A 55,195-nucleotide genomic window follows, 5' to 3' on the forward strand; every position below is an offset into this window, starting at 1 on the left:
CACCACGGCCACCTCGGCAACCGCTTCGTGCTCAATCACCGCTGATTCGAGTTCGAAAGGGGACAAGCGATAGTCGGAGGCTTTGAACACGTCATCGTCGCGTCCGACGTAGGTGATGTATCCGTCGTCGTCAAGCTCGGCGATGTCGCCGGTGTGGTAGTAGCCGTCGCGGAAGACCTCGTCGTTCTTTTCCGGGAAGTTGTAGTAGCCCGGGGTGAGGCCGACCGGGCGCGGATCGAGCTTGAGGCAGATCTCGCCGTGGTTGGTTTCCTCTCCTGTAATCGGGTCGATGAGGCGCACCTCCATGCCCGGCAGCGGGCGACCCATGGAGCCGGGTTTGACCGGTTGTCCTGGAGTGTTGGCGATCTGCAGGGAGGATTCGGTCTGGCCGAAGCCGTCACGGATGGTGGTGCCCCAGGCCTTTTCGACGGTCGCGATCATCTCTGGGTTCAGCGGTTCTCCCGCGGCAACCAGCTTGGTGGGCGGGGTCTTAAGGCGCGTCAGATCTGCCTGCGCGAGCATGCGCCACACGGTTGGTGGGGCGCAGAAGCTGGTCACGCCTTCGCGGGCCATGGTGTCCATGAGAGCGGCTGCATCGAAGCGAGTGTAGTTGTAGATGAAGATCGTGGCGCCGGCGATCCATGGCGCGAAGAAGTTTGACCATGCGTGCTTCGCCCAGCCCGGCGCCGCGACGTTCAGGTGCACGTCCTGCGGGGTGAGGCCGATCCAATACATGGTGGTCAGGTGGCCGACCGGGTAGGAGGTGTGCGTGTGCTCCACGAGCTTTGCCTTCGACGTGGTGCCCGAGGTGAAGTACAGCAGCAGCGTCTCATCCGCGCGCGTATCGACGGCCGGAGCAAACTCACTCGACGCCTCAAAGGAATCCTTGAACTGGATCGTCGGGTGGGCACTTTGCGACGGAGCTTCATCGCCACACTGGATGATCGTGAAATCGCCGGCGACATCCTGGAATTTCTCGGCATCTTCCGGGTTCACGATCACCCAAGAAACTTCAGCGCGTTCGGTGCGGTCCTGTAGGTCAGCGGTGCCCAGCATGGCGGTTGCAGGGTTCATGACGAAGCCTGCCTTGATACAGGCGAGCATGGATTCCCACAGCTCGACCTGATTGCCGAGCATCAGCATGACTCGATCGCCACGCTTAACTCCGATGGAAAGCATCCAGTTCGCAAGCTGGCTGGAGCGTTCCTTGAGCTGTGCAAATGTCCGTCGGGTTTCGGTGCCATCAATTTCGATGATGACGAGCGCTTCTTCTTCATCCGGCAGCGAATCGAACCAATCGAGCGCGAAGTTAAACGTCTCGAAGCGTGGCCATTCGAAGGCTGCGCGTGCGGCGTCGTAGTCGGTTTGATGCTTGATGAGTGTGTCGCGCGCTGTGCGGAATTGCTCGGTAATGGTCGGCATGATGGCTCCTCAGTGAGGGAAACTGTATGGCCCAGCTCCCTTGCGGTCGTCAATGTGATCTAGGTCGCAATCAAAGCCTAGTTGCACATTGAAATAAATGCGAGGAGTTTGTGAAATTGGCTAACTCGGGGTTGAAATTCCGTGGAGCACGATGTGGCCTAGCTGACGGTAGGCGTCGGCAAAAGGCAAGGTGTCGGCGTATTTGCCCTGCTGAATATCTGCCATTGTGTGCTGAATGGTTCGGGTGAGGAAAGCGGGGGACTCCACGGTGAATTCTCCCGAAGTTACGCCACTTTCAATGATCGAAGAGATCTTGGCGGTCGCTGCCGCGGTGTTTACTTCGTAGACCTCTCGCGCCACGGGCTCGGTAGCCAAATCCCGCATGAACTCGGGTGATGCTGGACTGAGTGCCGAAGTCATGGCCGTGAAGTAGGTTTCCAGGCGTGCTCGATCGCTTCGCAATCCCGTCAGTTGCGCATCAACCTGTCGGGTCACTTCCTTAAAGAAGGTCACCAAAATGCGCCTGATAATGGCGTCTCGGCTGGATCCTAGTGCGTAGATCGTGGACTTGGAGCAGTGAAAATCTGCGACCGCACCGTCGATGGTGAAATCGTGAAAGCCCTGCGATAGGAAGGATGTGTAGAGGGCGTCGAAAAGCTCGCGTTGCCGGGCGGTGAGCACAAAAACTCCTCAAAGTAGTGACGTGGCGCACATTTAACGGTACGCTAAGTGGCAATATCGTACTAGGTGACACAGAGAGGGCGCTGCCATGCCTCCCATCCTCCCCAGTTTAGCTGCCGAATTTCCCAAGATTGCATTCCCGCACGCCGACATCCTCGGCATCGCTGACATGCTGACTCCTGAAGAACAGCAGCAGTTGCAGGGTATCCACGAGTTCCTACAATCCGAGATACGCCCAGTTGTGGGCCCGTACTGGGATCGTGAGGAACTGCCATTTGAGCTGCTGGCAAAGCTCGCAAGCCACGGCCTCGGTGAGCTGGACTTTATCTCCGATTCCCGCCTGTTCAAGGGCCTCGTCTACGCGGAAGTTACCCGCGCCGACGTTTCCCTCTCCGCGCTGGTTGGCATCCATAACGAGCTGATCGTCGACTTCATCAATGCCATGGGCACCCAGGAGCAGAAGGACACGTGGCTTCCTGGCCTGCGCCAATTCACCAAGACCGGCTGCTTCGCCCTCACCGAACCCGAGCACGGCTCGGACATTGCCGGCGGACTTGCCACCACCGCGACCCGAACCAACGACGGCTGGCTGATCAACGGCGCCAAGCGCTGGATTGGTGCAGGTACCTTCGCGGATTTCGCGCTCGTCTTTGCCCGCGACACGGACGACAATGAGATCAAGGGCTTCCTGGTTGAGCTCGACCGTGATGGCGTTTCGAAGAGCAAGATCGAGCGCAAGATGGGCCTGCGCATCATGCAGAACGCGAACCTCGGTTTTGAGAACGTGCACATCCCGCTAGAGAACGCTTTGCCAGGCGCATCCTCTTTCGCTGCCACCAACGTGCTGCTTCGCAACTCGCGCGCGTGGGTCGGCTGGCAGGGTGCAGGCATCCAGCTCGCGATGTTCGACGCCGCCCGTCGCTACGCCCTTGAGCGCGAGCAGTTCGGGCGCCCGCTGGCAAAGTTCCAGCTCATTCAGGAGCCGCTCACCCGGATTCTTGGCAATGCAACCGCGTCGCTGAGCATGATGGCGCAGGTCGCCCGCATCCAGCAGGATGACCAGATGGACATGCCGCACGCTGCGCTCGCGAAGGCCACCACCACCCGTCTGGCTCGCGAATCCGCCGCTGCGTGCCGAGGCATCTTCGGTGGCAACGGCATTTGCACTGACTTCGAGGCATCCAAGCTGATGTCTGACGCCGAAATCCTCTTCACCTACGAAGGCACCTACGAAATCAACTCGCTCATCGTCGGTCGCGCCGTCACGGGCGTATCCGCATTCGTGTAAAGGACCACCATGGATATTCAAGGAAAAGCGGCCATCATCACCGGCGGCGCATCCGGCCTGGGCGCCGCTACCTCCCGCGCGCTTATCGACGCCGGTTGCAAGGTCTACTCCTTTGACCTGCAATCCGGGGACATCGAGGGCGTTGATTACCGGATCGTCGACGTAACTTCCGCCGAAGCCGTCACTGAGGCTGTGCAGGCTGTTGCATCCGAAGCTGAACTGCGAGTTTTGGTAGCTTGCGCCGGCATTTGCCCATCGCAGCGCATCATGGGGCGCAAGGGCCCGCATGATCTTGGGCTGTATGCGAAGACGATTCAAGTGAACCTGATTGGTACGTTTAACGTGCTCACGGCGTTTTCTGAGGCTGTTTCGGGCCTGGAGCCACTCGATCCCGACGGCCAGCGTGGCGTTGCAATCATGACCGCGTCCGTCGCTGCGTTTGAGGGGCAGGTTGGTCAGGCTGCCTACGCTTCCTCGAAGGGTGGCATCTATGCGCTGACCATCACCGCTGCCCGTGACCTGGCCTCTTTGGGTATCCGGGTGTGCTCGATTGCCCCTGGCGTGGTGAACACTCCGATGATGGCTGCCATTTCCGAGGAATTCCGCACCGAGCTGGAGTCGCGCGTGCAATTCCCGTCGCGCATGGCCCAGCCTGAAGAATATGCGCTGCTCGTTCAGCAGATCGTGGCTAACAACTACCTGAATGGCGAAACTATCCGCCTGGATGGGGCCTTAAGGATGCCGCCGAGGTAGGTCCTACCTTTCGAATGGGTTGCAGAGCTTGAGTCCGTTTATGTGGGCGAAGTCTTTGGTGTTTCTGGTAGCTAAAGTTGCGCCCAAGCTGAGGCAAATGCCGGCGATTTGGGCGTCGGCGATCTGAATAGGGTGTCCATTTTTCAATCCAGAGCTAAGGGCGATTGCGGTTTCGGAAGCAGCTTCCTCGGTGTATGGGAAACTGCCGTAAGTGGACTTCGCTCTTTGCCAAACTATTTCTAGTGCTTCCTTGCGTTTGCCCGACGGTAACCGATTTAGGCCGAATTCAATCTCTTGCACAGTTATTGCTGTGATGCAGAGCTGCTGAGGGTCTCGTCCCTTCATCCATTGCAGGACTCGTAGGTCCGGTGAAATGCGCATCAATTCGGAAATGATGTTCGTATCCAGAACGATCATGAGAAATCAATTTCCCTTGGATATTCTTCTCGTGAGGGTAGCTCTAGGTCGGCGCCATTTTCTCCAACATTTGCATAGAGAAATTCCAAAATATTTTGCTTTGGTGCCGCCACATAATCCGCAATGAGTGCGCGAACTTCGGCCTCGACTGAGCGCCCATTTCTCGCAGCTATTTCTCGAAGCTGCTGGTGAATGTGGTCTTCGACGTTTCTGATGGTGAGAGTGGACATAAGACACCTCCTTTGCTAGCAATGCTAGCGTTTTGGCCAACCAAGAGCAATACCCTACCCATAAGGCTGCAATCCCCAATATGGGAACACCGCCCGCGAGGTGGCTTTCAAAGCAGGAGAAGCAGAACCTCCCAATGCAATCCGATCGAGCGACAGTTTTGAAGCATTGGATCCCGGATCTCCCCAGGTCACCGAGCACGGCGCGCCGACTCGCCTGGACCAGTTGTGTGGGAGCGCGGCTGCTGGTTCGAAGGGGACGTTGGCAACAGCTGCCAGCAGTGCTGCCCAGATCCGGGCAGCACTATCGCGGTGGTAACCGCCACCTCCCAGCGCGACCCATCGCCCGGACGCGTACTTGTCTGCCCAACGAGAAACCGACGCATAACTTCGGTACAAGGCGTCAACTGTCAAAGACAAATCAGCCAACGGGTCATCGCGATGCGGGTCGGCGCCGTGTTGAGTGATCAGCACTTCCGGCCGAAACACCTTCAGCAATTGCGGAATCACCGAATGCACGCACCGCAGCCATTCTTCTTCAGACGTATTCCGGTCAAGCGCGATATTTACTGCCGTGCCTAGTGCTGAAGGCCCACCGATCTCGTGTGCGAAGCCGGTCCCTGGAAACAGGTACAACCCGGATTCGTGAATCGAGATGGTGAGGACGCGCGGGTCGTCCCAGAACTGCCGTTCCACGCCGTCGCCGTGGTGGGCGTCGAGGTCAAGGTAGGCAATGCGGGTAGCCCCAGAGCTCAGCAGCCGACTGATGGCCACAGAGGCGTCGTTGTACAGGCAAAACCCTGACATACGATTCGGGAAGGCATGGTGCAATCCGCCCGCGATGTTTACTGCGCGCTTTACCCTGCCACTCCACACGGCATCAGTCGCAGCCACGGTCCCTGACACAATTGTGGCGCCAATGGCCGCCATCCGCGAAGAAGGAACCGGGTTATCCTCCGAATCTCCAAGGCCGTGTTCTGCGGAAACCGAACCAGAGAGCACGGCGTCAACATAGCCAGGAGTGTGGACGAGTTCGAGCAAAGAACGGGTGCACGGCGGCGGAACTTCCAGGTCAAAATGGGAAAGGACGCCGTAGTAGTCCGCAAGTTCTACTGCTAGTCGCACGCGGTCGGCGCCCATGGGATGTCTCTCGCCCAGGTCGTATCCGTACAGGGCGTCGTCGAGAAGCAGCAGGGGCTTCATAGCGCGCGGGCCAGGGGGTCGCGTTCGGCGGCGAGCGGGGCGATGCGGATGCGGGCGCCGACCACCGAGGCGCTGACGGAGCCGGCGATGACTGGGGTGAGCTCGATGTCGACGATCGCGGCTACGTCATCCTTAAGCTTTGCGACCCGCAACAATAGGTTCTCGATGGCTTCCAGCGAGGCCGGGCGGGATCCCCGATAGCCGTGGAGCAGTGGGGCAGCGCGGAGCTGGTCGAGCATGGAACGCGCATCGGTGCGCCGGACTGGTGGGACGCGCCAGGCGAGGTCGTCGAGGAGGTCCGAGGACGGGCCGGACATCCCCGTGGAAATCATCGGCCCCAGCACAGGATCTTCGATGGCGCGGATGGTGAGCGTTGCGCCGGGCGACACCGTCGGCTGCACGACCGCCTCAAAGCCAATCCCCAGGTCAAAGGCCATTCTCTCCAGCATGTACCATGCGCGTTCGACGGCCTCGGGGTCCGCCAAATTCCGGTGTACCGCTGATAGCTCCGGTCGGCCGCGAACAGCTGAGTCGATGTTTTTCAGCACGACATCCCAGCCGTATTCCTCGGCTGCTGTGAGGGCTTCCACCACAGTCGATACGGGAACCCACGGCACGAGGTTGATCCCGTAAGTTCCGAGGAGGCGGGCGCACTGGGCGTCGGAAAGCCAGCCACCGTCTGGATTAGCTGCCAAAAACTCGCCGACCAGCGCGGTTGCCGCTTCTCGATTGCCCTCTCCGATTTCGTCGGATGGGGTCGGACGGGCCGCAGCGCGTTGCTTTTCGCTGGCGAGGATCAAAGAGACGGCCTCGATGGCGTCGGCGTATGTGCCAAACACGGGCAGCTGCCCGCGCTTCTCGACGCCCGAAAGGTCCTCCACCACCGGCCGAAAACCCACAAAAGTGCTGATCAACGGAACATCGGCGGTCGCGAGTTCGGACAGCCCTGCGTAGACCTCTTCAAAGAGTTGCTCGCCGATCTCGACGATGCCGCTGAGCACCACGTCGGCTTCCTGCAGGGCCTTTCGGGTTGCTTCCAGGATGCCCCGGACCGGTTCTTCAAGCACTGTGATCGCGGTTGGCTCCAGCCCGAACCGTTCCGCAGACTGCGCCATTTGTGCGGTCAGACCGGCGGAATTGGAGATCACGGTGATTCGATTTCCACGTGGCACTGGTTGCCGGGCGAGCAGTTGCGCGATGTCGAACATCGTCTCGCGCTGGGTCACCACCATTGCGCCTGTTGCGCGAATGACCTCGTCCAGGGCCTTCGTCGAGGCGGTTTCCAGGCCTTCGATGGCGTAGTGGCGTGCGGACTTGAGTGCGCGCGATGGGATGAACACGACCACGCGCTTGTCCAAGGCTAGGCGCGCAAGTACTCGGAAGAATTTGCGCGGGTTGCCGATGGCGTCCAGCGAAAGCAGGCACACCTGGGTTTGATCGTCGTCCGCCCAGTATTGGATCACATCGTTACCGGTCACATCGCCGAATGAGCCTGCGCCGATGAATGAGCTGATGCCGGTGCCTCGCTTCAACGCGTAGGACAGGGTGAGCGTCGCAACGCCCGCAGACTGCGTGAACAGCCCGACCGACCCGGCGCGTGGCAATGGTGCAGGGGATGCGTTGAGGCCTGCGTGCGTATTGATCAGCCCGACTGCTGCCGGTCCGAGTGCGCGTAGCCCCAGGTCACGCGCCTTATCGACGAAAGCTTTCGTATCTTCCGGGGTGAGCCCTGGATTCTGGGAACCTGCCAACGCAACGACCCCGTAGGCGTTTTTGGCTGCGGCCTGCTTTAGGGTGTCTTCGAATGTTTCCGGGTCGTGTTCCACGATCACCAGGTCGGTGTTTTCTGGGATGTCTTCGAATCCGATAACTCCGGTATGGATGTGGAGTTTGCCGAGGAAACCAGCTTTGGTGAGGTTCGGGATGATCGCGTTCATGTGCCCGACATCGCCGATCACCGCCACGGATTTTGGTTGCAGCAACCTTCTGATGGAGTTTGCCTCTGATTTCAGTTCTCGGCGGGCCATAACGTCTCGGGAATTCTGTGTCGGGTCGAGGGGGAATTGGACGGTGATGAAGCCGTCTTCTAGCTGCGGGTTTACCTGGTAGCCGGCCTTAATGAAGGTTTGCACCATGGTGCGGTTTTGGGTCAGCATTTCGGCAAAGAAGGTCTTGATGCCGTTCTCGCGTCCGATCTGCGCCAGGTGCTCCAGCAGGATGTTGGCTACACCTTTGTGATGGTGGTCGTCTTGCACCAGGAAACTGACGTTTGCGGCTTCGTCCGGCAGTGGGGAATAGGTGGCGATTGCGATGATGTCTTCGCGATCACTCACAACGAGGGATACGTTCGCAGGGCTGAGCCAATTATCCAGATCCGCGTCCGTCAGCTCCGGGTGCGTGGCAAAGAACCGCAGGTACTTCGACTTGTCTGAGACCCGGGAATAGAAGGCCTTTAGCGCCTCCCGGTCATCTTCAACAGCTGGGCGCAGCGTGGTGATGCTGCCGTCATTGAGCACGACATCGGCTTCCCAGTTCTGCGACGTAGTCATGTGAGCTAGCTTACCGACGGCAGGGCCAAAAATATCTAGAATTCGACGTATGACTGAGCGCCTCATCGAAGAATGGATTCCGGACGTCAAAACCGCTGGCTTGATGAATGTAGTCGGTTTGGTCGCGACGATAGCCTCGATTGTTGGCTTCGCTTCGTTGTACTCCGCTGTTAATCCGGGGACTCATTCTTTTGAGATTTCCACGCGAGAGCTCGGATTGCTCTTGGGGATGCTGCTGTTTGTTTTTGTTTTTATGGTGGTGCACGAGTTGATCCACGGCTTTGCGCTGCGCACCCTTGGGCATAAGCCAAAATATGGCGCCACGATGGTTGGGGGAGTGATGCCCGCGTTCTACTGCACGTCCCCTGGCGCTCGTCTTGGTAAAGGTGCCTTCGTTTACGTAGCGTTGCTCCCGGGCATCGTCTTAGCGATTCTCCCTGCTGTGTACATCATTGCCCAGTTGCCGCTTTCGGGTTGGCTTGTGGTCCCTGCAGGTGTCTTGCTGGGTGGTGCCGTTGGGGACTGGTTTATGACGGTGAAGGCGCTGCGCGCCCCGAAGGGCGCGTTAGTCGAGGACATTCGGGACGGGATCAGGATTTGGGGCTAAGGTTTCCGACGCTTTTGATAAAGCGCCACGCTGATTCCAACGGTGACGAACAGCAGTGGTCCCACCAGCAAGATCAGTTGTAATAGGTTGCAGCCAAAGGAAACAAACATTGTCGTTAACACAATGAACAGCACCCAACATGCCAGCACTAGCGGAAATGACGTGATCGCCTGAAAGCCTTTTTGTTCCATCAGGTGGTTCCTATCTAGTCGAAGCAACTTGCTGCTGCGCCGGTCATGCCTCCGAAAACTCCGCCGCCGACTGCACCAACGACTCCGGCTCCTACCGTTCCGACCACTGGCAGGGTTACGGTACCGACGGCCGCACCTCCGAGTCCACCGGCCACGGCGCCGCCTCCGGCACCACCTACGGTTCCCAAGGCGCATTTGGCAATGTTTCGATCGCCGTTGCTTGGCGTGACTGCGGAGACAAGCAGTTCACCGTTATCGGAGACGGCATATTTCAACTGAATTTCGGTGCCGGAGTTGTCCACTGCCGTTTGAGGGAGCTGCTCTTTCTGGTTGGTGCCTTTTTGGATTGCTACCGCATTCCCATTCTCGATCTCGAATGTGTAGTCATCTGAAACGATGCCCATTTGGCTTTCATTCAGCTGCAGGTAGGTCATCTCATGTGTGCCAACTTCCGTTGCCACCGAGACTTGTGGCCCGCTCAATAGTGCGGCGGAAAAGATTGCAATGGCAAGTCGTCGTTGGAGCGACATATCCGTCCTTTCGGGGAAGCGATGATTCGGTACCCGACTGAACGTATTGAACCTGAGTTTCAGATTCAATGGTGGCAAGGGAATCGGATACTTTAGTGTTCACCTGCTCGGGGGCCGTAAAGGTGAAGCTGGTTTGCTTCAATGGCTGCAAGCATGTCGTAGCCACGCAGGGCAGATAGCTTTTCGACGGTGCAGTGCAGCGTCCTGGATGCCAATTCAGCCTGCTCGGCCATGGTGAGCTCATCGGAAGTCGGCAGATCGGTTTCCAGCAAGATTCGATTTTCCGGGACCTGCTTCACAAATGCCCGCCCGCGTTTTGATTCCAACATCCGCGGATTGACGGAGATGAAACCTCCGATCCGCATTAGACGGGTGAGCTCGTCCGAGTTTCCAGAGAACCAGTGAATGATTGGTGTTGCTGGGCAATCAGTCAAAAGATCCAGCACAGCGGACACTGATTTCACCGCGTGAATCGACATGACGTGAGAGCTGTCGAGAGCGCCAACAATGTGCGTGAAAACCCGTTCCTGCAGGTCACTATTGCCGATGCGTTTCGGGGAAAAATCCATGCCGATTTCCCCGATCAGGCGAGTTGACGGCAGATGCTCGTCGAAAAGCGCGAGCTCGTGTTTAAAATCGGCACCCACCCACCAGGGATGATATCCGAGCGATTGCCATGGGCCTGGCTTGAATGAAGAGGGGAGCACCGTTTGCGCGATCACGGGTGGCGCGAGTTTGACAAACTCCGACGGTGAGCTGAGGAAATCCAGGTGGTAGTGGGTGTCTAGGAGCATTCGAGTGCCTCTAAAAGGAGGGCTTCCTCTCGGGAGCGGAACAGGCGCGGTGGGCGGGGCATCGGTTCGAGCCCGGAGAGGCGGCGGATGACTTTGCCGGCGATCATCATGCCCATGATTGGAGGCATGTAGCTCATCGAGCCAAGCGTTTCCGCTTTAGTGGAACCGTGGCCTGGCTTCATAGGGGTCTCGGTAGAAAAGAGCACCTCGACACCCTTGATGCGTCGCTTGTTGCACTCAAGTCGCATCACTTTGGATAGCTGGCAGATTTCGGTCTTTCGCAGGTTGGCGAATTTGAGCTGCGTGGGGTCGAGGCGGTTTGCGGCACCCATTGAGCTCAGAAGCGGAATTCCGTTCGATGCGCACCAGTGCGCGATCGCAAGTTTCTGCGACACGGTGTCGATGCAGTCAAGCACGTAATCAGGCCTCGGCAGAGTATCGAGTACCTCAGGCACGTTGTCCGGGGTGAGGAAGATCTGCTGCGCAGTGACGTTGCATGCCGGGTTGATGTCATGGATTTTCTCTTCCATGACCTCAGCTTTTACCCGGCCAATGGTGGAGGTAAAAGCGATCAGTTGGCGGTTGATGTTACTGGCCTCAACCGTGTCTCGATCGAGGAGGATGAGATTGCCGACGCCACCACGCGCGAGTGCCTCCGCGCATGCGGAGCCAACGCCGCCGAGTCCAGCCACCAGTACTGTCGCGTTTTCGAGGTTCTCGAGGCCGTCGTCGCCGAGGAGGAGATGGAGGCGGGCGTGGCGTTCGTCGTGGCTTGGCATGGGAATCATTATAAATCCCTTGAATGTCGGATATAGCCGACATATGGTGTGGGGCAAGGAGGCAATAATGGACGAAGGAAAGTTCGATGAACGGCAGCTACGCACGCGCGGGAAAATCGCCAACTATTCTCTCGCGTTTGCGCTGATTCTGCTTCTGCTGCTGTCCATGTTGCTTGAGTTCACCGGAGACTGGATGAGGCCTTCGGCGGTAGCTCTAACGGTCTTGTGGGTGACTATTGGTTTTCAGACCATCGCATCGATCGTGAAGGGTGTGTACTTCCCGCCGGGAACGAACATGCAGAACACGAAGATACTCGCCTGGATTATTGGAATTGCCGCGCTGCTCAATTGTGTTTCGGTGGGTGTTTCGATTTCTCACGGACACTTCCTGGAAGACGGAAAATTGGGAAGTCGCTGGACTTCGCTGGTGATGGCAGTGGTATTCATCGCCGTTCTTGCAGTTGCGGTTTGGAAAGCCAAATCTCGCGACTAGTTGTGTGGCGGGCATCACTCCCTTGGTTTATTGTCAATTTAAATCAATAACCAACCCACGGGAGTATCAATGAAAGCTTATGATTTGGCATTTGGGCCAACCTCTAATGAACTGACCTGGAATCCTCGCGGTGGCGAGGCAGCGAACCTGCCAGATGCTCGTGAAATTGGCTGGACTGGGGCGGAAGGGCCTGGAATCCCTGTCGAATCCTGGCCACGCGGTTCGATGACGGGGCGCCCAATGTGGCACGCGCTGACCATCGAACTTCCAGAGGAGTATCGCACCCGGGGTGAAGAGCTGGTAGGAATTTCTTTCTTCCAGGGCGAGGGGCAGTTTGCAGAAGAGGATGAGCAGATTTCTGCCGCCTGGAGTGGTACTGCGCCAAACGACGACCCGTTCCTTGTGCAACTCGCTTCAGTTGCAGGTAAGAAGCACCCGCGGTGTGACATTTTGGAAGATATGATCGGCGGCGAATTCGCTGTCATTTGGCTAACCCGCGAAGAATTCGAGGGGCGCACAAATCCACCTGAAGATCCTCGCCGGGAAGGTGAATGGGCTGAGGATGACTGCGGCGCTAACGCCTGGGACGGTGAGGCCGTTTCCACCAAGATTTGGATCGGCGAGCGTGTTGGCGATGTAAACGCGGGTTATGCGCCGGAAGAGGGCTACTTGGAGCCAGGCGAAGAGCTGCTGACTGGCGAGTACCGTCCGCTCGCCTACGACAAGACCGGCGAGCCTGAGTGGGACAAATGGGTTGAATTCGGAGAAACTGCCCGTGGCCGTTGCCACTTGGGTGGCACCACGTTCTGCTGCCAAGCTGTTCCGGAGATTTCCGCCAAATACCTGGAGATCGAGGAATTCGGCGCCCTGAACTTTGGTGGTGGCAATGCCCAGTACTGCCTCGAAACCGGCGAGTTTGAGTGGGCTTGCTAAAAATGAGCCGATGACGGGAATCGAACCCGCGTATTCAGCTTGGGAAGCTGACATTCTACCATTGAATTACATCGGCAATTGCGCTCTCGCAATGCAAAATATTCTAGCATTCAAGCAATAGGCGATGAAAACGGGTGCCCAAATTGAATGCGCGGGGGCGATCCCATTACGCCGGAGATATCTGAAGGTTACAAAGCGCCAGCCTCCGTGGATCAACTTGCATCTGGCATCGGACAAGCTGGTCAATGGGCAGTGTTTGCTACAGGCAAAGAGATCAGTCCCTTTTATGAAGATTGCTAACCGCTACACTTGAATCATGCTGCTTTCAGATCGTGACATCCGCGCTGCCATAGATAACGGTGAACTCGGCATTGAGCCGTATGACGAAAAGATGGTCCAGCCGTCTTCTATTGACGTGCGTATGGACCGGTTTTTCCGCGTCTTCAATAATCAGAAGTACACGCACATTGATCCGAAGCAGCAGCAGGATGAGCTGACCAGCGAGATCGAGGTGCAGGAGGATGAGCCGTTCATCCTGCACCCGGGTGAGTTCGTTCTCGCGGCAACCTATGAGAAGTTCACCCTGCCGGCTCACCTCGCGGGCCGCCTGGAGGGCAAGTCGAGCCTCGGCCGTCTGGGCCTGCTCACTCACTCCACCGCGGGATTCATTGATCCAGGCTTCTCCGGCCACATCACGCTCGAGCTTTCTAACGTGGCCAACCTGCCGATCGCGCTCTGGCCGGGCATGAAGGTGGGCCAGTTGGCGCTGTTCAAGATGAGCTCCCCAGCAGAGACTCCATATGGCAGCAGCAAGCTGGGTTCCAAGTACCAGGGCCAGCGTGGACCAACTCCATCGAAGGCGTACTTGAACTTTAGGTAACAAAGCGAGCACGTCTCGAAAACCGGTACTAAATTGGGCTGTTATGCGTATGACAGTGATCGGAACCGGATACCTGGGTGCTACCCACGCCGCCTGCATGGCGGAACTTGGCCACGACGTCCTTGGTGTGGACGTGGACGAGAAGAAGATTGAGTCGCTGAAGAACAGCACAGTGCCGTTCTACGAGCCGGGTCTTCCAGAGGTTCTCGAGCGCAACATTGCCGCTGGCAAGCTGGATTTCACCACTTCTTACGACGAAGCTGCAGAGTTTGCCCACGTGCACTTCCTAGGCGTTGGCACTCCGCAGCAGCGCGGTTCCTACGCGGCAGATCTGAAGTATGTGCATGCTGTGATTCAGGACCTGGTGCCGAAGCTGAAGGGCGATCACCTGATCCTGGGCAAGTCCACCGTCCCGGTCGGCACCGCCGCTGAGCTGCAGAAGATGGCTGACGAACTTGCTCCTGAGGGCACCACCGTTGAAATCGCGTGGAACCCAGAGTTCCTGCGCGAGGGCTATGCCGTCCAGGACACCATCACCCCGGATCGCATCGTCCTCGGCCACCGCGCTGAAAATTCCAAGGCTGAGGAGATTGCCCGCGAGGTGTACGCAACCCCGTTGGCGAACAACACCCCATTCATCGTTACGGACCTGCAGACCGCCGAGCTGGTCAAGGTCTCCGCGAATGCCTTCCTCGCGACCAAGATCTCCTTCATCAACGCGGTCAGCGAGGTGTGCGAGCTCGTGGGCGCGGACGTCGTTAAGCTTGCCGACGCCATCGGCCATGATGACCGCATTGGCCGTAAGTTCCTCGGTGCTGGCCTTGGTTTCGGCGGTGGCTGCCTTCCTAAGGACATCCGCGCGTTCATGGCCCGCGCTGGCGAATTGGGTGCTGACCAGGCGCTGACCTTCCTTCGCGAGGTGGATGCGATCAACATGCGTCGTCGTGATCGCATGGTGCTGCTGGCGCGCGAGGCTTGTGGTGGCAATTTGCTGGGCCACAACGTCACCGTGCTTGGTGCTGCGTTCAAGCCGAACTCCGACGATGTTCGTGATTCGCCAGCCCTGTCCATCGCTGGTTCGCTGTCTCTGGCTGGCGCGCAGGTCACGGTGTATGACCCGCAGGGTATGGAGAACGCTCGTCGTGTGTTCCCGACCCTGAATTACGCATCCTCCACTGACGATGCGCTGCGCGGTGCGGACGTGGTCGTTCTGGCTACCGAGTGGCAGGAATTCCGTGATCTCGATCCTGAGCACGCTGCGACCCTGGTGCGCGAGAAGAAGATCCTGGATGGTCGCAATGTGTTGCCGGTGGAGAAGTGGCGGGCTGCGGGCTGGGATATTAAGGCGCTGGGACGTTCTCTGTAGTTAAGAAAACTAGGGTTTTGCTTAGGTGAACGCTTGGTAAACTATCAGGCTTTTGGGGCCTTCCCAAGAAGTTAGCAAGAAGTTGTCAAGAACCCTAAAACTGCCTGGTAGTTGCGGATTAGCTCGGATATGTTGAACAGAGAAAGATAGTCCCTGTCCGAGGAGTTCCGTGCCTAAGTTCTTCTACTTTCTTGTTGAAGCCGCGTTGTTGCTCACCGTTCCCCTGGCACATGCCGTGGAGGATGTGAGCAGCGTGGCTATGCTTGCGCGGGTACTGTGCATTTCGCTGTTTGGTGCAAGCTTCTGGCTGGGCACCACCGACGATCGCTTCTTTGCCTTCGGCTTCCTGATCGCGCTCCTTAGCGGTGCGGTCTGGAGCGCGGAGATCTTCGGCGTGCACCTTTACCCAGTGCTGTGGGTTACCTACGTGCTCGTGATTGCCGAAGTGGCGATCCGACTTGCATCGCATCGAATGGACTGGCAATTGCGACTGCCAAGCGAATATGTCGCTCCGAAGCGACAGCTGACGCACCGCTAATTAGCAAAATGGTCCCGGTTTAAAACCGGGACCATTTTTTATTGCTTGTAGTACTTCAGGAAGTTGCCGAGGCGCCCGATGGCTTCGGTGAGCTCGGTAGCGTGCGGCAGTGTGACCACGCGGAAGTGATCAGGCTTATCCCAGTTGAAGCCGGTGCCGTGTACGAGCAGGATCTTTTCGGCACGGAGCAGATCGAGCATCATTTGGGCATCGTCGTGGATGTGGTACATCTCCAGGTCGATCTTCGGGAAGGCGTAGAGCGCGCCCATCGGTTTGACGCAGGAAACACCGGGGATTGCGTTCAATGCTTCGTATGCGGCGTCGCGCTGCTTGCGAAGGCGACCGCCTTCTCCGGTGAGTGAGTAGATCGACTGGCGACCCCCGAGGGCCACCTGGATGGCGTGCTGGGCCGGCACGTTGGCGCACAGGCGGGTGCCGGAGAGAAGCTCAAGGCCTTCGATGAAGCCTTCCGCATTGTGCTTCGGGCCGGTCAGGACCATCCAGCCAGCGCGGTATCCTGCGACGCGGTAGGCCTTGGACAGGCCATTGAAGGTGATGCACAGCAGGTCTGGGCACAGGGTGGCGATGGAGATGTGTTCGGCATCGTCGTAGAGGATGCGGTCGTAGATCTCATCGGCGAGGATCAGGAGTTCGTGTTCGCGCGCAATGTCAACAATTTGCTGGAGGATCTCCTTCGAGTACACGGCACCCGTTGGGTTGTTCGGGTTGATAACGACGATGGCCTTGGTCTTGTCTGTGACCTTGGATTTGATGTCCTCGATGGACGGGTTCCAATCGTCTTCTTCGTCGCACAGGTAGTGCACCGGCTTGCCGCCAGCGAGGGAGGTAGCGGCGGTCCATAGTGGGTAGTCGGGCTTAGGGATGAGGACTTCGTCGCCGTCGTTAAGCAGTGCCTGTGTAACCATGGAGATCAGCTCGGAGACGCCGTTGCCGAGGTAGACGTCGTCGATGTCGAACTCTGGGAAGCCGTCGATGAGCTCGTAGCGAGTCACGATGGCGCGGCGAGCTGGGATGATGCCCTTGGAGGTGGAGTAGCCCTGCGAGGTGGGGAGGGCTGCGATCATGTCTTGCAGGATCACGTCTGGGGCGTCGAAACCGAAGATGGCTGGGTTGCCGGTGTTCAGCTTGAGGATGCGATTGCCCTCGTTCTCCAGGCGTTCCGCCTCCGCCGACACTGGTCCGCGAATCTCGTAGAGAACGCCTTTGAGCTTGTCGGACTGGTCGAAGATACGGGGAGGTCGCTTGGTATTCACCTGTACTATCATGCCACTGTATGCAGCCTGAGTTAAAGTACCCGCCGTTTGGTTTGAAGCTTTCCGATGATTTCGTGACGCTGAAGATCGTTGAGGATAGCGATCTTGCGTTCATGTGCGCGGTCACTGAGGAGGATATTTTCGAGCCGAATTGCCCGTGGGTTTTTCCGTGGTTGCAGGAAAACTCCGACACGGCCCAATTTCATTGGAGCTTGCGTGCGAACAACAAGGCCTCGAATTGGACGTTGTCTTTCGCGGCGTATGTTGCCGGTGAGTATGTGGGCACGATCGATATGCGTGCGGTGAATTTTGCTGAAAAGCGGACGATCGAGACCGGTTCTTATGTGCTTCGAAAGTTCCAGGGGCAGGGAATCGGTAAGCGGATGCGCACGTTGGTCGCGGCGTATGCGTTTGAGCATCTCGGTGCCCGGGAGTTGCGGACGGCGTGGCATCCGTTGAATTTGGCGTCCGCCGGCGTGAGTAAGACGCTGGGGTATCGGGTGGTTGGGCGAACGGAGTTTGGTGAGAACGACCGCCCGGAGGTCCATGCCCGGCTGGCCCCAGAAGATTTTGTTGGTGGCTCGGTTCAGGTCTCCGGACACACGGACGCCCTGGTCGAGTTCCTGGGCGCCTAGTCTTCTTCCAGTTCTGGGTCTTCTGCTTGGGCTTGTTCGTAGACTTCTTTGGCTGCGCCGAGGTTGATGAGTCCGATGATTACTCCCACTACGACGTCTGGCCAGATGGTGGTCCAGAAGATGGTGACGAGTCCGGCTGCGAGGATGAGGATGTTGGCGAGGACGTCGTTACGCGCTGCGAGCCATGCACCGCGCATGAGCGCTGATCCTTGCCGCAGTTGTACGAGCAGGAGCGCGCACACCAGGTTGATGACCATGGCTGCGACGGCGGTGGCGGACAGTGTGAATGGCTCTGGTGGGGCGCCGGTGATGATTTTCCAGGCTGCCATGCCGAGCGCGGCGAGGGCTGGGATGAGGATGAGGCCGGCGAGCCAGATGCTGGCTTTGCGACGGCTTGCCACTGGCCAGGACATCGCGAGGAGGACGAGTCCGTTGATGAGGGTGTCTTCGAGGAAGTCGGCTGCGTCTGCATAGAGGCTGGCGGAGCCGATAATGGTGGCTACGATTGCTTCGCCGAGACAGCCGATGAGGTTCAGCAGCGCAACTGCGAGGACGATTTTGCGGGCTTTGTCGGTGAGGTTTGATGCGTGGATTTCTTCGTTACACATGTTCGTCTCGTAGGCGTTTCACTTTTGCTTCAATGATGTCGATGATTCGGTTGAATTCGTCGTCGGCTTTTCCTGTTGGGTCGTCGAGTCCCCAGTCTTCGCGGATTTTACATGGCAGGGTTGGGCAGGAGACATTGCAGCCCATGGTGATGAGGATGTCGACGGTGGGGAGTTCCTCGATGAGCTTTGGGTGTTGGCCGTCTGCTTCCATGTCGATGTCGTAGCGCTGCTTGATGAGCCGTACCGCGTCTGGGTTGATGCGGTCGGCTAGTTCGGTGCCTGCGCTGTGGAAGTCGAATTTGTCGCCTGCATAGTAGTCGCCGATGGCTTCGGCCATTTGGCTGCGGCAGGAGTTGTGGACGCATACGAATGCGACTACGGGCTTGGTCATGAAGCCAATTTTACGCAGCCCGCAAGTTTGCAAGTGGTCCGCTTGGGAATGTCCACATCACGCTGCCGTCTGGCTGAAGCGTTGGGTGTACCTTCCTTTCTGTCTTGAGGTTGTGGTGGTGTCTGCAGAGGCAGTGCAGATTGTCTGGTGTTGTTGGCCCTTGGGGGAAGGGGATCACGTGGTCGATGTCGCACCGCCGCGCGGGCACGTTGCAACCGGGGAAGCGACAGGTGCCATCTCGGCCCTGAATGTAGGCCCGCAGTCGATCGTCTGGGCGATAGGTGTGGGTCGCGCGCTCCCGCCACGCGGCTAGTTCGTCGTCCATGAGGGGTTCCTCGTTGAGGAAGACACCGTCGTCCGTGCCATACAGGTGGAAGACCACTTTGGCGGTTATGGCGCCACGAAGCAGCTGGACCAGTGCTTCGGCCAGCGTGATGTTGTGGGTTTTCGCAGTGGTGCTCAGGATCTCGTGGATTTCCTGGCCAATTGCTGTTGGGAATCTCCCGTCGATGAATGTTCCATCTGGCGTGTGCTGCACGCGCACTTCCACGTCCGGGAGTGGCGAATCTGCAGGTGGTGGAACTAATTCGTCAACCCACTGCTTGACTCGCTTCTTGATCGAGCGTGCCGACGGCAATACCTGGCCTTGCCGTTTCGGTGTGAGATACGCGGTCAGGCGTTCGTCAATTGTGCGGGTATATTCCCTGGGGAGTGCGAACACTGGCTCGCAAGCAGCGAAGAGATGCTGCTTATCCAGGTGTCCCAGTTCTAGACAAAGAGACTTGAAATTAGGTAGCGCGCCCAATACATCCTTAATGACAAACATGTGTTCTGTTTGTGTAACGGACGTTCCGAGCAGGGCTGCGTAACGAGCCATGTGAACATCCCAATCGATGTCCTCGAAATCTGGCGCATGAATGAAGTCGATGAGCTGGATAAACTCGCGGTTTTTGCTGGTTATGTACGGGCAGACTGGTTCATGGGGATCATAGTTGGTGTAAAACATGACGTCCTCAAGAGTTATGGTTGCCACCCCGACAACCTAGCCCCATTTTAGCCGATCTGTTCTAATTGGTCAACGCCTTTTTCAAACAATTTTTCGCAAAATGAAAAGCCCCCGCGTATGAACGCAAGGGCTTATAGGCACCACACTGAAGACGACTTACTCCAGCTCCTCGTGCCCACCAAACCGTCGCAGAGCCCGCGCCGTGGCAATGAACAATCCCAAACCGCCGAGCAGTGACATCAGTCCAATGCCAACCACGAATCCGGCCATCCAGCCGCCCGCAGTCAACCCGCCTTGCGACGCCGCGTTGGTCACCGCCGGCGACTGAGTTGGGGCAGCTGCCACTGCCGACGCTGGCTGCGCTGGCATCAGCGGAGCCTTCGACGTCGGAGTCGGCTTGGCCGTGGTCTTGGCGGCGGACTTTGGCGTCTTAGGGGCAGACTTCGCACCCTCTTTAGAAGTAGACTTTGCTCCCGACTTAGGCGCAGACTGTTCCGCGGCCTTGGGAGCTGGCCGTTCCCCAGCGTTAGTGACAGGAGCGGGCTCCGGAGCAGCTTCAGGCTTAGGTGCAGACGCCTTAGCCGGAGCAGAAGGAGCCGGTGCGGTATCCCGATTTAGCAGTCGTGAACCAATGGTCAGGGCCGCCGATCCGAGTCCCAACGCCAATCCCAAGTCCTGAATGTCGTTCTTTGGAGAGGCGCTAACTGGAGTAGGAACCTGAGTAGGACCTGGAGTAGGAACCGTAGTCGAGGTAGGACTTTCAGTTACCGGCTCGCACTTTGGTGTGGTGTCCCGCGTGGTCGGCTCGGAAAGCTGCAAGCTTGCGGGATCGATGCCCATGGTGGTGGCAGCATCGTAGAGTGCGGAATCACCCACCATGTAGTAGGCAACAAGTTCCGTGTACAGCGGTTTTCCGTCCGTGAGCGTGCCCTCAAAGGCGTAGGTCACCCGGTACGCGCCGGGCTGCGTGAACACAAAAGCCATGTGGTCGTGGGAACGCTGTGGGTAATGAACCTTCAGATCTGGATCATCCGAATCGAGGCTGATCGTCGTCTTGGTGAGCGAATCATGGGTTGCGATCATGCGACCCGGGCCCTCGAAGTTGGAAATTGACACGGTGATGCCCTCTGGGGACACCGAGGAGTAGTCGAAGTTTTCCGTCGAGAAGCCCTGCCATGGCAGTGTTGGATCCTGGGCCTGTGGCAGCAGCCAGCCCGCGCACACGCCGATATCCGTGCGGGCCTTCGCCGGGATTTGCGTCAGGGTACGGTTTGGGACGGCGTAAACGAAGGTGGTGGAGCGGTGGTCGCCGTCGACGTCGCTGCGCATCATCGCGCTTGCCTCCTGACCTGCGCCGAACAAACCCATGTCTTGATGGCCGTGGGTGATCATCGCGGACGGGTTGGAGCGCCACAGCAGCTCCTGTACCTGCTCCGTGCTCTGCGTGTATTCCTCGACTTCCCCTGGCTCCGTTGGGGTAGTGGTCGGTTTCATCTCATCGCGGATGTCTTCGGCCGACTTCGTAATTGGGGTCAGCTCGGTGGTGGTGCCAGCTGGCAGCCCGACCTCTTCATCGGAGCCGACCAGCCACGTTGTAGTGACCAGCGGTCCCGTCTCCTCCGAACCGTCAGTCTTCTTGCCATGCACTCGCCAACTCAAGTGGTAGATGCCCGCCTGGCTAAACGTCCAGCTGTAGTGGCCATGCGAACCAACGTTCAGCTGGAAGGAATTCTTCCCTTCCTTAGTAGAAAACACCCGGTCAGGCTGATCGACAGAACGGTTGTAGAAGAACATCTCTACATCGCCCGGACCGTCGACTTCGGCGAGCTCCATCGTCACCTTGTTCTCAGCGAAGTCGGTGGGTACTTCGAGCTCATGATGCGGATCAAAGGCGCCAGCGCCCGCCCACAGGGGACGCCAGGAATCCATGAAGTCTACCTCTTGGGGAGCAACCCACAGGATCGTCCCCGGCTCGCCGAGGAAGCTCAGGTTTGGATCATCCTCGGGCACGACCAGGCGGGATACTTCCTCGCCGTTCTTGTTCGCGTCTGGGGCGAGTCGCAGACACAGCTCATCCGCTGGGATGGGGACCTGGCCGTCCACGATCATCGTCTGCAGCTCGCCGTCCAGTCGGGTGGCGTAAATCGCGTCGACGTGAGAGTGATACGCCAGCTTGCGGCCCGCGCAAGGATGCTCCTCGTTTGTCCCCGTCATCGTTGTGCCGGCCGGCACCTCTACGCCAAAACCCCGATTTCCAGGTTTGAATTCCGTTGCCTCAGCAGCAGGGATAACCGTGGCGCCAGCCAGCAGGCAAGCGCCCAAGAAACTAAGTGTCTTTTTCATGCGAGTTTTCCTTTGTTGAAGATGCGGAGGACGCCGTTCTTTGGGGACAGCAGCCAACACAGAAAGAAAATGACGGTGCAGGTCAGGACGATCGTGGCGCCCGTGGGGAAGTTCGCCGCCCACGAAATGTAAATGCCAAGAAAGCTGGCCACGCCACCGACGAGCGCGGACAGCCACATCATCACGCCCAGGCGGTCAGTTAGCAGCCTTGCCGACGCCGCAGGTGTAATCAGCAGTGCCAGCACCAAGATGTTTCCGATGGTCCTGACTGAGATAACAACGGCCGCAGTGACCATCACGTACATGACGATGTCCAGGACAAATACCGGCAGTCCTTGGGCGCGCGCCGTCTCACGGTCCAAGCTCACGGCCACGAGCTCCTTGTTCAGCGCCAGCAGAACGCCGATCACCACAGTGCCTACGACGAACACCAGCACAATGTCCGAATCGGCAACACCCGTGATCGAACCAAATAGGAAGCTGGTGAGCGAAGCGGTGTAACCGTCAATGCGGGAGATAATCACCAAACCGAGCGCGAACGCAGCGGCATAGAAAATGCCAATGAGCGTGTCTTCTTTCACGCGGCGACGCTGGGAAAACACCGCCACCAGCAGCGCGACAATAGTTCCAGCGACAGCGCCGCCGAGGAGCACCGAACCCTGCAGTGCAAAGGCCACAGCGATGCCAGGGAACACTGCATGTGCCACGGCATCACCGATGAAAGCCATTCCGCGCAGCACCACGTGGGTGCCCACCACCGCGCACACCAGCGAGCTCAGCACTGAAATGAGCAGCGCCTTCGGAAGGAACGCGAGCGCTGGATTAGACAAATCCGAAAGGAACTGGGTGAAGGAAATCATGCGACACCTACAATCCGCAGCAGCGGGGAGGACGACGTGATGCCGAATGCTTCCATCCACACGTCCTTGTCCTGGAGTTGTTCAGGCGCTCCAGAAGCCACAATCTTCCCGTTGAGCAGCACCACTCGGCTACACACCTCCATCGCTTCCGGCAGGTTGTGTGTGGACATGACGATGGCGACTCCCTCCGAGGCCAGCTCGTTGAAGAGATCAAGCAACAGTTCGGCGCTAGGCATATCGAGTCCGGTGAAGGGTTCGTCGAGAAGCAAAATGTCCGGGCCGAGGGCGAGCGCGCGGGCGACGAGCACCCGCTGGCGCTGACCCCCGGAGAGCTCGCCGATGGGGCGGTCAGCGAGGTCGCGGAGGCGAACCCGGCCGAGGGCGCGGTCGACGGCCTCGTAGTCCTTGACGCGGGGACGTCGCAACCAGCCGATGGCGCGGGCGCGGCCGGACATCACCGTGTCATGGATGCTGATAGGGAAGTCCCAAGCGAACTCGTGACGCTGTGGCACGTAGCCAATGCGCCCGCGGGCCTTCGTGGCAGGCTGACCCGAAATGCGGACCTCGCCTCGTGATACCGGAAGCACTCCCAGAATCGAGCGGAAAAGGGTCGTTTTACCAGCGCCGTTAGGGCCAATCAGGCCAACGAACTCGCCGGGCGCGACCTCCAAGTCCACCCCGCGCAGCACTTCACGGCCCGCCAAACTCACGTGTAGCCCGGAAACTGACAGTGGGTTCACTGAGCCCGCCCCTTCGTCACTGCCGCGCGACGGCGGCGCGCCTCACGACTCATCATGAATGCGCCGAGGGCCAACACCGCTGCAACGACGAGCAAACCGACTCCTACCCACAGGTACGAACTCTTCTCCTGCTGAGCCGGGGCGTCCGGCGCAGCCTGGCTATTCAGCTCGCCCTGCCACGTCGCAGCCGCTGCGTCCGCAATTGGGGTATCACCAACTGCGAACTTGAGCACCTTTGTGTCCCGCAACTCGGTGCCATCGACCTGCTTAATCACCACTTCCAGCGCCACCAAATGCACGCCAGGCTCGGTGAAAACCCAGTTTGCGTGGGTGTGGGTGTTGAGTTCGGCCCACATCGACTGCTGCCCGCCCGATGCAGAACTAAACAGCTGCTGTGGCTTCGCGAAGCCACCGGCCTGCAGGAACAACGTGTACTGGCCCGGCCCCTGGTGTCCCAGGAAATTCATGGTCACGCCCCGGTCCGCGAGGCTCTGAATGCTTGGGTGCTGCGTGTTCCAGCCGAGCCACACCACGCCCGGGATCTCGGTCTGGGGGACTACCCACACCTGATCGCCGGCGCGGGCGCCCGTGAAGTCGAACTGGTCGCCTGCAGGCAGGGTAGTGATCGCCTTCTCGCCGACCGGGAACACGACGTCCTCAATGTGGCGCCACTCCGGTTGCTCGGTCGTGTCATCGCGAACGAGGAATTCAAGTTTGCCATCAACCACCATCGGGCCAAGATCCACGTGCCCAGCATCGATGGCCACCTGTGTGCCCAATGGAGCGATGGTTTCCTGATCAGTGACGGTCTGCGCCAAGTTTGGATCCTGCAGCGGGGCCTGCGCATATGCCGCGTGTGGTAACAGCAGAGCTGTCGCAGTGACAATGGCTGCAATTGTGTTTTTCATGTTGTTTTCCCAAGTGTTATGCGGTGAGGCACGTGCGTAGCGAGTCAGCGTTGTAGCGCATCATCGCGGTGTAGGTGCTTACTTCGTGGTCAAAAGAATCGCCGTAAATGCGGCAGACCTGGATGTTCAGGCGATTAGCTGTTTCCGAAAGCGTGGTGGAGCGACGCGCCAGGTTTGGCTCCAAAAACACGGCCGGTACCTGCAGGTTCTCCAAAGTATGGGTCAGTGCAATGAGGTCCCTCGTGCTGGCCTCCACGCTGGGGTTCGGCGTGACAAAACCGGCGATATTGATGTCGTACGCATCGCCGAGGTAGTGGTAACCGTCGTGGGTGGTCACAAGCTGGCGTTTTTCTTCGGGGATCGCGCTTATCGACGTCCGCACGTACTCATCCACCTCGGAAAGCTCCGCCAAGTACGCGTCGGCATTTCTTTCGTAATCGCGCGCGCCCGCCGGATCGACAGCGATGAGGTGATCCCTGATCAGCTTCACGTAGGCCATCGCGTTGGCCACGTTGTGCCACAGGTGCGGGTCAAGTTCGCCGTGCACGTGCTTGCCGAGCACAGCCTGGGGGAGTAGGAACGTCTCCGATCCGGGCCTACCCATGAATCGAAACTCCGGGGTAGCAGGCACCTGCTGCAGCGCCGAGTTGGGGACGGCGATGACAGCGTCACCGGCCTCATGGGTGCCGGAATCCCCAACGAGGCTGATCCCGCCATGATCGACATCAACCGCGATGTCCTCATGGCCTCGGCTCAGCACAGTCTTCCCAGTCTCGGCAGGATTAACGCCAACCGCGAAGGTGACCGTCGATTCGCCAAGCAATTCCTTGCCGTCGAGGGTCGCCTGTACGTCCAGTTCATAAATTCCGGGCTTGCTAAACGACCAGCTCATGTGGGTGTGCGCGTCAACAGGGAGCGTGGTGGAGTCGTCGCCAAAGCCGTCCGCTGAGTTGAAGAACACCTCAGGCGTGCCGAAGGTAGTGGTGACGAAACCCGTCATGTCGCCCGGGCCACGAACAGCGACTGCATTGAGCTTCACTTCGGAGGCACGCGTGGCCCCACGGCTTTGACCCGTGCCGGTCACACGCAGACCCAGCCAAATCGTATCCAAGGTCACGTCCTCCACCAGCGGAATCACCTTTCCGCCGTAGCGGGCGGCCTCCTCGGCCAACGTGACCACTGGAACTCCGGGGCGCACGGATTCGTCAACAGTGCGGATGAGGCTTTGTGGCTCCAACAGCATGTAGTTCGTGAACGCCACATCGGCATTCGCCACATTTCGCACGTCGCGCAGCGTTGGCTCGTGGGTATGTGGATCCGCGCCGGGTGGCATGAGGGAGGTGACGCGGGCGCGGTCACCGGCGACATGGCTGGCGAGATCGTACAGGATCGGGGTGGTGACCACGACATCGGTGATGCCGTCGTCGCGCTGTGGCACTGCCTGCGCTGAGCAGGCAGTGAGCATACTGGCAGCAAGAGCTGCCACCAAGGTCTTCTTCACTGTTAGAACCAGCGGAAGTGGCGCCCAGTGAAAACGAGGCCCGCACCGAAGACCAGCACACCGAGGGCAAGAATGGTGATCGGCAAGGTCATGACCGTCGTGCCGGTGTTAGGCAGCTGCTTCTGCTGCTTGATCTCTTGCTGCTTGGCTGCTGCCTGCGGCTTCGACTGGCTCTGATTTGAACCCTGGCCCTGGCTTTGCCCCTGATTGGCACCCTGGTTTGCACCCTGCGAAAGCGATTGGCCCTGCTTCTTCTCCGACTGAGTGGTTCCAGATTCGCCCGCAGCATCTCCCGTTGTCGTGTCCGTGTCGGAGCTTTCGCCACAGGTCTGTCCGTCGTCGGAGCTGATGGTTGGGCCGAAATCGTAGTGGCCATCGGTTGCGCTGCCCGCGCCCGTGCCGACTTCAAAAGTCAGCGTCGCGCTTCCGGTCCCCGTGGAGCCGTCCAGCAGCTGCACAGTTTGGGTGAGCTCTACCTGGTAGGTGCCAGGCGCGGAGAACAGCCAGTTCGGGTGAACGTGGCTGTTTCGCTTTACTACTGCGGTACCGGACGCGGAATTGCCCTCGCCAACGAACCATTCCTCGCCCACGATCTGGCCCATGCCACCTTGCGTAAAGACGTACATAGAACCGGGGCCTGAGAAGCTCGTGAGCTCCCAGGTTACGTCGCCTTCGGTGTTGTTGAGCAGGCTGGGGTGCATCGTGTTCACGCCGAGCCATGGCACCCCGGACACCTGGCTGGCGCCGATCAGATAAGCGGGGCCGGCAGGAACGGGTCCGAGCGCCTGTGGGAGGTCTTGGAGGGCGGTGTCGTCAAGCGCGAAGCTTAGCGACGACGGATCCACCCATTCTGGTGGATTTTGGGTGTCATCTTTGACCAGCGGGATCACGGACGTACAGCTGGTGCCTGCCTGCGCCAGGACGTGGGTTTCGGTGGCGTAAGCGCCTGGTGTTGTGACTCCTATCAGGAGCGATGCGACGAGCGCAGCTGTGCGTCGTGATGCCATGACGACCTCTCTTTAGTTGAACAGTGCTGTCAGTAAGCTAACGTTTAACCAAAAAGATTGTCAATTTAAATGGCGTAAATTTTCAATAAGAGTGGTTGTTGAAAACTACTCGCTTGGCTTCTCTGCCTTTATCGCCAGGGTTTCCGCCTTTTCTTCCTTGTTGTTGGACTTACGCCCCAGCTTGGAGAACTTGTCTCGAATTGCCTCGAACGCGTCCTCAGCTGTTGCAGTATTGCCTGCTGCCTGAGCGGTTTCAATCTGGATGTCGTCCACCGTGAGTTCACCGGAGCGCAAGGAAACCAAGTCGCCGTGGTAGCGCAGCCACACTGCAATGGTTGCGGCCACTGGTACTGCGAGGAAAGCGCCGACAATGCCGAAGAGGCTGGATCCCACCGTGACAGACAGCAGAACGATCGCAGGGTGCAGATTCATCGCCTTGGATTGCAGGATCGGGGAGAGGACATTGCCTTCCAGCTGCTGCACGGCAATGACCAGCGCCAGCACGATGAGTGCGGTGGTGACGCCATTGGAAACCAAAGCAACCAGCACCGCCAGGGCGCCCGCGGTAACAGCACCGACAATAGGGATGAACCCGGCGAAGAAAGTCAGGACAGCAAGGACGAATGCCAATGGAACGCCGAGGAACACAAGGCCAAGGCCGATGATGATGGCGTCGATAAGTGACACCACAGCCTGGGCGCGGATGTAGCCGGCCAGGGTGTTCCAGGTGCGGGTTAGGACCTCGGTGAGGTGCCAGCCGGCATTTGGGCCGGTCGTGCGTCGGATCCATGGGAGGAAGCGGTCGCCGTCCTTCAGGAAGAAGAAGGTGAGCACCAGCATGACACCCAGGGTGACGAGGGCGGAGGAGGCTGTCGATACGCCCTCAGCCACGCCGGAGGCGATGCCGGACGCCTGCTCCTGAGCCTTTGCCATCAGCTTGTCGATCCACTGTGTCATCTGGTCGATCTTGAGGTTGAGTGGTGGGCCCTGCATCCATACTTCCAGGCGACGCAGACCCTCTGAGGCGCGATCCACCAGCTCCTTCGACTGGGAAGCGATGGACGGAGCCATGGCGGTGAAGGTGCCCACGATGACGGAAATGCTCACCAGGAGCACCGTGGTTACGGCCAATGTGGACGGCCATTTCTTGCTGCGTAGCCACTTCACCGGTGGCCATAGCACGGTGGAAACCAGGATGGCCAGCAAGATCGGGAGCAGGCCGGTCCAAATCTGCCCCAGGCCTTTCCAGAGGATGAGGCCAGCAATCGCCAGGATGATAAAGCGCAGTGCCCAGCCGGCAATCCAGCGACCGTCCTGGCCCAGGATCGCAGAACGGTCCAGGATTTCATGAGGCGCAGGCTCATGTCCGAGCTCTTCGGGAAGTTCCAGGATCTTGTCGACCTGGTCCTCGTTCTTGTCATCCATGACTGATTTCCGTTCTCTTTCTTAGGTGCTTTTGTAGTGCTTTTTCATTGTGCCAGATAGGGCCGTGGTGCGAAGGTTGTTCAAGATAGCGGGCTTTGAACTGGGAAAACAAAAAAGTTGAGTCAAGTGGGAACAACTTTGGTGGGTGCGTCGTTATGCATAGTGAACAGGTTGAGTGAAATCGACTCAAGGTCTTTGATAAAGTGACCGAAGCCCAAGCCGATGGGTATCAACCTGTAAAAGCTCACAACAATAAACAGGAGGAATAAACATGGGACGCGCAGTAGGCATTGACCTCGGAACTACCAACTCGGTTGTATCCGTACTTGAAGGTGGCGAGCCAGTAGTTATCGCCAACTCCGAGGGTTCCCGTACCACCCCATCCGTCGTTGCTTTCGCAAAGAACGGCGAGGTTCTGGTCGGTCAGTCCGCAAAGAACCAGGCAGTCACCAACGTTGACCGCACCATCCGCTCCGTCAAGCGCCACATCGGCACCGACTGGACCGTCGCTATCGACGACAAGAAGTACACCCCACAGGAAATCTCCGCTCGCACCCTGATGAAGCTCAAGCGCGACGCAGAGGCATACCTGGGCGAAGAGGTCACCGACGCCGTCATCACCGTTCCTGCATACTTCGAGGACTCCCAGCGTCAGGCAACCAAGGAAGCTGGCCAGATCGCAGGCCTGAACGTGCTGCGCATCGTGAACGAGCCAACCGCTGCTGCACTGGCTTACGGCCTGGAGAAGGGCGACAAGGAACAGACCATCCTCGTCTTCGACCTCGGTGGCGGTACCTTCGACGTCTCCCTGCTGGAAATCGGCGACGGCGTCGTTGAGGTTCGCGCAACCTCCGGCGACAACGAGCTCGGCGGCGACGACTGGGATCAGCGCATCGTTGACTGGCTTGTCGAGAAGTTCAAGGCTGCCAACGGCATCGACCTGACCAAGGACAAGATGGCCCTGCAGCGCCTCCGCGAGGCTGCTGAGAAGGCAAAGATCGAGCTGTCCGCTTCCCAGTCCGCAAACATCAACCTGCCTTACATCACGGTTGACGCTGACAAGAACCCACTCTTCCTCGACGAGACCCTGTCTCGCACCGAGTTCCAGAAGATCACCCAGGACCTGCTCGACCGCACCAAGGCACCTTTCAACCAGGTGATCAAGGACGCTGAGCTCTCCGTCAACGACATCGACCACGTCGTTCTCGTCGGTGGTTCCACCCGTATGCCAGCTGTTACCGAACTGGTCAAGGAGCTCACCGGTGGCCGCGAGCCAAACAAGGGCGTGAACCCTGACGAGGTCGTCGCAGTCGGCGCTGCTCTGCAGGCTGGCGTGCTGCGCGGCGAGGTCAAGGACGTGCTGCTTCTCGACGTCACCCCGCTTTCCCTCGGCATCGAGACCAAGGGTGGCGTGATGACCAAGCTCATCGAGCGCAACACCACCATCCCAACCAAGCGTTCCGAGACCTTCACCACCGCAGAAGACAACCAGCCTTCCGTTCAGATCCAGGTCTTCCAGGGCGAGCGTGAGATGGCTTCCGCTAACAAGCTGCTCGGCTCCTTCGAGCTCGGCGGCATTGCTCCTGCGCCTCGTGGCGTGCCACAGATCGAGGTCACCTTCGACATCGACGCCAACGGCATCGTCCACGTCACCGCAAAGGACAAGGGCACCGGTAAGGAAAACACCATCAAGATCCAGGACGGTTCCGGCCTGTCTCAGGAAGAAATCGATCGCATGATCAAGGACGCCGAGGCACACGCAGAAGAGGACAAGAAGCGCCGCGAGGAGCAGGAAGTCCGCAACTCTGCTGAGTCCCTGGCTTACCAGACCCGCAAGTTCATGGAGGACAACACCGACAAGGTCTCCGAGGACATCAAGAACAAGGTCGAGGAAGCTGCAAAGGGCGTCGACGAGGCGCTGAAGGGCGACGACATCGAGGCCATCAAGTCCGCTGTTGAGAACCTGAACAAGGAATCCCAGGAGCTGGGCAAGGCCATCTACGAAGCACAGGCTGCTGAAGCCGGTGCTGAGGGCGCACAGCCTGCCGACGACGGTGTCGTCGACGCAGAGGTCATCGACGAGGAAGAAGAGAAGAAGTAATGACTGAGCCAAATCGCGACATGTCGCAGGATCCAGAGGATCTCGACACCACCGCCGCTGAGGAGGCTCAGGCAGAAGCTGATCTCGAAGCCCAGGTCAACGAAGCTCTCTCTGATGTCGACCTCGACGACGACGGCAACGTCTCCGGTGTCGAATCCGAACTGGCCGAGCGCACCGAAGACCTGCTCCGCATGACCGCCGAATACGCCAACTACCGCAAGCGCACCGAGCGGGACCGCGTGGTTGCCATTGAGACGGCCAAGTCCAAGACCCTGGAGAAGTTCCTCCCAATCCTGGACGACCTTGAGCTCGCCGACAAGCACGGCGACCTCAAGGAAGGCCCACTCAAGGCCTTCGCAGACAAGTTCACCGGCATCATCACCGGTGAAGGCCTCGCGGCTTTCGGCGCCGAGGGCGACGTATTCGACCCAGAGCGCCACGAGGCAGTCCAAGACCTGTCCTCCGGCGAAGACAAGGTCATCGGCACGGTCCTGCGCAAGGGCTACATGGTGGGCGAGCGTCTCGTCCGCACCGCCATGGTGATCATCGCCGACCCTGCTGAAGCCAACCCAGGTGAAGCAGAGGCGGAACCAGAAAACGGCTAGCTTTAGCCGTCGATAAGCAGAAAGGAGGAGATGCCCAATGACGCAACGCGAATGGGCGGAAAAAGATTATTACGCGGATTTGGGGGTCTCCTCGTCTGCGTCGCAAGCCGACATCAAGAAGGCATATCGCCAGCTTGCCCGGGACAATCACCCGGACAAGCACCCTGGCGACAAAGCTGCGGAAGAACGCTTCAAGAAGGTTGCCGAGGCATACGACGTGCTCGGCGACGAAAAGAAACGCAAAGAATACGACGAACTCAAAGCCATGCTGCGGTCCGGCGGATTCGGAGGTCCCGGCTTTCCGGGAGGGTTTCAAGGTGGGCAAGGGTTCGAGGACATTTTCCGAGACCGCGGATTTACTGGCGACGGTGGCCTTGGGGATATCTTCGGTGGCCTTTTCAACCGCGGTGGCCATAGCCGCCCATCAGCTGCGCCGACGCGAGGGGCAGACGTCGAAACGTCCATCACCCTGGAATTCCGCGAAGCGGCCGCGGGGACCACGCTTCCCATCCAACTAAGTGGCGAAGCGCCATGCACCGATTGCCACGGATCCGGCTCCACCAGCGGAAACCCATCCGTGTGTGGTGACTGCAACGGCACCGGATACACCTCAGAAAACAGGGGAGCCTTCGGGTTCTCCGCACCATGCACCAAGTGTGGCGGCACGGGCCGGGTCATCACCGATCCATGCGCCACGTGTAATGGAAAAGGCACCACCAGGCGCACTCGTTCCATCACCGTTCGTATTCCAGCGGGCGTCGAAGATGGTCAAAAGGTGCGCCTGGCAGGCCAGGGCGAGGCCGGCCCGAATGGCAAGCCTGCGGGCGACCTGTTCGTAACGGTATCGGTCAAGCCAGACAAGGTATTCACCCGCAAGGGCGACGATCTGGAAATCACGGTCCCTGTCAGCTTCGGTGAACTCGCCCTCGGCGGCACCATCACTGTGCCAACCCTAGAGGCGCCGGTGAAGCTGAAGATCCCAGTTGGCACCCCTTCGGGACGCGTCTTGCGCGTGCGTGGCCGTGGTGTGCAGCGGGCATCCGGAATCAAGGGAGACTTGCTGGTGAAACTGGAGATCGATATCCCGAAGAACATGGGAGCTGCGGAAACCTCCGCGCTCCGTACGTACGTGCAGGCCGAAAAGGATGCAGGCTACGACCCACGTGCTGGCTGGGCCGGCGCACAGTAGGAAGGAAGAACCATGAGCACCCGAGGGCAAGATAACGAGGTCTTCGTGATCTCCGTTGCCGCGGAGCTCGCGGGCATGCACGCCCAAACACTCCGCACCTATGACCGCCTAGGCCTCGTCATCCCCAAACGAACCCGAGGAGGTGGGCGTCGCTACTCGCGCCGCGACGTCGACCTGCTCCGCGAAATCCAGCGCCTCTCCCAAGAAGAGGGCGTCAACCTCGCCGGCATCAAATCGATCATCGAACTCACCCGGGAAAACGAGCAGCTTAAAGCCGAGGTTGCTGAGCTCAAGGAGCAGCTTGCCGACGCCCGCCAGTCCCGTCGCTCCCATGGCGAGCTCGTCCACGTTCCACGCTCCACGGCAGTGGTGATGTGGGAACCTCGCCGAGGCCGACGCAGCCGCTAGTGGAATTTCACCTCACCGTGAGGCCAGGACTCCAGATAGGCGCGCTGCTCTGGGGTCATCTGATCTCCGTAAGCCTTTAGGTTGGACTCCCGAATCTCAACAGATGGTCCGTTCATCGGGTAGTTCGGGTTGCCCACAAACTCCGCGTAGGTGCGGATCTGGTCGAGGTCAGCAGGGGACGTGACCTTCACACTGGTGGCGTCGCCTACGTAGCCGGACCCAACCGTCACCTCACCAAAGTCGGACAACATGCCGGAATTCACCACATGCTCTGAGTAGGAAACCAGCTTTTCCGCCAGCTCCGCTGAGGACTGTGACTTCTCATTGTCACTGAGGGAAATTCGCTTCTTGCTCAAGGAAGCAACAGCGAACTTTCCTTCGATGTTTTGTTTCTGCTTGTCGTAAGCAAACCACTGCTCCGAGAGAGTGCTCGTATCACCGAAGGTGTTCAGCTGCACCCGGTAATCGCCCTTCTTAGAAACGACCGCGAAGCTGTCTTTCTGTCGATTGAGCTGCTCGGCCTTGAACTCGTCCAGCTTCTTCAGTGCAGCTGGGATCTCAGACTCCGGAAGGTTCTGCGGGAACGTAACCGAAACAGTCGCGCTGTTCGTTTCCGGCTTTTCCTTGACGTCGATGAGCGACCCTTCTGGAGCGACATCCGCCAATCGTTCCTGAAGTGGGCGCGTATCTTTCGCGCTTTGCTCCTCCAGCTTATTGGCTACGAAGAGCCCTACTCCAAGAGTGGCTAGCAGAATCAGCACGCCGACGATAGTCAGCACAACCTTCTTCGACATTGTTTCCTTTCACCTGTTTTTCAAAGCGAAACTAGAGTAACGGCACTTAACAGACTTGGCATCGTGAGCGCTGCCAGTGTTAATGAAGTTCACCGCTTGCAAAGAATTCAATGTGATTGCGAACACAATCTTGGCTCATTAGTGTGGTGTCAACCATACCGACGAGTGGAGGAAAACAGATGACTGTTTACGCAAACCCAGGAACTGACGGCGCGATCATCGAATTCAAGAAGCGCTATGAAAACTACATCGGCGGCGAATGGGTCGCCCCGGTCGGTGGCAAGTACATGGAGAACCTCTCTCCGGTGAACGGCGAAGTGTTCTGCGAAGTACCGCGATCTGATGCTGCAGACGTCGAAAAGGCGCTGGATGCCGCCCATGCAGCGAAGGCGAAGTGGGGTGCAAGCAGCGCTAACAAGCGCGCCCGCATCCTGCTCGCGATTGCCGATCGGATGGAGGAGAACCTCGAGAAGCTGGCTGTGGCGGAGACCTGGGATAACGGCAAGGCAGTGCGCGAAACGCTGGCCGCGGACATTCCGCTCGCGATCGACCACTTCCGTTACTTCGCTTCCGTGGCGCGTACCCAAGAGGGGCGCATGTCGCAGATCGACGACAACACGGTGGCCTACCACTTCAACGAGCCTATCGGCGTGGTCGGCCAGATCATCCCGTGGAACTTCCCACTGCTCATGGCAGCGTGGAAGATCGCCCCAGCACTGGCGGGCGGTAACTGCATCGTGCTCAAGCCTGCAGAACAGACCCCGGCATCGATCCTGGTCCTGATGGAAATGATTGAGGACATCGTGCCGAAGGGCGTCCTGAACATCGTCAACGGCCTGGGCGCCGAGGCAGGCGCGGCGCTAACTGCCAGCGAGCGCGTGAACAAGATCGCGTTCACCGGTTCCACCGAGGTGGGCAAGATCATCCACTCCGCAGTGTCCGACCGCATCATCCCGGTGACCCTGGAGCTGGGTGGCAAGTCCCCATCTATCTTCTTCCCGGACATCATGGACAAGGACGACGAGTTCCTGGACAAGTGCGTGGAAGGCCTCGCGATGTTCGCGCTCAACCAGGGCGAGGTGTGCACCTGCCCGTCCCGTGCATTGATCCACGAGGACATTGCCGACGAGCTGCTGAAGCGCGCTGTGAAGAAGGTTGAATCCCTGAAGATCGGCAACCCGCTCGACACTGAGGTACAAATGGGCGCGCAGGCTTCGCAGGAGCAGATGGACAAGATCAAGGGCTACCTGGAACACGGCCCAGCCGAGGGCGCAGAAACCCTCACCGGTGGCAGCGTGAACACCATCGACGGTCTCGAGGGCGGTTACTACATCCAGCCGACTATCTTCAAGGGCAACAATGACATGAAGTGCTTCCGCGAGGAGATTTTCGGCCCGGTTCTCGCCGTCACCACCTTCAAGACCTTCGAGGAAGCTATCGAGATCGCCAACGACACCATCTACGGCCTCGGCGCCGGCGTGTGGAGTCGCAACGGCAACACCGCCTACCGCGCTGGTCGCGCCATCGAGGCAGGTCGCGTGTGGGTGAACAACTACCACTCCTACCCAGCGCACGCTGCCTTCGGTGGATACAAGCAGTCCGGCATCGGCCGAGAGAACCACGCCATGATGATGAGCCACTACCAGCAGGTCAAGTGCATGCTCGTTTCCTACGACGAGAAGCCTACCGGCCTGTTCTAAGGCTGTTCAGCCGGGCAACCAGCTCTGCATCTGACCAGTAGTCTGAATGCCCGCCCACTCCTGGCCACACCTCGGCCCCGAACCGTGGATCTGCGGGGTCGGGGCCGTGCACGCCACTAGTGGACCCAACGGCGAGCCCTATGGGATCAGCTGGCGACGTCACCGCAATCACCTGCGGATCGTCACCCCGCAGATCAAGCTCCGAGGCATGGCTCGCCCCGACACCAGGACTGCCCATCACGACGAGCGCGTCAGCATTCAGGCCCGGAGATTTAGCAGCCTGGCCTGCCACGACGCTCCCATAGGAATGCGCTACGACAGTGAGCTGTGGCTCGTTGCCAAGCCTTGCCGCCCGCCTGCGCAGCTCTGCCTGAAAGTCCTGCAAACGGCCTCCACCCGTAGCAGCTGCGTGCGTGGCAGTAGCTGCAGCTAGGTTGCTCGGCGCCCGATAATCGAGCCACAGGATTCCCGCACCGCCGCCGGCAAGTCGCTGGGTCCGCGCTGCATATTCGCTCCACGACGTCGGCGAAGCCGAGCCCACGCCAGGTACCACGGTAGTCACCGAAGGCGCCGTCTCAATATCCCCGAACGCCAGGACCACTCCATCGGAAGATGGCAGCAAACGGGCATCAGGATACTGAGCAGCCAAAGAGCGCACTTCTTCTGGGGCTGTGGCCAGCACTAGCTCATGGATTTCGTCCAAAGAAAATTCGGCTACTTCGCTTAATGAGGTCGTTGTGCTCGCCTGCTCGGTGCACAGCAACTTGATTTCCGCGGCACAGGCTTGGTCGATAGCCTGCCCAATGGTTTGCAGCTCGGCAAGAAGAGATGAATAAGCAGAAGAGTCTTGGGTAGCTTTGTCCGCCATTGAAACAAGATCAGTCTCAATCGCGCGTACCGTCGCAGCCGTTTGCGCGAGAACCGCAGCTACCTGCGTCATCTGAGTCGCCACCATGCGCTGACGCTGCGCAACGTCAGCCTCGTGGGAAAAGCTGGCGTCTAGAAAAAGCGCTTCGTTTCCCGCTTTGAAGAAGGACTTCCACCTGACTTCCCTTAGGTTCAACACCTCCTCTTGCTGCGAGGACACCTCCCGTAATTCGGCAGCTGCCTGGTCTAATTCAGCTGACTTAATGGGAAGCACTTAGGGCTCCTGAGAGGGCGGAATCGGCGTCGATAAGCGTGCGGATGGTGGCGCGCACGTGGGCGTCGATACGGTCTAGCTCGCTGCGGGTAACGGAAGAATCCCGGCGCCAGGAATCGGTGGCGAGGTTAAGGGCTGTCGCAGTGTGGGAGGGGGAGCCCAGAGTAGGGAAGTGGCTGGTTGCGAATTCGACAGTGGGGAATTGGGAGATGAGTTTCATGCCGCGCAGTGTTGCTTACGTGGTGCAAAAATCGCAAGGGTTGATTGCTCAAACCTGTGGATAAGTGGCAGTTATCCACATAAGCTCGGTGCCATGAAGGTTGCACTGGTACAAATGCTCTCCACAGGCGATAAGCTGGACAACTTGGCGCGCATCCAAGAAAAGGCCCGCGAAGCTGCCGAAAACGGCGCTGAGCTGCTGGTATTTCCCGAAGCAGCCATGAAGGCCTTCCAATCTGGGCGCCTTGATGAAGCAGCCGAGCCTCTCGACGGGCCTTTTGCCACCGCAATCAAGGACACCGCCCGCGAGCTTGGCGTCACCATTGTCCTCGGCATGTTCACCCCGGCAGATAAGCAGGGCAAATTCAATCGCGTGCACAACACCCTGCTCATCACCGACGGGGCGGAAACCAAGCGCTACGACAAGCTCCACACCTACGACGCCTTCGGCTACCGGGAGTCCGACACGGTCGCGCCGGGCACTGAGCTAGTGACCTGGGGCGACCTCGGCTTTGCCACCTGCTACGACATTCGCTTCCCAGAACAATTCAAGGCGCTTGCCCGCGCGGGCGCGAAGGCAATCATCGTATCCGCATCATGGGCCAATGGGGAGGATAAGCTGCGGCAATGGCAGCTGCTGACCTCGGCGCGAGCATTGGATTCGACCAGTTTCATCGTCGCCGTGGGCCAAGCGCGCCCGGAGGATCCGAAGGATGGCGACCCAACCGGAATCGGCCATTCGGCAGTAATTTCCCCGTCAGGTATGCGACTCATCGAAGCCGGATACGACGAGGAAATCCTGTACCTGGACCTCGACCTTGCTGCAGTAGAAAAGACACGGGAAGGCCTGCCGGTGCTGGAAGGCCCTAACTTGCTATAGCTTGCACACCTGAATCTGATCGGCCGGGCACCCGGCCTGGATCATGGATTCCCGCATGCTATCGGCCCATTCTGGGGAGCCTGCGATGAGGACGTCGCGGTCGCCCCAGGATCCGTACTGGGTGATGACGTCGTTAAGCGTGCCCTCCTGACGCACGTGCAAGCCGCGAGGCGGGCGGGAATGCTCGGTTCCGGCGACCCACCACTCGTCGGCGGCATGCAGGGATACCGGGGTGACAGCGAGCCATGGGGAGGTGGCGGCGATTTGCCAGAGGCTGGCGAGATCGTAGAGTTCGCCAGGGTAGTCGGCGCCAACGTACAGGTGCGTGCGGTGGGTATTTCCCGAGCTCAGCATGCTCAGCAGGATCGACTTCAGGGCGGCTAGGCCGGTGTTTTGAGCGATCATGAGGACGTCCCGCTTCCCAGTAACGGCCATGTTGCCGTGCGCGGGGCCGAAGAACCATTGGTCGCCGGGCTGAGACACGGCGAGGCCCTGGAGCTCAGGGATGTCGAAGAGATGGAACTCTATGAACCCGCCCTCATTGGCCGGAATCGCGGGGGCCAGGTGCGGCCAATAGCCCTGGATGTGTGGCGAGGAAACTCCCAGGTATTGGCCTGGCAGGTAGATGGGGCGGACTGGGCATTCGAGGCGGACCACAGTGACGCGACGGCAACGGCGCTGCACATCGACGACTGTTCCGCAGGCAGGCTCTCCGGCTTCGATGAGAGCCCTGGTCATGACAGCCAGCATCCAGCTGAGGCGCTGGTCAGCGGCGTGGACGTCCTCGTAAGGCAAGTCTGCTGCCAAGGCGTGAATGGCCCGCCCAATGATCCCGAATCCAGACTCGGCGATCTCTGGGGTGAGCCCAAAGGCGCGGTGTTCGCGGGCAAGGTTTTCTACCAAGGCCTCGTCGGGATCGTTGTCCAGCAGGTAGGTGAGGGCGAATACGAGATTTTGGTGGGCGTCGTCGGCGTGTGCGGGAAACCACAGGCGGGTTTCCGGGTGGGTGGCGTACAGCTCCGTGAGCACGCGATCCCTGAAAACGGGGGCGTTGTCGAGGATTACTTGGGAGACTGGGCCGGGCATGTCTCCATTGTGCCGTTACTATCATCACATGGACAACTCGACTGTCGCCTCGCGGAACCACCGCCTCGACAACCTGCCAGTCACCCGTAAACACGCCCGCTTGCTGGGCGTTTCTGGCATTGGTTGGGCGCTCGACGCCATGGATGTCGGCCTCATTTCCTTCATTATGGCCGCGCTCGCGGTGCAGTGGAACCTCAGCAAGACGGAGGTGTCCTGGCTCGGCTCCATCGGCTTCATCGGCATGGCTTTGGGCGCCACCTTTGGCGGATTGCTTGCCGACAAGTTCGGTCGCCGCCACGTCTTCGCCCTCACCCTCCTCATCTATGGCGTTGCGACGGGCGCATCCGCGCTGGTTGGCTCGCTGGTCGCGCTGATGATCCTGCGTTTCTTTGTCGGATTGGGTCTTGGCGCTGAGCTGCCGGTGGCTTCTACGTTGATCGCGGAGTTTTCCCCTCGCTCAGTCCGTGGTCGCATGGTCGTGTTGCTGGAAGCTTTCTGGGCTGTCGGTTGGATTTTGGCAGCGGTGATCGGCACTTTTGTGGTGGCTGGCTCTCACGACGGCTGGCGCTGGGCGTTGGCTTTGGGCTGCATCCCGGCGCTGTATTCCCTGGTGGTGCGCATCGGTATGCCGGAGTCGGTGCGTTTCCTGGAGGCGCGTGGCCGCCATGAGGAAGCCGAAAAGGTAGTGCGTTCTTTTGAGGAATCGCCGACGTTCATCTCAGTTCGCGCTGCGCAGACCCCGCGGATTCCTGCCGTTCAGGCCGATTCCATTTGGGACGCCACTGTGCGCTCCCGCACCCTCGCGCTGTGGGCGATCTGGTTCTGCGTGAACTTCGCCTACTACGGCGCCTTCATCTGGATCCCGTCGCTGTTGCATGCGCAGGGCTACACCCTGGTGAAGTCCTTTAGCTTTACCTTGATCATCACGCTCGCACAGTTGCCGGGCTACGCCGTGGCTGCCTTCCTCATTGAGCGTTGGGGCCGCCGCCAAACCCTCGCTACCTTCCTGGTTGGCTCTGCTGTGGCCGCTGGCCTCTTTGGTCTGTCTGCTGCTCCGTGGCAGGTCATCGCTGCGGGCTGCTTGCTGTCCTTCTTTAACCTGGGCGCCTGGGGTGCTCTCTACGCCATTGGTCCCGAGCTCTATCCGACTGCTATTCGCGGTGCGGGCACCGGAGCTGCCGCCGGTTTCGGCCGCATCGCCTCCATCATTTCCCCGCTGATCGTTCCTCCCGTTTTGGCGCTGGTTGGTTCCATTGGCCTGTTCTTCCTCTTTGCTTCTGCCTTCGCCATCGCAGCGATTGCGGCATTTACGTTGCCTGAGTTCAAAGGCAGCGAACTTTCTTAAGCGCTCTACCAGCACAAACAAAACTTGAGTGAACTTTTATCAACTTTTTTCTACTTGAGTGGAACAGACTCAACCTCTCGGACGTTAGTACTAGTAGAAAGAGAGGAAAACAATCATGAGTTCATTCAATCCAACTACTAAAACCTCCGAGGCTCTCCAGTCCGCACTGCAGCTGGCCTCGGCAAACGGCAACCCGGATATTCGCCCAGCCCACCTGCTGGTGGCCATCTTGGAACAGCAGGACGGCATCGCGGCCCCTGTGCTGCAGGCTGCTGGCGTAGATCCGAAGGTGGTCCTCGATGACGCGAAACGCGCCGTCGATAAGCTGCCGAAGGCGGAGGGCGCCAACATGGCGAACCCGCAGTTTAACCGCGACGCTCTCAACGCACTCACCGCAGCTCAGGAGCTGGCGGGCGAGCTTGGCGACGAGTACGTCTCTACCGAAGTTCTCCTGGCCGCCATTGCGCGCGGGACGTCTGATGCGGCTGACATGCTGAAGGCGCGTGGCGCGACCTATGACGTGATTAAGACGGCTTTCCAGTCCGTGCGTGGCTCGCAGAAGGTCACGTCGCAGGACCCTGAGGGGCAGTTCCAGGCGCTAGAGAAGTACTCCACTGACCTAACCAAGCTTGCTCGTGAGGGCAAGATTGATCCGGTTATTGGCCGTGATGCGGAGATTCGTCGCGTGGTGCAGGTGCTGTCGCGCCGCACGAAGAATAACCCTGTTCTTATTGGTGAGCCTGGCGTGGGTAAGACCGCGATTGTGGAAGGCCTCGCGCGCCGCATCGTCGCTGGTGACGTGCCCGAGTCCCTGCAGGGCAAGACGCTGCTGTCACTGGATCTTGGCTCGATGGTCGCGGGAGCGAAGTACCGCGGTGAATTCGAGGAGCGCCTGAAGGCAGTTCTCGATGAGATCAAGGCTGCCGAGGGGCAGATCATCACCTTCATCGACGAGCTGCACACCATCGTTGGTGCTGGTGCCGGTGGCGATTCCGCCATGGACGCCGGCAACATGATCAAGCCGCTGCTCGCCCGCGGTGAGCTGCGCCTGGTAGGTGCCACCACGCTGGAGGAATACCGCAAGTACATCGAGAAGGACGCAGCGCTCGAGCGCCGTTTCCAGCAGGTGTACGTTGGCGAGCCTTCTGTCGAGGACACCGTTGGTATTCTCCGCGGCCTGAAGGAGCGTTACGAGGTCCACCACGGCGTCCGCATCCAGGACTCCGCGCTCGTGGCTGCTGCTGCGTTGTCCGACCGTTACATCACCTCCCGCTTCCTGCCGGACAAGGCCATCGACCTGGTCGACGAAGCGGCTTCCCGCCTGCGCATGGAAATCGACTCCTCCCCGCAGGAAATCGATGAGCTACAGCGCATTGTGCGTCGCCTCGAGATCGAGGAAATGGCTTTGCAGAAGGAATCCGACGAGGCGTCGAAGATTCGCCTGGAGAAGCTGCGCCAAGAACTTGCGGATGAGAAGGAAAAACTCGGCGAGCTCACTGCACGTTGGAAGAACGAAAAGGGTGCTGTGGACGAGCTGCGCGCTGCCAAGGAGGAACTCGACCGTCTGCGCACGGAATCCGAGCGTGCTGAGCGCGAGGGTGACTACGGCAAGGTAGCTGAGCTGCGCTATGGCCGGATCCCGGAGCTGGAAAAGCAGATCGCCGAAACTCCGGTGCAGACCGACATGATCACCGAGGAGGTCACCCCGGACACCATCGCCGAGGTTATCTCCGCCTGGACCGGCATTCCGGCCGGCAAGATGATGCAGGGCGAGACCGAAAAGCTGCTGAACATGGAACAGGTTCTTGGTGAGCGTGTGGTTGGCCAGTCTGAAGCAGTGGAAGCAGTGTCCGATGCTGTGCGCCGCGCCCGCGCTGGCGTTGCCGACCCGAATCGCCCAACTGGTTCCTTCCTCTTCCTCGGCCCAACCGGCGTGGGTAAGACGGAGCTGGCGAAGGCACTCGCGGAGTTCCTCTTCGACGACGAACGCGCCATGGTCCGCATCGACATGTCCGAATACGGCGAGAAGCATGCCGTTTCCCGCCTCGTCGGTGCCCCTCCGGGATACGTCGGCTACGACCAGGGCGGCCAGCTCACCGAGGCTGTTCGTCGCAGGCCGTACACCGTCGTGCTTTTCGACGAAGTGGAGAAGGCTCACCCGGACGTCTTCGACATCCTGCTGCAGGTCCTCGATGAAGGTCGCCTGACCGACGGCCAGGGCCGGACCGTGGACTTCCGTAACACGATCCTCATTCTGACCTCGAACCTTGGTGCCGGTGGCACTCGCGAGCAGATGATGGACGCGGTGAAGATGGCTTTCAAGCCGGAGTTCGTCAACCGCCTCGATGACGTCGTCATCTTCGATGCTCTGTCCGCTGAGCAGCTGGTGTCCATCGTGGACATCCAGATCCGCCAGCTGGCAGCTCGTTTGGCGGCTCGCCGACTGGTGCTCGATGTCTCCGACGAGGCTCGTGTCTGGCTCGGCGAGCGAGGCTACGACCCGGCCTACGGCGCACGTCCGCTGCGTCGCCTGATTCAGCAGGCCATCGGCGACCAGCTGGCAAAGAAGCTGCTGGCAGGCGAGATCGTGGATGGAGACACTGTCCACGTGACGGTTGCTTCTGATAGCGAGCGACTGGAGCTTGCTAAGTAGTTTCTGGTTTGGAATTTCCCCCGTGAAATTGTCAAAAATCTCTTGAAATTGACAATTTCACGGGGGTTATCTTCTGCTACGGATGAGTGTCTGGATGGTTGATCTCAACTGAAGGGGGTTTCGAAGTTGCCCCGCAGTGATTCGGACGGGAGTCCACCCAACTTGTAGCAACTTCTGATTGATTGAGGTGTCAAGGTCTCGCTGCTTTCGATCCAAATGGTGTACACCGTCGTAGAACAGTGCAACTTTGGATTCATGATCGGCCAGGTCGGCAACTGTAACCCGGTTCTCAAAGATGTCGCAAAGTTCTACTTGCGATTCCCATTCGGCTAGATCTTGAACAGTGAGGCGCAAAGATGATTCGTGTGGTGAGTCAGCACCAGGATCTGAAATCTGCCACAGCCTCCGAAGTAGGGAAGAATCGAACCGATTGTGAGCCTGAGCCTGCAATTCGTGGAAAGTAAGCGAAAAGCAACGGCGGGTCGCATCGATTACTTGGACGGCTCTTACTTCTTTAAAGGCTAGCTTCGGAATGCGCGGTACCCACCATGAATGCGAGGTTTGATAGATGCTCTGCAGGCAATCAACTGCAGCTACCGCCACAGGAGCCACCTGAAGTTTGTGCTCAGCAACTCTGAATGTGCTGAATATCTGAAGATTTCGTTCCATGGCTCGAATATTCAAGCGGACGTCGGGGCGAATTGAGTGGTGAGTACTGTGCAGGAGAACTGGGGCTGATTTGTGTAGGTATTTGTAGCCGTGGGCGACAATGGCAAACCATCCTCCAAGGACTGCGTTGGGGTAGCGATGCTGTGCGACAATTGCCCGAGTGGTTATGGGTAGAGCGTGGAGTGTGGCTTCGGGGATTGTTGAATTATGCAGGTACAGTCCATGCGAAATTCTCCAGTAGTTATGTCGTAAGTTTGTTCTAGAAGCGCCGGATTCTTGGAGTGCTTTTGCTGAGTGTGGAATAAAAAGGTTCACACTTATTTAGACTGGAAAACCGACTCAAATGGTTTCGTTTGGGATTGAAAAATTTTTCGTCCTGGGATTTTCCCCCGTGAAATCGCCAATTTTCAATCGAAACTGACAATTTCACGGGGGAAATTCGACCACCATGCGCACCCCACGCGCCACGCCTAAACTGTGGGGCATGATCACCATCACCCCTGCTGAATTGATCCAGCGTGTGCGATCCTCCCAAAAGACCACGATCGTCGCTTCCGTCTGGGAGCCGGGCGAAGGCGCTAGCCTCAACCGCTTTCATGCGGAACATATCCCTAACTCCATGTTTTGCGATGCCGCCCTCGCCCTTGCTGGCATCCCTTCGAGCCTGGCAGGACGCAATCCGCTGCCGGATGCGGAACAGCTCATGCGGTGGTTCCAGCGCACTGGACTCAACGCCGAAAGCCAGGTCGTTGTGTACGACCATGCCAAGGGCCTCATGGCTGCTCGCGCGTGGTGGATCCTTAAGTGGGCTGGCGTGAACAATGTTCGCATTCTCGACGGCGGTCTGCGCGAGTGGGAACGCGAGGGCTACCCGGTGATCGGCGGTCCCGGCAATTTCCCTGCGACCTGCACGATCCGACCAAACATTGGTCAAATGCCAACCTCGACTCTTGAAGAGGTAAAGAACCACCAGGGCATCCTCCTCGACTGTCGTGAGCGCTCCCGCTTCTCCGGCTACAAGGAGTCCCTTGACCTCAAGGCCGGCCACATCCCTGGTGCGCTTAACCTCCCGAGCGGCGACCTCTTGGATGAGAACTACAGGTTTCGCGATCCACACGAGATCCGCGAGATGTTCGCAGCGCTCGGCATCACGTCTGGCGAAAATGTGATCGTCTACTCGGGTTCCGGTTTGCACTCGGCCCAGACGATCGCAGCCATGCACCACGCTGGTCTACCTGGCGCTTCGCTGTTTGTCGGAGGTTGGTCGCAGTGGGCGGCGGACCGGAACAATCCCGTCGTGCGCGTCGACTAGACTATTTCGACGTGTGGTTAATTCTTGCAGCTCTGGTCCTGTTCGCCATCGCCGGCGTATTGCTGTGGGTTTCGCGACCCCAAAAGCAGACCCAACAGATTGAAGAGCAGACCCAACCCGAACTCGAACTTGTAGAGGAACTGGAACCGCTGCCGGTTGAGCCCGAGCCACTCCCGGAACCAGAACCAGAGCTTGAACTAGAACCACAAGTTGAGCCGGAACCTGAACCGGAACCCGAGCCTGAAGAGCCAAAGCGCCAGCACGTCAAGCTGCCAAGCTTCCCGAAGCGCGAGCGCAAGCACTGGGCCGCTGACCGGGGCTTTAGCTTTAGCAAGTCGGACGTCTACCTCACGGACGAGTGGTCCCGCGGAGCGGCCGCCACTGGCGCCTCCCCAAAGGATGTGGTCGCTGGTGTGGTGGACGTCCTCGGCGCCGAGTACGAAATGTACCTCGCGGATCTCGACCACATCCCAGTCATGGCGATGCGCCGCGGCGCGGCCAGCGATGTCGTTGTGGATGCACGCCGAGTCGGCGAGCTTCTCGACGACGATTCCGACGATCTTCTGCCAGTCACCCAAGTCTCAGGTTTTGCCATCCTTTCCAACGATTTCGGCGCAGCCGAGCGCGTGATTGATGAGCGCGCGATTGCGGCCTTGGCTGCCATGCCACAGGCAGTGACTGCGGTGTGGGCGGAATCCGATTGGGTGCTGGCGCAGACCACGAAGAATTCCACGTCAGAGGACTGGGAAGCGATGATTCACCCGCTGTCGCTGATCGCGGATTCGGCGCGGGTGCTGCCTCCTCGGGCGGTGCGAAATCTGGACATTGTGATGAAGACTCGTCCGGTGGGGGAGCCTCCGGTCGTCGAGAAGCCTGCGGTGGTGGAGCCTGTGAAGGTGCCACGTTCGGAGGAGCCGGTGGAGATGCCGACGCGGGCTCGTCATGAGGCGCGGGGCGTGGTTGAGGCCAGGCCGGTCGGCGCGGATGAGGTTGGGGCGATCGCGGAGGGACCGGCGAAGTTGCCGGATAGCGATGGCACCAAGGTGGTTCGTCGGGACGAAAAGCCAACGATTTTCTAAGGAGAGAAAAATGGATAAGAAGCAGCAGCTGGCGGAGCTCGTGAAGGAGCTCGCCGTTGTACACGGCAAGGTCACCCTTTCTTCCGGTAAGGAGGCCGATTACTACGTTGACCTGCGTCGTGCGACCCTGCACGCTCGTGCGAGCCGTTTGATCGGCGAGCTGCTGCGCGAGCTGACCGCAGACTGGGACTACGCAGCTGTCGGTGGCCTGACCCTGGGCGCTGACCCAGTTGCGACGTCCGTGATGCACGCCGACGGCCGCGAGATTCACGCGTTTGTGGTGCGCAAGGAAGCGAAGAAGCATGGCATGCAGCGTCGCATCGAAGGCTTCGATGTGGCAGGGCAGAAGGTGCTCGTGGTGGAGGACACCACCACTACCGGAAACTCCCCATTGACTGCAGTGAAGGCGCTGCGCGAGGCAGGCGCCGAGGTTGTGGGCGTAGCTACCGTGGTGGATCGCAACACCGGCGCCGGCGATGTCATCGCTGCCGAGGGCCTTGAGTACCGCTACCTGCTGGGCTTGGATGACCTTGGACTCTAGTAAAGGTCCTACCGAGTGGTTCGAAGCCCGGGTGGGCGTAGGCCCGTGGGAAGGCGAATGGCCGACCGACCCTAAGTACGACCCTGAGCTGCTCAAAGAAGGCGATCGCCGCAATGTGGTTGATGCCTACCGCTATTGGACGCGGGAGGCGATTGTGGCGGATATCGACAAGCGTCGGCACTCGCTTCACATCGCGATCGAGAACTTCGAGCACGACGCCAACATTGGCACCGTGGTGCGCACGGCTAATGCTTTCGCGGTGGACACGGTGCACATCGTGGGGAAGAAGCGTTGGAATCGGCGCGGTGCGATGGTCACGGATCGTTATCAGCACTTGATGCACCACGAAACCGTGGATGATCTCATTGCCTGGGCGCGCGAAAAAGGCCTGGTCATTGTGGCAATCGATAACACCCCGGGCAGTGTTCCGTTGGAAACAGCTGACCTACCAAAGGAATGCTTGCTACTGTTTGGACAGGAAGGCCCAGGTGTGACCCAGGCTGCTCGAGACGGCGCCCTCATGACTTGCTCCATCGCGCAATTCGGTTCCACCAGGTCCATCAACGCGGGCGTTGCCGCTGGTATTGCGATGCACGCGTGGATTCGGCAGCACGCCGACCTTGGACAAGCGTGGTGAGGAGTTAAGCAGTGCAGGAAAAGTGGTCCCACCGGGCGGATCTCGCAGAGGCCGCCATTACGGATCGACACGCCCGTCGCCTGTGGGGATTGCCGGGCACAAATCTCGCGGTGGTCAGCTGGCCATCGACCACCAAGGATGACCTGTTCGTTCACTGGCACTACTGGTGGCAGGCACACTACCTCGACTGCCAGATCGACGCCACCAACCGCCGCTCCACCAAGAAGCGCAAGCGCCGCATCAAGGAAACGATGCGCGGCATCCGCATCCGCAACCTGCGCGGCTGGACCGTCAACCGCTACTACGACGACAAGTCCTGGCTCGCCCTCGCTGTCGGCCGCTGGTACACCTCCAGGAAGTACAAAGCGCTGCGCGCCTTGGAAAACAACATCATCGATGGCGTGGACTCCCTGACGGGCGTCTTGCCGTGGCGCCTCAACGAAACCTTCTACAACGTGCCCACGAATGGCCCGGCCGCCATCATGATGGCGCGGTCTGGGCGCGTCGATAAGGCGCGTGAGCTCACCGACTGGGTGTTTGACAACCTCATCGACGAGCGCGGCCTGGTCATGGACGGCGTCCGCATGCGCATGCACGGCCCCGAGCTCGTCCGCGACATCCACCCGTACTGCCAGGGCGTCATGATGGGCGCCTGCCTCGAAATTGCCGAGCGCATGCTCGAGGACCAGCAGGAAGACGGCTACGCGTACGTCGCGCGTGCCCGCGAGCTTGTCGACGTCGTTGAACGCGAACTCGCCAACGCCGAGGGCGTAATCACTCACCACACCGACGGGGGAGACGGCGGACTATTCAAGGGCATTTTGGTGCGCTACCTCGCAGACATCGCGGTACGCCTCCCCGGCGACTCCGAACTCACGCTCCAGGCCAAAAAGAAGGCCGCGCGGCTCGTGACTGCGTCCGCCACCTCCGTGTGGAACCACAGGCTCGAAATCGACGGCCTGCCCGTCTTCGCCGCCAACTGGACGGAGGACGCACAGGTACCGAAGAGCACCAGCTACATCGGCTCCATCGAAGGCGCAGTTCTTGGCTCCGCGATCCCCGAGCGAGACCTCTCCGTGCAGCTATCCGGGTGGATGCTCCTGGAAGCCGCAGCTCGCGTGACCGCGGCGGAAATCTTTCCCGTCAAAGGAAAGCTTTCCTAGCGTTTTCCCAGGTCGCCGTGTCCAAATACGGGAAAGATTTCCCTCCGCACGAAATCTTTCCCGCCAAAAGTCACCTTTCCTGGCGTTTCCCCAGGACACCCAGTCCAATTGGGGGAAAGATTTCCGCCCTCAGGCACGCTGAGGCAAACACGGGCATAATTGATACCAGGTAATTTTTCCCCAACTGGAAGGTCCTGAACCTATGCCTATTGCAACTCCTGAGGTCTACAACGAGATGCTCGATCGCGCTAAGAAGGGTGGCTTTGCTTACCCTGCGATCAACTGCACGTCTTCCGAAACCATTAACGCTGCTCTGAAGGGTTTTGCAGAGGCAGAGTCCGACGGCATCATTCAGTTCTCCACCGGTGGCGCTGAGTTCGGTTCCGGCCTGGCTGTGAAGAACAAGGTTGCTGGTGCGTGCGCTCTGGCTGCTTTCGCTCACGAGGCTGCTAAGCACTACGGCATCAACGTTGCTTTGCACACTGACCACTGCCAGAAGGAAGTTCTGGACGAGTACGTTCGCCCTTTGATGGCTATTTCTCAGGAGCGCGTCGACCGTGGCGAGCTGCCACTGTTCCAGTCCCACATGTGGGATGGCTCTGCTGTTCCTATCGATGAGAACCTGACCATCGCTCAGGAGCTGCTGGCTAAGGCTAAGGCTGCCAACATCATCCTCGAGGTTGAGATCGGCGTTGTGGGTGGCGAAGAGGACGGCGTTGAGGCTAAGGCTGGCGCTAACCTGTACACCTCCGCTGAGGACTTCGAGAAGACCATCGACGCTATCGGCACCGGCGAGAACGGTCGTTACCTGCTTGCTGCGACCTTCGGCAACGTTCACGGCGTCTACAAGCCAGGCAACGTGAAGTTGCGCCCTGAGGTCCTCCTGGAGGGTCAGCAGGTTGCTCGCAAGAAGCTTGGTCTCGCCGATGATGCCCTCCCATTCGACTTCGTCTTCCACGGTGGCTCCGGCTCCGAGAAGGAGAAGATCGAAGAGGCTCTGCGCTACGGCGTCATCAAGATGAACGTTGACACCGACACCCAGTATGCGTTCACCCGCCCGGTTGTGGCTCACATGTTCTCCAACTACGACGGCGTTCTGAAGATCGACGGCGAAGTCGGCAACAAGAAGGTCTACGACCCACGCTCCTACATGAAGAAGGCTGAGCAGTCCATGTCCGAGCGCGTCATCGAGGCTTGCCAGGACCTGCACTCCGTTGGCACCTCCGTGACTAAGTAAGCGACACCTCGCTTCAAGGGCCCTTCGGGGCCCTTTTTGTTGCGCTTTTCGACGCCTCCTTCCGGCAAACATTGGGTAAACCTGGCAGAAACCTTCGGGGAACCGTAGGTGAGGCAAGGGAGTTATATTCACTCTTTTATTAGAAACCCTAAGAAACGACCATTGCTACTCAGAGGTTCTTAATTGAAAAAGTTGGGGGAGAAAACCCAGGAAAAGTCCGAATAGTTGCCAATTAACTGAAAATGCTTTACCTTCCGGCGATTTTAGGAGGCAAGCAAAAGGGATCGGGCAAAGATTGTTTGCTTTGACAGGTTTGAAATCTTGCCACCAACCCTTAAGCTTTCTAAGCAAGTGCTCAGGCGGGCTTAATGAATCAAAGCTTGAGCCTGGAATGTGCACAGAGTTTTTACAGTCCCGGAAGGACAACAATGACAAAAGTAAGAAGCCTTATGGCGGCCTTGCTCGGTCTTATTCTGATGACCAGCATGATCGTCGCGGCACCGTCGGCACAGGCTGCCACGGATCCAAATTTGTTTCTCGGCTACGTCGATGAAACCAAGAGCTCCACTGCTCCATACTCTGATGGCAAGGTTGATCCTTTGGTCGTCGTACCGCAAGCTGGCGGTACCACTTCCGTTGCATATTGCTTCAATCAGCAGCTTTATCAGCCAATCGTGCGCGACTCCCTGCCTTACGATCCGGCAGATCCATTCTCTGGTCGTGAGCTTGTGTTCACCCGCCACTACGGTGAAACCCTGACCGGCTACGCTAAGACTCCTCGCGTTGGTGCTGAGGAAGGCGTTTTGACCGTTATCTACAACGGCTACAATGACTACGTTGGCACCGCAGTGCACGATCCAGCTGGCATCCAGGCTGCTACTGGCATCACTGACGAAGAGTTCCGCTACGCTACCCAGCTCGCAATTTGGTACTACACCGACTCTTACAACGCAGCTACTTATGACGAATACTTGGGTGCGGCTCCAATGGATTCTCGCGACAAGATCTTCGCTGCGTACAAAATGCTGACGGGCCAGGATGCCACTGTCACCCTCGCTGCTTACCCGGCTGGCTCTAGTCTTGACATCTACACCCCTTCCGACAAGGACGGCGCTGTAACCGACATTCAGAACCTCCTTGGCGCTGAATTCGTCAACGCTCAGGGCGAAGCAGTTCCTGTTACCTCTACTGAAGTAACCACTACCAACGTTGTATCCACCACCACCGGTGCCGCAACCACGGTTACCGAGCCAGGCCCAACAGTTGTTACCACTGCTCCAGGTACCACCATCACCTCTACGGCTCCAGCTCAGACTGTTACCGAGACTGCTCCAGTAGTTACCGTTACTGAGACCCAGCCAGTTGCTACCACGACTTTGCCAGCTCAGACCGTTACCGAGACCGCTCCTACCGTGACTATCTCCGCAACCACCGTTACTGAGACCCAGCCAGCAGTTACCGCAACTGTCACCGAGTCCCCAGTTACCGTTACTGAGACCGCTCCTACTGAGACCATCACCGAGGCTCCTGTAACCGTCACGGCAACCCAGCCAAATGTGACCGAGACTCTTCCAGCAGCTACCGTTACTGAAACTCAGCCAGCTGTCACCGAGACCGCTCCTGCAGTTACAGTTACCGAAGCTCCTGTAACTGAGACCGTTCCAGCTGTTACCGTCACCGCTCCAGCAGTGACCGAGACCGTTGTCGGCACCACCGTTACCGAAACTCAGCCAAACGTGACTGAGACCCTCCCAGTAGTGACCATCACTGAAGGCGGCACCACTTCTGTTGTGACCCTGCCTAACGTGACCGAGACTGTTCCAGTAGTTACTGTTACCGAGGCACCTGCTACTGAGACCGTCACCGTTGCTCCAGTCACCGAGACTGTGATCCCGGCCCCTACCACCGTGACTGAAGCACCTGTCACCGTGACCCAGCCTGCAACCACCACAACCCTCACCCAGGCACCAGTTACCGAGACCCTGATTCAGGCTCCTGTAACCGTCACCGAGGCTCCTGTAACTGAGACCACCACCCTCCCAGCAGTCACCATCACTGAGGGCGGCACCACCCAGACCATCGTGAAGCCAGACGTAACTGAAACCGTCCCAGGCGCCACCACGACCGTCACCGAGCCAAACGTAACTTCCACCGTCCCAGGTGCTACCGTTACCTCTACCGCACCTGCAACCACCGTTGTTGTTGCTGGTCCTCGTATCGGTACGATTGCTACGGATAAGGCTGATGGTGACAAGGTCATCTCTAACAATGGTGGCATTGTTGTTGACACGGTTGCTTACGAAGGCCTGATCCCAGGTACTGAGTACAAGATGATCGGTGAGCTGATGACCAAGGATGGCAAGTCCACTGGTATCACCGCTTCCACCACCTTCGTGCCAACCGAGGCTTCCGGTGTTGTAACCCTTGAGTTCACGGTTCCTGACAACAAGTTCGAGGGCCAGGCTCTGGTTGTGTTCGAAGAGCTGCAGCTTGCTGCTGATGGTTCCTTCGTTGCAGAGCACAAGGACATCAACGACGGTAACCAGACCATCGTTGTCCAGGAGGACAATGGTACCGTCCCTGAGGTCCCAGGTTCCACCGACACCAACCCTTGGTGGAAGGTCCTGATCCCAGTTGCAATCATTGGTGGCGGCCTGCTGGTTCTGTCTAACCTTGGTTCCAGCGAAGGTTCTTCCGCAAAGCCAGTTGACGAAGTGCGCGGCATCAACAACCCAGCTCCTGTTCAGCAGGACGAGGTTAAGGGCGTAAACAACCCAGCTCCTCAGAAGGGCATCCCAGCTGACCAGGCTAAGCAGGCTCCTGCAAAGAAGATGCTTGCTTCCACTGGTGCTAGCGTTCTGGGTCTGTCTGCACTGGCAGCGCTCATGCTCGCACTCGGCCTGTTCTTCGTAGCACGCCGCAAGGAAAGCTAATAGCTAGCTTCTAAAGCGAGACAAGTAGCCCCACTCCGGAAAAAGAGTGGGGCTGCACTTGTCTGCATAAACGTCATTGTGACGAAAAGAATCCATGTATGCAAATTATATAAACCAATCTATTCGTGACAGGTTTCTCTAAGGGAAAGCGTCTACGGTATGGCCAATGGCTCGTTTTCATTAGGCTGTTTGCTACCTAATGGTGCGAGTAATTGAGGTTAAGTTAAGAGAAGCCTTCTATCTCTAAGTGATCTAATGTTCGCAAAAATTTTTTGTCAACACCCCCATTTGTAACTTTCGGCAGGCTTGGGGGGACTACAACGTTCGATGTACTGGGAAAACAGGAAACTTGTAGCCCGGTCATTTACTGTTTATCACCTTTTGAGGGAAGAATCGGACATTGAGGAAGTGGGCAGTCTTTGAAAAATTACAATAATTCAGCCCCGTGGTTAATGATTCTTCATGAATTTTAAGACTTGGCTTGATATCTCTAAGGAAGCTGCTAGAATTCTGAGCAGTTCGAGATCTGCAGTTTTCGCGCCTTGTCAACTATCGCTGGGTGGGAAGTACGGATTCGGCGACATTCGGTTCTACCGACGACGCCATGGCGTCGCCCAAAAATCAAGACTTCTTCGGTAAAGATCGAAGTAACTGACTCAGGAGAGTTGAAAATTGGTAATTAATAAGACAAAGGGACTGGTAGCGCTCCTTATGGGCCTCATCCTGTCCTTCGCGATGCTGCCATCGGCGCATGCGCAGACCACTGATGCTAACTATGGAGGCAAGTTCCAGTCTTATATTGAGGCTGGCGTTTCGAGTCCGTGGGAGCAGATGATTCACATTGTTCCGAGTGGAGATGCCGTTGTTGCTGATCCTGCGAGCCGTGACACTGTTGCCTATTGCTTCAATATGGGTCAAGGTTATCCTTCGGGATTGCAGTCGGATGGTACTCCGAACGATTTCCTTTGGACGAAAACCAAGGATGGAGCACTCGCTGGTTACACGAACGGCGGTCCTCTTTACCAAGATCCAACGCTTACTGAGAAGGTATTGGCCATTGCGTACAATGGTTATGGGCCAAATACGCCGGGCATCAACCTGCAGAAGCAATTTAATTTGAGCGACAAGGAGTACTACACCGTTACTCAGTTGGCGGTATGGACCCTTACGGATAAATTCCAGCTTGTTGACCGCTCGGTCTATAAAGAGGGGTACATGCGCCAGCCATCGCCGAACCTCTCTCTTCAAGGTAATGCTGCACTGTACACGTTGCTGGGTGCTACCCCACAAATGATGCGAGATTTCTATGCGCAAGCAAAGGCTGATGGTGGCATTTCCGACATGTATGGCCCGAAAGTGGATGGTATTCCTGCTATTGCGGATGAAATGGAGCGTATTGGTGCTTCCTTAACTCCAATCCCATCGAATATGGCGCTGGATATCTATCAACGTCCAGCTAATTCAACTCTGCAAAATTTGCTGAGTGCTAAGGCTGTTGATAGCAATACCGGTCAACCAATTGAAACCACTCCAGTCACCACCACCCCTGTAACTACCACTGAAGCTGCTCCTTCTACCTCCGTGGTTACGGTTACCCCAACCACGACTGTTACTGAGACTGCTCCAGTAGTGACCGACACTGTTACCGAGACTGCTCCTGCAGTTACCGAGGTTGTTACCGAGACCGCGCCTGCAGTGACTAACACTGTTACTGAGACTCAGCCAGACGTCACCGAGACCACCACTCTTGCGGCTTCCACGGTTGTTGAGACCACTCAGGAGCCAACGGCTACCATCACTGAGACTCTTCCTGCAGAGACTGTTACTTCTACCGAGACCGCTCCAGTAGAGACCGTCACTGAGACTGAAGCTCCAGTTACCGAGACCATCACCGAGCCTGCAGTGACCACCACTTCTGTGGTTGCTGGCACCACCGTGGTTGTTTCTACCACTGAGCCTGCAGTTACCGAGACCTCCGTCGTTCCTGGTACCACGGTTGTTGAGACTTCCACCGAGCCAGACACCACCACCACCTCCACGGTTCCTGGCAACGTTGTAGTCACCACCGAGACTGCTCCTGCAGTCACCACTACTGTCACCGAGGCTCCAACCACCGTTGAGGTGACCGAGACCGCTCCTGCAGTCACCAACACCACGACTCTCCCAGCTGAGACCACCGTGGTAACCGAGACCCTCCCAGTGGTTACCTCCATTGAGACTCTTGCTCCAACCACCACCACGGTGACCGAGTCCAAGCCAGCAGTTACCGAGACCACCGTTGTGGCTCCTACCACCACTGAGACTGTTACCGCTACTGCTCCAGCAGTAACCACTACCGTCCCAGGTGCTACCGTTACCTCTACCGCACCTGCAACCACCGTTGTTGTTGCTGGTCCTCGTATCGGTACGATTGCTACGGATAAGGCTGATGGTGACAAGGTCATCTCTAACAATGGTGGCATTGTTGTTGACACGGTTGCTTACGAAGGCCTGATCCCAGGTACTGAGTACAAGATGATCGGTGAGCTGATGACCAAGGATGGCAAGTCCACTGGTATCACCGCTTCCACCACCTTCGTGCCAACCGAGGCTTCCGGTGTTGTAACCCTTGAGTTCACGGTTCCTGACAACAAGTTCGAGGGCCAGGCTCTGGTTGTGTTCGAAGAGCTGCAGCTTGCTGCTGATGGTTCCTTCGTTGCAGAGCACAAGGACATCAACGACGGTAACCAGACCATCGTTGTCCAGGAGGACAATGGTACCGTCCCTGAGGTCCCAGGTTCCACCGACACCAACCCTTGGTGGAAGGTCCTGATCCCAGTTGCAATCATTGGTGGCGGCCTGCTGGTTCTGTCTAACCTTGGTTCCAGCGAAGGTTCTTCCGCAAAGCCAGTTGACGAAGTGCGCGGCATCAACAACCCAGCTCCTGTTCAGCAGGACGAGGTTAAGGGCGTAAACAACCCAGCTCCTCAGAAGGGCATCCCAGCTGACCAGGCTAAGCAGGCTCCTGCAAAGAAGATGCTTGCTTCCACTGGTGCTAGCGTTCTGGGTCTGTCTGCACTGGCAGCGCTCATGCTCGCACTCGGCCTGTTCTTCGTAGCACGCCGCAAGGAAAGCTAATAGCTAGCTTCTAAAGCGAGACAAGTAGCCCCACTCC

The 55,195-nt window shown here is 58.5% G+C and carries 51 protein-coding genes and 1 tRNA gene (1 of these 52 running past the window's edge); 25 read left to right on the forward strand and 27 right to left on the reverse strand.

What is annotated here, in order from left to right; genetic code table 11:
* A protein-coding gene (locus WG939_RS07870) for an AMP-binding protein (protein ID WP_339984423.1) crosses the window boundary here: on the reverse strand, nt 1–1,422 show its 5' portion. Its footprint begins 294 nt before the window's first position; 1,422 of the gene's 1,716 nt are visible here — the first part of the coding sequence; the start codon lies at nt 1,420–1,422; the stop codon falls past the left edge of the window.
* A 120-nt stretch (nt 1,423–1,542) separates the two neighbouring features.
* Entirely contained in the window at nt 1,543–2,103 is a 561-nt protein-coding gene (locus tag WG939_RS07875; RefSeq protein WP_339984425.1) for a TetR/AcrR family transcriptional regulator, read from the reverse strand.
* 88 nt (nt 2,104–2,191) lie between these two features.
* Here WG939_RS07875 and WG939_RS07880 point away from each other — a divergent pair, with 88 nt between their 5' ends.
* Nucleotides 2,192–3,391, forward strand: a complete 1,200-nt coding sequence (locus tag WG939_RS07880) for an acyl-CoA dehydrogenase family protein (protein WP_339984427.1) — start codon at nt 2,192–2,194, stop codon at nt 3,389–3,391.
* A 9-nt stretch (nt 3,392–3,400) separates the two neighbouring features.
* Nucleotides 3,401–4,144 (forward strand): SDR family NAD(P)-dependent oxidoreductase, encoded by a 744-nt coding sequence (locus WG939_RS07885; protein WP_339984429.1) that lies wholly within the window; start codon nt 3,401–3,403, stop codon nt 4,142–4,144.
* A 3-nt stretch (nt 4,145–4,147) separates the two neighbouring features.
* Here WG939_RS07885 and WG939_RS07890 read toward each other — a convergent pair whose 3' ends face one another.
* Genes WG939_RS07890 through WG939_RS07905 form a run of 4 tightly spaced genes read right to left on the reverse strand, consistent with a single transcriptional unit; the run spans nt 4,148 to nt 8,540 of the window.
* A complete protein-coding gene (locus WG939_RS07890) occupies nt 4,148–4,561 on the reverse strand; it encodes a type II toxin-antitoxin system VapC family toxin (RefSeq protein WP_339984432.1) in 414 nt (137 codons plus the stop codon).
* Nucleotides 4,558–4,791 (reverse strand): FitA-like ribbon-helix-helix domain-containing protein, encoded by a 234-nt coding sequence (locus tag WG939_RS07895; protein ID WP_339984434.1) that lies wholly within the window; start codon nt 4,789–4,791, stop codon nt 4,558–4,560. The genes WG939_RS07890 and WG939_RS07895 overlap by 4 nt, the downstream gene beginning before the upstream one ends.
* Nucleotides 4,792–4,845: 54 nt before the next feature.
* Nucleotides 4,846–5,991, reverse strand: coding sequence for an acetoin utilization protein AcuC (locus WG939_RS07900; protein WP_339984436.1), 1,146 nt, complete (start codon nt 5,989–5,991; stop codon nt 4,846–4,848).
* A complete protein-coding gene (locus tag WG939_RS07905; protein WP_339984438.1) occupies nt 5,988–8,540 on the reverse strand; it encodes a GNAT family N-acetyltransferase in 2,553 nt (850 codons plus the stop codon). Before WG939_RS07905 ends, WG939_RS07900 begins: the two co-directional genes overlap by 4 nt.
* A gap of 49 nt (nt 8,541–8,589) precedes the next feature.
* Here WG939_RS07905 and WG939_RS07910 point away from each other — a divergent pair, with 49 nt between their 5' ends.
* The gene (locus WG939_RS07910) at nt 8,590–9,147 is read left to right on the forward strand and encodes a DUF3267 domain-containing protein (RefSeq protein ID WP_339984440.1); all 558 of its coding nucleotides are present in this window, start codon (nt 8,590–8,592) and stop codon (nt 9,145–9,147) included.
* Here the strand turns inward: WG939_RS07910 and WG939_RS07915 are convergent.
* The 4 genes from WG939_RS07915 to WG939_RS07930 form a co-directional block, all read right to left on the reverse strand.
* Nucleotides 9,144–9,338, reverse strand: coding sequence for a hypothetical protein (locus WG939_RS07915; protein WP_339984442.1), 195 nt, complete (start codon nt 9,336–9,338; stop codon nt 9,144–9,146). The genes WG939_RS07910 and WG939_RS07915 overlap by 4 nt on opposite strands.
* Before the next feature lie 14 nt (nt 9,339–9,352).
* Nucleotides 9,353–9,868 (reverse strand): hypothetical protein, encoded by a 516-nt coding sequence (locus WG939_RS07920; protein WP_339984444.1) that lies wholly within the window; start codon nt 9,866–9,868, stop codon nt 9,353–9,355.
* Between the two features lie 92 nt (nt 9,869–9,960).
* On the reverse strand, nt 9,961–10,662 hold the full coding sequence (locus WG939_RS07925; protein ID WP_339984446.1) for a TatD family hydrolase: 702 nt from the start codon (nt 10,660–10,662) through the stop codon (nt 9,961–9,963).
* Nucleotides 10,653–11,441, reverse strand: a complete 789-nt coding sequence (locus tag WG939_RS07930; protein WP_339984448.1) for a tRNA threonylcarbamoyladenosine dehydratase — start codon at nt 11,439–11,441, stop codon at nt 10,653–10,655. Before WG939_RS07930 ends, WG939_RS07925 begins: the two co-directional genes overlap by 10 nt.
* Nucleotides 11,442–11,508: 67 nt before the next feature.
* Between WG939_RS07930 and WG939_RS07935 the strand changes: the two genes are divergently transcribed.
* Both WG939_RS07935 and WG939_RS07940 read left to right on the forward strand, forming a co-directional pair.
* Nucleotides 11,509–11,934: a hypothetical protein gene (locus tag WG939_RS07935; RefSeq protein WP_339984450.1), complete on the forward strand. Its 426-nt coding sequence runs from the start codon at nt 11,509–11,511 to the stop codon at nt 11,932–11,934.
* 69 nt (nt 11,935–12,003) lie between these two features.
* Nucleotides 12,004–12,867, forward strand: coding sequence for a hypothetical protein (locus WG939_RS07940; protein ID WP_339984452.1), 864 nt, complete (start codon nt 12,004–12,006; stop codon nt 12,865–12,867).
* A gap of 5 nt (nt 12,868–12,872) precedes the next feature.
* On the opposite strand, the gene WG939_RS07945 is transcribed toward WG939_RS07940, so the two are convergent.
* Nucleotides 12,873–12,943: transfer RNA gene (locus WG939_RS07945), tRNA-Gly, on the reverse strand.
* A 240-nt stretch (nt 12,944–13,183) separates the two neighbouring features.
* On the opposite strand from WG939_RS07945, the gene dcd reads away from it, so the two are divergent.
* The 3 genes from dcd to WG939_RS07960 all read left to right on the forward strand — a co-directional run bounded on the left by dcd (nt 13,184) and on the right by WG939_RS07960 (nt 15,651).
* A complete protein-coding gene (dcd, locus tag WG939_RS07950; RefSeq protein ID WP_339984455.1) occupies nt 13,184–13,747 on the forward strand; it encodes a dCTP deaminase in 564 nt (187 codons plus the stop codon).
* Between the two features lie 43 nt (nt 13,748–13,790).
* The gene (locus WG939_RS07955; protein WP_339984457.1) at nt 13,791–15,113 is read left to right on the forward strand and encodes a UDP-glucose dehydrogenase family protein; all 1,323 of its coding nucleotides are present in this window, start codon (nt 13,791–13,793) and stop codon (nt 15,111–15,113) included.
* Nucleotides 15,114–15,282: 169 nt separating this feature from the next.
* Entirely contained in the window at nt 15,283–15,651 is a 369-nt protein-coding gene (locus WG939_RS07960; protein ID WP_339984459.1) for a hypothetical protein, read from the forward strand.
* Nucleotides 15,652–15,689: 38 nt separating this feature from the next.
* Here WG939_RS07960 and WG939_RS07965 read toward each other — a convergent pair whose 3' ends face one another.
* The gene (locus WG939_RS07965; RefSeq protein WP_339984461.1) at nt 15,690–16,925 is read right to left on the reverse strand and encodes a pyridoxal phosphate-dependent aminotransferase; all 1,236 of its coding nucleotides are present in this window, start codon (nt 16,923–16,925) and stop codon (nt 15,690–15,692) included.
* 20 nt (nt 16,926–16,945) lie between these two features.
* On the opposite strand from WG939_RS07965, the gene WG939_RS07970 reads away from it, so the two are divergent.
* Nucleotides 16,946–17,560 carry a GNAT family N-acetyltransferase gene (locus WG939_RS07970; RefSeq protein ID WP_339984463.1) on the forward strand — a complete coding sequence of 205 codons (615 nt, stop codon included), beginning with the start codon at nt 16,946–16,948 and terminating at the stop codon, nt 17,558–17,560.
* Here the strand turns inward: WG939_RS07970 and WG939_RS07975 are convergent.
* From WG939_RS07975 to WG939_RS08020, 10 genes are all read right to left on the reverse strand, one after another.
* Nucleotides 17,557–18,168: a cation transporter gene (locus WG939_RS07975; protein WP_339984465.1), complete on the reverse strand. Its 612-nt coding sequence runs from the start codon at nt 18,166–18,168 to the stop codon at nt 17,557–17,559. The genes WG939_RS07970 and WG939_RS07975 overlap by 4 nt on opposite strands.
* The gene (locus WG939_RS07980; RefSeq protein WP_339984467.1) at nt 18,161–18,559 is read right to left on the reverse strand and encodes an arsenate reductase ArsC; all 399 of its coding nucleotides are present in this window, start codon (nt 18,557–18,559) and stop codon (nt 18,161–18,163) included. Before WG939_RS07980 ends, WG939_RS07975 begins: the two co-directional genes overlap by 8 nt.
* 10 nt (nt 18,560–18,569) lie before the next feature.
* On the reverse strand, nt 18,570–19,592 hold the full coding sequence (locus WG939_RS07985) for an HNH endonuclease signature motif containing protein (protein ID WP_339984469.1): 1,023 nt from the start codon (nt 19,590–19,592) through the stop codon (nt 18,570–18,572).
* A gap of 129 nt (nt 19,593–19,721) precedes the next feature.
* Nucleotides 19,722–21,908 carry a choice-of-anchor M domain-containing protein gene (locus WG939_RS07990; protein WP_339984471.1) on the reverse strand — a complete coding sequence of 729 codons (2,187 nt, stop codon included), beginning with the start codon at nt 21,906–21,908 and terminating at the stop codon, nt 19,722–19,724.
* Nucleotides 21,905–22,768 carry an anchored repeat-type ABC transporter permease subunit gene (locus WG939_RS07995; protein ID WP_339984474.1) on the reverse strand — a complete coding sequence of 288 codons (864 nt, stop codon included), beginning with the start codon at nt 22,766–22,768 and terminating at the stop codon, nt 21,905–21,907. The genes WG939_RS07990 and WG939_RS07995 overlap by 4 nt, the downstream gene beginning before the upstream one ends.
* Nucleotides 22,765–23,508 carry an anchored repeat-type ABC transporter ATP-binding subunit gene (locus WG939_RS08000; protein ID WP_339984476.1) on the reverse strand — a complete coding sequence of 248 codons (744 nt, stop codon included), beginning with the start codon at nt 23,506–23,508 and terminating at the stop codon, nt 22,765–22,767. Before WG939_RS08000 ends, WG939_RS07995 begins: the two co-directional genes overlap by 4 nt.
* Nucleotides 23,505–24,416 carry a choice-of-anchor M domain-containing protein gene (locus WG939_RS08005; protein ID WP_339984478.1) on the reverse strand — a complete coding sequence of 304 codons (912 nt, stop codon included), beginning with the start codon at nt 24,414–24,416 and terminating at the stop codon, nt 23,505–23,507. The genes WG939_RS08000 and WG939_RS08005 overlap by 4 nt, the downstream gene beginning before the upstream one ends.
* Before the next feature lie 16 nt (nt 24,417–24,432).
* Nucleotides 24,433–25,881 carry an anchored repeat ABC transporter, substrate-binding protein gene (locus tag WG939_RS08010; protein WP_445227892.1) on the reverse strand — a complete coding sequence of 483 codons (1,449 nt, stop codon included), beginning with the start codon at nt 25,879–25,881 and terminating at the stop codon, nt 24,433–24,435.
* A 38-nt stretch (nt 25,882–25,919) separates the two neighbouring features.
* Entirely contained in the window at nt 25,920–26,924 is a 1,005-nt protein-coding gene (locus WG939_RS08015) for a choice-of-anchor M domain-containing protein (RefSeq protein WP_339984484.1), read from the reverse strand.
* Nucleotides 26,925–27,029: 105 nt separating this feature from the next.
* Nucleotides 27,030–28,349 carry an AI-2E family transporter gene (locus WG939_RS08020; RefSeq protein ID WP_339984486.1) on the reverse strand — a complete coding sequence of 440 codons (1,320 nt, stop codon included), beginning with the start codon at nt 28,347–28,349 and terminating at the stop codon, nt 27,030–27,032.
* A 271-nt stretch (nt 28,350–28,620) separates the two neighbouring features.
* Here WG939_RS08020 and dnaK point away from each other — a divergent pair, with 271 nt between their 5' ends.
* Genes dnaK through WG939_RS08040 form a run of 4 tightly spaced genes read left to right on the forward strand, consistent with a single transcriptional unit; the run spans nt 28,621 to nt 32,652 of the window.
* Nucleotides 28,621–30,450: a molecular chaperone DnaK gene (dnaK, locus tag WG939_RS08025; protein WP_339984488.1), complete on the forward strand. Its 1,830-nt coding sequence runs from the start codon at nt 28,621–28,623 to the stop codon at nt 30,448–30,450.
* The gene (gene grpE / locus WG939_RS08030; RefSeq protein ID WP_339984491.1) at nt 30,450–31,055 is read left to right on the forward strand and encodes a nucleotide exchange factor GrpE; all 606 of its coding nucleotides are present in this window, start codon (nt 30,450–30,452) and stop codon (nt 31,053–31,055) included. Before dnaK ends, grpE begins: the two co-directional genes overlap by 1 nt.
* A gap of 37 nt (nt 31,056–31,092) precedes the next feature.
* On the forward strand, nt 31,093–32,244 hold the full coding sequence (dnaJ, locus tag WG939_RS08035; protein WP_339984494.1) for a molecular chaperone DnaJ: 1,152 nt from the start codon (nt 31,093–31,095) through the stop codon (nt 32,242–32,244).
* A gap of 12 nt (nt 32,245–32,256) precedes the next feature.
* A complete protein-coding gene (locus tag WG939_RS08040) occupies nt 32,257–32,652 on the forward strand; it encodes a heat shock protein transcriptional repressor HspR (protein WP_339984496.1) in 396 nt (131 codons plus the stop codon).
* Here WG939_RS08040 and WG939_RS08045 read toward each other — a convergent pair.
* Complete coding sequence (locus tag WG939_RS08045) at nt 32,649–33,446, reverse strand: hypothetical protein (protein WP_339984499.1); 798 nt, start codon at nt 33,444–33,446, stop codon at nt 32,649–32,651. The two genes, WG939_RS08040 and WG939_RS08045, sit on opposite strands and share 4 nt — an antisense overlap.
* 179 nt (nt 33,447–33,625) lie before the next feature.
* Between WG939_RS08045 and exaC the strand changes: the two genes are divergently transcribed.
* The gene (gene exaC / locus WG939_RS08050; protein ID WP_339984501.1) at nt 33,626–35,146 is read left to right on the forward strand and encodes an acetaldehyde dehydrogenase ExaC; all 1,521 of its coding nucleotides are present in this window, start codon (nt 33,626–33,628) and stop codon (nt 35,144–35,146) included.
* Here exaC and WG939_RS08055 read toward each other — a convergent pair.
* On the reverse strand, nt 35,130–36,287 hold the full coding sequence (locus tag WG939_RS08055) for an alpha/beta hydrolase (RefSeq protein WP_339984503.1): 1,158 nt from the start codon (nt 36,285–36,287) through the stop codon (nt 35,130–35,132). The two genes, exaC and WG939_RS08055, sit on opposite strands and share 17 nt — an antisense overlap.
* Nucleotides 36,274–36,507, reverse strand: coding sequence for a hypothetical protein (locus WG939_RS08060; RefSeq protein WP_339984505.1), 234 nt, complete (start codon nt 36,505–36,507; stop codon nt 36,274–36,276). Before WG939_RS08060 ends, WG939_RS08055 begins: the two co-directional genes overlap by 14 nt.
* Nucleotides 36,508–36,600: 93 nt before the next feature.
* Here WG939_RS08060 and WG939_RS08065 point away from each other — a divergent pair, with 93 nt between their 5' ends.
* Nucleotides 36,601–37,386 carry a carbon-nitrogen hydrolase family protein gene (locus WG939_RS08065; RefSeq protein ID WP_339984507.1) on the forward strand — a complete coding sequence of 262 codons (786 nt, stop codon included), beginning with the start codon at nt 36,601–36,603 and terminating at the stop codon, nt 37,384–37,386.
* On the opposite strand, the gene WG939_RS08070 is transcribed toward WG939_RS08065, so the two are convergent.
* Entirely contained in the window at nt 37,381–38,472 is a 1,092-nt protein-coding gene (locus WG939_RS08070) for a 2-polyprenylphenol hydroxylase (protein ID WP_339984509.1), read from the reverse strand. The genes WG939_RS08065 and WG939_RS08070 overlap by 6 nt on opposite strands.
* A 28-nt stretch (nt 38,473–38,500) precedes the next feature.
* Between WG939_RS08070 and WG939_RS08075 the strand changes: the two genes are divergently transcribed.
* Entirely contained in the window at nt 38,501–39,817 is a 1,317-nt protein-coding gene (locus WG939_RS08075) for an MFS transporter (RefSeq protein WP_339984511.1), read from the forward strand.
* Nucleotides 39,818–39,932: 115 nt separating this feature from the next.
* Nucleotides 39,933–42,470, forward strand: a complete 2,538-nt coding sequence (clpB, locus tag WG939_RS08080; protein WP_339984513.1) for an ATP-dependent chaperone ClpB — start codon at nt 39,933–39,935, stop codon at nt 42,468–42,470.
* A 66-nt stretch (nt 42,471–42,536) separates the two neighbouring features.
* Here clpB and WG939_RS08085 read toward each other — a convergent pair whose 3' ends face one another.
* On the reverse strand, nt 42,537–43,139 hold the full coding sequence (locus WG939_RS08085) for a hypothetical protein (RefSeq protein WP_339984515.1): 603 nt from the start codon (nt 43,137–43,139) through the stop codon (nt 42,537–42,539).
* Nucleotides 43,140–43,623: 484 nt separating this feature from the next.
* Here WG939_RS08085 and WG939_RS08090 point away from each other — a divergent pair, with 484 nt between their 5' ends.
* The 8 genes from WG939_RS08090 to WG939_RS08125 all read left to right on the forward strand — a co-directional run bounded on the left by WG939_RS08090 (nt 43,624) and on the right by WG939_RS08125 (nt 55,158).
* Nucleotides 43,624–44,451: a sulfurtransferase gene (locus WG939_RS08090; protein WP_339984518.1), complete on the forward strand. Its 828-nt coding sequence runs from the start codon at nt 43,624–43,626 to the stop codon at nt 44,449–44,451.
* Nucleotides 44,452–44,462: 11 nt separating this feature from the next.
* A complete protein-coding gene (locus tag WG939_RS08095; protein ID WP_339984520.1) occupies nt 44,463–45,530 on the forward strand; it encodes a hypothetical protein in 1,068 nt (355 codons plus the stop codon).
* A 10-nt stretch (nt 45,531–45,540) separates the two neighbouring features.
* Nucleotides 45,541–46,071 carry an orotate phosphoribosyltransferase gene (gene pyrE, locus WG939_RS08100; RefSeq protein WP_339984523.1) on the forward strand — a complete coding sequence of 177 codons (531 nt, stop codon included), beginning with the start codon at nt 45,541–45,543 and terminating at the stop codon, nt 46,069–46,071.
* Nucleotides 46,055–46,708 carry a TrmH family RNA methyltransferase gene (locus WG939_RS08105; protein WP_339984525.1) on the forward strand — a complete coding sequence of 218 codons (654 nt, stop codon included), beginning with the start codon at nt 46,055–46,057 and terminating at the stop codon, nt 46,706–46,708. Before pyrE ends, WG939_RS08105 begins: the two co-directional genes overlap by 17 nt.
* A gap of 11 nt (nt 46,709–46,719) precedes the next feature.
* Complete coding sequence (locus WG939_RS08110) at nt 46,720–47,871, forward strand: glycoside hydrolase family 76 protein (RefSeq protein ID WP_339984527.1); 1,152 nt, start codon at nt 46,720–46,722, stop codon at nt 47,869–47,871.
* A 202-nt stretch (nt 47,872–48,073) separates the two neighbouring features.
* Nucleotides 48,074–49,108 carry a class II fructose-bisphosphate aldolase gene (gene fbaA / locus WG939_RS08115; RefSeq protein WP_339984530.1) on the forward strand — a complete coding sequence of 345 codons (1,035 nt, stop codon included), beginning with the start codon at nt 48,074–48,076 and terminating at the stop codon, nt 49,106–49,108.
* Nucleotides 49,109–49,536: 428 nt separating this feature from the next.
* Complete coding sequence (locus tag WG939_RS08120; RefSeq protein ID WP_339984532.1) at nt 49,537–52,041, forward strand: VaFE repeat-containing surface-anchored protein; 2,505 nt, start codon at nt 49,537–49,539, stop codon at nt 52,039–52,041.
* 672 nt (nt 52,042–52,713) lie between these two features.
* Nucleotides 52,714–55,158, forward strand: a complete 2,445-nt coding sequence (locus WG939_RS08125; protein WP_339984534.1) for a VaFE repeat-containing surface-anchored protein — start codon at nt 52,714–52,716, stop codon at nt 55,156–55,158.
* Nucleotides 55,159–55,195 lie beyond the last annotated feature (37 nt).

The organism is Corynebacterium sp. H130 (assembly GCF_037572395.1).
GTDB lineage: Bacteria > Actinomycetota > Actinomycetes > Mycobacteriales > Mycobacteriaceae > Corynebacterium.

Bases quoted from the DNA above. Each gene is read 5' to 3' on its own strand.
- fbaA (WP_339984530.1), top strand. From the start codon at position 48,074: ATGCCTATTGCAACTCCTGAGGTCTACAACGAGATGCTCGATCGCGCT.
- WG939_RS07910 (WP_339984440.1), top strand. From the start codon at position 8,590: ATGACTGAGCGCCTCATCGAAGAATGGATTCCGGACGTCAAAACCGCT.
- WG939_RS08010 (WP_445227892.1), bottom strand. From the start codon at position 25,881: ATGCTCACTGCCTGCTCAGCGCAGGCAGTGCCACAGCGCGACGACGGC.
- dnaK (WP_339984488.1), top strand. From the start codon at position 28,621: ATGGGACGCGCAGTAGGCATTGACCTCGGAACTACCAACTCGGTTGTA.
- WG939_RS07895 (WP_339984434.1), bottom strand. From the start codon at position 4,791: ATGTCCACTCTCACCATCAGAAACGTCGAAGACCACATTCACCAGCAG.
- WG939_RS07880 (WP_339984427.1), top strand. From the start codon at position 2,192: ATGCCTCCCATCCTCCCCAGTTTAGCTGCCGAATTTCCCAAGATTGCA.
- WG939_RS07890 (WP_339984432.1), bottom strand. From the start codon at position 4,561: ATGATCGTTCTGGATACGAACATCATTTCCGAATTGATGCGCATTTCA.
- exaC (WP_339984501.1), top strand. From the start codon at position 33,626: ATGACTGTTTACGCAAACCCAGGAACTGACGGCGCGATCATCGAATTC.
- WG939_RS07935 (WP_339984450.1), top strand. From the start codon at position 11,509: ATGGACGAAGGAAAGTTCGATGAACGGCAGCTACGCACGCGCGGGAAA.
- dnaJ (WP_339984494.1), top strand. From the start codon at position 31,093: ATGACGCAACGCGAATGGGCGGAAAAAGATTATTACGCGGATTTGGGG.
- WG939_RS08005 (WP_339984478.1), bottom strand. From the start codon at position 24,416: ATGAAAAACACAATTGCAGCCATTGTCACTGCGACAGCTCTGCTGTTA.
- WG939_RS07905 (WP_339984438.1), bottom strand. From the start codon at position 8,540: ATGACTACGTCGCAGAACTGGGAAGCCGATGTCGTGCTCAATGACGGC.
- WG939_RS07915 (WP_339984442.1), bottom strand. From the start codon at position 9,338: ATGGAACAAAAAGGCTTTCAGGCGATCACGTCATTTCCGCTAGTGCTG.
- grpE (WP_339984491.1), top strand. From the start codon at position 30,450: ATGACTGAGCCAAATCGCGACATGTCGCAGGATCCAGAGGATCTCGAC.
- WG939_RS07940 (WP_339984452.1), top strand. From the start codon at position 12,004: ATGAAAGCTTATGATTTGGCATTTGGGCCAACCTCTAATGAACTGACC.
- WG939_RS07955 (WP_339984457.1), top strand. From the start codon at position 13,791: ATGCGTATGACAGTGATCGGAACCGGATACCTGGGTGCTACCCACGCC.
- pyrE (WP_339984523.1), top strand. From the start codon at position 45,541: ATGGATAAGAAGCAGCAGCTGGCGGAGCTCGTGAAGGAGCTCGCCGTT.
- WG939_RS07885 (WP_339984429.1), top strand. From the start codon at position 3,401: ATGGATATTCAAGGAAAAGCGGCCATCATCACCGGCGGCGCATCCGGC.
- WG939_RS08120 (WP_339984532.1), top strand. From the start codon at position 49,537: ATGACAAAAGTAAGAAGCCTTATGGCGGCCTTGCTCGGTCTTATTCTG.
- WG939_RS07930 (WP_339984448.1), bottom strand. From the start codon at position 11,441: ATGCCAAGCCACGACGAACGCCACGCCCGCCTCCATCTCCTCCTCGGC.
- WG939_RS07980 (WP_339984467.1), bottom strand. From the start codon at position 18,559: ATGACCAAGCCCGTAGTCGCATTCGTATGCGTCCACAACTCCTGCCGC.
- WG939_RS08065 (WP_339984507.1), top strand. From the start codon at position 36,601: ATGAAGGTTGCACTGGTACAAATGCTCTCCACAGGCGATAAGCTGGAC.
- WG939_RS07920 (WP_339984444.1), bottom strand. From the start codon at position 9,868: ATGTCGCTCCAACGACGACTTGCCATTGCAATCTTTTCCGCCGCACTA.
- WG939_RS08045 (WP_339984499.1), bottom strand. From the start codon at position 33,446: ATGTCGAAGAAGGTTGTGCTGACTATCGTCGGCGTGCTGATTCTGCTA.
- WG939_RS08085 (WP_339984515.1), bottom strand. From the start codon at position 43,139: ATGGAACGAAATCTTCAGATATTCAGCACATTCAGAGTTGCTGAGCAC.
- WG939_RS07975 (WP_339984465.1), bottom strand. From the start codon at position 18,168: ATGTGTAACGAAGAAATCCACGCATCAAACCTCACCGACAAAGCCCGC.
- clpB (WP_339984513.1), top strand. From the start codon at position 39,933: ATGAGTTCATTCAATCCAACTACTAAAACCTCCGAGGCTCTCCAGTCC.
- WG939_RS08070 (WP_339984509.1), bottom strand. From the start codon at position 38,472: ATGCCCGGCCCAGTCTCCCAAGTAATCCTCGACAACGCCCCCGTTTTC.
- WG939_RS08105 (WP_339984525.1), top strand. From the start codon at position 46,055: ATGACCTTGGACTCTAGTAAAGGTCCTACCGAGTGGTTCGAAGCCCGG.
- WG939_RS07925 (WP_339984446.1), bottom strand. From the start codon at position 10,662: ATGCTCCTAGACACCCACTACCACCTGGATTTCCTCAGCTCACCGTCG.
- WG939_RS08075 (WP_339984511.1), top strand. From the start codon at position 38,501: ATGGACAACTCGACTGTCGCCTCGCGGAACCACCGCCTCGACAACCTG.
- WG939_RS08060 (WP_339984505.1), bottom strand. From the start codon at position 36,507: ATGAAACTCATCTCCCAATTCCCCACTGTCGAATTCGCAACCAGCCAC.
- WG939_RS07900 (WP_339984436.1), bottom strand. From the start codon at position 5,991: ATGAAGCCCCTGCTGCTTCTCGACGACGCCCTGTACGGATACGACCTG.
- WG939_RS07995 (WP_339984474.1), bottom strand. From the start codon at position 22,768: ATGATTTCCTTCACCCAGTTCCTTTCGGATTTGTCTAATCCAGCGCTC.
- WG939_RS08090 (WP_339984518.1), top strand. From the start codon at position 43,624: ATGATCACCATCACCCCTGCTGAATTGATCCAGCGTGTGCGATCCTCC.
- WG939_RS08015 (WP_339984484.1), bottom strand. From the start codon at position 26,924: ATGGCATCACGACGCACAGCTGCGCTCGTCGCATCGCTCCTGATAGGA.
- WG939_RS08040 (WP_339984496.1), top strand. From the start codon at position 32,257: ATGAGCACCCGAGGGCAAGATAACGAGGTCTTCGTGATCTCCGTTGCC.
- WG939_RS07990 (WP_339984471.1), bottom strand. From the start codon at position 21,908: ATGAAAAAGACACTTAGTTTCTTGGGCGCTTGCCTGCTGGCTGGCGCC.
- dcd (WP_339984455.1), top strand. From the start codon at position 13,184: ATGCTGCTTTCAGATCGTGACATCCGCGCTGCCATAGATAACGGTGAA.
- WG939_RS07970 (WP_339984463.1), top strand. From the start codon at position 16,946: ATGCAGCCTGAGTTAAAGTACCCGCCGTTTGGTTTGAAGCTTTCCGAT.
- WG939_RS08020 (WP_339984486.1), bottom strand. From the start codon at position 28,349: ATGGATGACAAGAACGAGGACCAGGTCGACAAGATCCTGGAACTTCCC.